Source organism: Pseudomonas hormoni (assembly GCF_018502625.1).
GTDB classification, from domain to species: Bacteria; Pseudomonadota; Gammaproteobacteria; order Pseudomonadales; family Pseudomonadaceae; genus Aquipseudomonas; species Aquipseudomonas hormoni.
The window spans coordinates 3,125,264-3,179,175 of the sequence record NZ_CP075566.1 but is presented as its reverse complement, the minus strand read 5'-3'; the positions used below and the strand labels follow the sequence as shown (position 1 = coordinate 3,179,175).

Here is a 53,912-nt window from a genome sequence, read left to right as displayed (position 1 = left end):
CTTCGGTAAGCGTGGTTATCAACCGACGTTCGATTCGTGCCAGTTCACGTTTCCCTAGAGGCATTGCGGGTTCCTTTGGAGACAATGGTGGGGAGGCGCTTAATCAGACAGGTCGAAACTCGACCGTCAGATGGCTGACTTCGTGAACCGGCTTTAGACGTTCACGAATGCTATCGGCGTTCGCAGTGGCCTCACCAAGGACGCTGACGATGGCCGCATGGGCTTGCGGTCCAACCCGCCAGACGTGCAAGTCCGTGATAGTGGCATCCCCTGGTTTCTCAACCAGTTCGCGGATTTCCTCGGCAACGTGTGCATCTGTCTGATCCAGCAGTACTCCTGCGGTGGCCCCCATCAAGGTCCATGCCCAGCGCGCAATAACAATGGCGCCGACAATGCCCATGACCGGGTCCAGCCACACCCAGCCGAGATACCGGCCGGCGAGCAATGCAGCAATGGCCAGAACGGAAGTCAGCGCGTCTGCAATGACGTGGACGTAGGCCGATTTCAGGTTGTTGTCGTTCCCGTGATGGGCATGGCCGTGATCGTGCTCGTGCCCATGACTGTGCCCGTGGCCCAGCAGCAGGGCACTGACAATGTTGACGATCAAACCGGCAATCGCGATGAGCGTAGCGGTGCCGAACTGAACTTCCGTTGGCTGCAAGAGGCGCATGACAGACTCAACGCCAATTCCCAGGGAGACCATACCGAGAATCAGCGCCGAGGCGAATCCGCCCAAGTCTCCAACCTTACCGGTACCGAAACTGTAGCGCTGGCTGGAAGCGTGGCGTTTTGCGTATCCATAAGCGGCCGCCGCGATGCCCAATGCGCCGGCATGAGTTGCCATGTGAAAGCCATCAGCCAGTAACGCCATCGAGCCCGTGATATAGCCAGCGGTGATCTCGCCAACCATCATCACAACGGTCAGCGCCACAACCCAACGCATACGCTTGGCATTTTCGTCGTGTGCTGAGCCAAGGAACACATGGTCGTGTGTGTAGTTGATGTTCGTGCTGTTCATGAGCGTGTTCCTGGATGCGTTCACTTGGAGTAACGGCGAATGGCTTCAAGAAGCTCCTCGACGCCTTTGTTACGCTCTTCTTCGCTGAGAGCAGGGTTCGCGACATGCTCCCGCGCGTGTTCCTCGATGATTTCCTCCATCAAGCCATTGATGGCTCCGCGAGTAGCGGCAACAAGGTGCAGTGTTTTGGCGCAATCGAGGTCCGACTCCAATGCCCGCTCAACGGCTTGGATTTGTCCGGCGATGCGTTTTACGCGTTTGAGAAGATCGTCTTTGTTTGCTGCAATGTGACCCATGGGATACCCCCCCTACCTATACATTGCGCATGATAGGCATACCCCCTATACCTATGCAAGGTTCGGCGGACGGAGGGATTATCTACGCGCCCTTGAGGGAAGGAGAGACTTCAATTTCGAGGGGAGAGCGAGGGGTTTGGAGGGTCCGCTTCTGGCCGATAGCTGCCAATCGCGAAATGGTGCAATCGACCGACGCCCTTAAGGTTGGTTAACTCAATCCAGCACCGGGCGCAGGAAAGAGCGTTCTAAATTCAGGCCGCGCGGTTGAGTTCACTGACAGCTAGCCACTTGGTAGCCGATCGACAAGGAAATCCACTAAAGTCTTCACCCTTCGGATCGGCGTGCCAATGGTAGTGACCTAAAGAAGCGACTAAATGTTGTGTTGGATCTCCAGCATCCTGAACGTCACTTTTCCGCCCTCGGTGGGATAGCCGGTGTTGTCCTGCACATACGCACCCGCTTTGAAATACAGTGGTTTGGTCTTCCAGCTCGGGTCGATGGTGGTTCTCCAGTTGTATCCTGCTGCGCTGATGCCCAGCGCGCCCTTCGGGCTGAGGTGGATCTGGTAGGAAAAGTTGCGGTCGAGCGGCACACCCGTCGCAATGGTAATGACTTGGCCCTCTTCATCGTCGGGGCGCATGCGCACCTTGGCGACAATGATCCCCGTCGAAGCCGACGTTTTGTATTGGTATTCCAGCTTCACCATGGGGCTGTTGCTGTCCTTGTTGTGAATCTGACCAATCACGATCTTGCCGGTGCTGGGCACCTGATTGACGGTCAGACTTGCCCGCAGAATGTTATCCGCCGCTGAATACTGCCAGTTGCGCAGCGTTCCATCGCTATAGGTTTCCCGCAACTCGCTGCGCGGGTAAATAGCGTTGGCCGTCCTGGAACCGGTCACAGGTGCCCAGAAGGAAAGGGTAGCGGCTTCAGAACTGAAATACTGGTCCTTGAAGCCTTGCGCCAATCGAGGCGTTTCTATGGTGGCCGGTGGGCTGCCTTCAGGGATGCTCAAATTCCAGGTGGCGAGGTCGATCATGTCAATAATCCTGTATGCGGGGAATGTTGCGGCCACAGTTGCGCTCGAACCGACGCTATTGAGCTGTGTCGATTTGGTCTGCTGATTAGGAAATCCGTATGTCGGTAGATTGACGTCAAATGTTCGTCGAGGTGGCTATTGCAGGCTTTGTGCCTGCGGGGGTCACCGTTAGTCGGCTATTTTGGGAGTTGATGGAACTAATCCGGTTGCTTGGCAGCCGCAGCGAAGGGACTAAGCCATCGGCGGTGGCGGGTCGGCTAGGACGAGTGCATGCTCTGGACGAAGAGCACGCGCAGAATCCGGTTCTGAATAACCGGTGCGCAGCGCCATAAAGACAGGAGACCGCTCATGAGCCACCGAAGCAGTTTTGCGCTATTGAGCTTTGATCCGGCGTTTGCGTCGTTGCGCGATGGCCTTTCGGTCGCTCAGCAGATTGACGACACACTCTGGGTGGCGAACGACGAAACCACGAGCCTGGAACGCCTGAAAATCCAGGATGCTGCGTCCGGCGGCGTCATAAGGTGCGACGAGCACCAATCGTTTTCGCTCCTGGAATATCTGGATCTGCCCCTACCGAAACAAGACGCCGAGATCGATATCGAGGGCTTGGCCTATGTCCATGACAGTGGTTATCTCTGGGTGGTGGGCTCCCATAGCCTGAAGCGCAAGAAGTCCGAGGCCGGCACTTCTGCACAGAAGAATATCAAACGCCTGTCGACGGTAGAGGCGGACGGCAATCGTTTTTTGCTGGCCCGCATCCCTGTGGTGCAGCAGAACGACAGCTATGTGCTCGCCAGGAAAGTGGATGCCGATGGACGTACAGCGGCGCAGCTGCAGGGCAACGAAGTCGGTAACGACCTGACCGCGGCCATTGCTGAAGATCCTCAGCTACGCGACTTCCTGCGTATCCCGGGTAAGGACAACGGCTTCGATATCGAAGGGTTGGTGATGATCGGATCGCGCCTTCTGCTGGGGCTGCGTGGACCGGTTCTACGCGGCTGGGCCGTGTTGTTGGAGATTGAGCCCGAGCTGAACGACGCCTCGTCTGACACGCTGGTGCTGAAAAAGATCAGTCCGGGTGGGCGCCGCTACCGCAAGCATTTCTTCGCGCTCAATGGCCTGGGCTTGCGTGACCTGTGCACCCGCGGTGACGATCTGCTGATCCTGGCGGGCCCCACCATGGAGCAGGACGGTCCGGTAACGGTCTTCCGCTGGCGCGGAGGTTTCGCGTCCGACGAGGAAAGCGTGGTCTTCACCGATCAATTGGAGAAGGTGCTGGAGGTGCCTTTCGGGCAAGGCAACGATCACGCTGAGGGCATGTGTCTGTTCCAATCCGGCGAGCAGCTTGGGGAGGTTTTGATGATCGTCTACGACGCTGCGGCGGAGAGTCGTAAACACGGCGATACGGATGTGGAAGGGGACCTGTTCATCCTGGATTAGCCACGCACATCGACGTCAACGCGGCCTGTAAATCAGTTTGCCTGGACTGTTGGTCGCCACCCTCGGACTTGAAACACTGGCGTCAGGCGAACCGCCGAAGCGATACGCGAATTCCTCTGCCAGCAGCACGGCGACGAAGAGCCCGCGTCGAAAATCGCCAACGGCATATTAAAGCCACGCCTGCTGCAATCCGAGCGGAATTGATCGCTGATCGTCTTTAACGCAGTATTGCCAACGCAGATACTTTTTTAACGGCTGTTAGCTTCACGTCCCCAACGTAAGGACACTCCCAAAGTGAAAAGGGGACACCCATTAGCCAGTCTCAAACGACTGCTTTTGGCCGAAAGCAGTCCATCCTTACGGGCAACTTTTGGCCGAAGGGTGGCGGCCATGCGCAGGTTGGTAGACCGGGGCACAAGGAGACCGGCGCGCTCGAAAGTGCCCTGTGCATGACCACCATAAAACCGAGACGAATGAACGCCGCAACGGTGCGCTGTCCCCCTTTTTGTCTATCACCGGGCCAAACAATCTCAGCCTCACCACAGCAACGTTTCAACCTCATCAAATTTGCCGGCGACCTTCAAATAGGTCTCAGCCCATCCACTGCTCATGCCGAGCTCCTGCAAAGGTCCGGTCGGCGCGAACAACACGGCGACGTTCAACCGCTCAGGCAAGGTGCCGGCCTTTAATGAGTGGATCAGGGCTTGTAGTTCAGCTTTCGCCTCGAACTCATCAGCCCAATACGACCAGCAGAAGTCATTCCCCGGAATCGACACCAGTTCGACGGCGGCCTCAAGTATGAGGATGAGTGACTCGACAGCGGAATCACACTCGGCTGCTCCCTGGAGCAAGCGATGCAGGTGGCGGGTTTCCATGGGGTACTCCAGATACGATTTCGACGATAAAAGGGGCAGGCACTCATTATGCGATTCACACAAGGTGGGGAGAAACCGGGCAATCAAATTCTCACTCTGACAATCCCGGGTTTCGAACCAGATAGATGACCCAGGACTCCTTCGATGGGTGAAACATTCTGTCTCCTGTCCTGCTTTTCGTAAGGCTGACGCTTGCAATCATTAGCTTTGAGCAGGACTGCGTCACATCAGCACGGCCAGAATGGCCGCAACGATGATGCCGGGCGCAAACAAAGCAATGTTGCCACCCAGCGGATGAATACCGAACATCATGAACGCGCCTGCAAGCATTCCGCACCGTGCCGACACGTCGCCCGAATCAAACCAGATTGGGCCGCAACTCGTGCACCAGATCAATCAGTGCGCGCAATCGCGCCGGCACGAAGCGATGACCCGAGTAATAAAGCCTCAACCCGCCAAACGACGGGCACCACGGCATCAGCACCGGCATCAGGGCGCCGCTTGCAAGTTCTTCCTGGATGAACCACTCGGAAATGAAACCGATGCCAAGGCCCAACAACACGGCCTGTTTGATGGCCAACAACTCATTGAACGCGAAGCGCACCGGCAGATCCATCTGCATCTTCTGGCCGTCGCGCTCCAGTTCCCAATGGTAGAGGCCACCGTGGGCCATGCGCATGCCGATGCTCTGGTGGGTGAGCAGATCTCGCGGGTGCTCGGGCACGCCATGGCGTTCGAGATACTCGGGCGTTGCCACCACGAGCATCCGGATGTCACCTGACAGCGCCACAGCAATCATGTCTTGTGGTACGGACTCTGCCAGGCGAATCCCGGCGTCGAAGCCCCCGGCGACGATGTCGACCATGCTTGATTCGCTGACGATGTCGATGCGCACCTCGGGATAGCGCTGAGCGTACCGCTTGAGCAGCGGCTCCAGCAGCAGATAGGCCGCGCCATGCGGTGCATTGATGCGCAGTGTGCCGCTGGGTTCGTCGGGGCCGACGCTGGCCTCTTCGTCGGCACTTTTGATCTGCGCCAATGCAGGAGCAATGCGCTCCACATAGCGTTGCCCGATGTCGGTGAGGGCAACGCTGCGCGTGGAGCGATTGAACAGGCGCACTTTCAGGCGCGCTTCCAGGCCGGCCACCGCGCTGCTCACGGCGGTGGTGGACATGCCCAACTCCTGTGCCGCGCCACGAAAACTGCGGCGGCGTGCAACGGCCAGAACCACTTCCAGCTCGGTCATTCCTGTTCTGTGCATGGATTGTCCTGAAAATACGGATGCTTCATAAGCCAAAGGATAGCTTATCGGAACAATGAGTCCTTCTTAGACTTCGCTCCACAGAGGCTCGATACAGGCGAGTCATTTTGAACGAGGAATCACCATGCAGCGCATTGAACACATCTACATCAACGGCGAGTTCGTCATTCCGCACGGTCAGGAATGGTTCGACCTCCATAACCCGAGCACCGAGGAAGTCATCGGTCAGGTTCGGCTGGGCGATGCACTGGACGCACAGCGTGCTATCGCAGCCGCCAAGGCTGCGTTCCCGGCCTGGTCTCGTACCAGTCGGGAAGAGCGCATTGCGGCACTGCAGCGCATGCACCGGGCCATGGCGGCAAGGGAGGAAGAGTTGCTGGAAGCTATCCTCGTGGAATACGGCGCGCCTGCGGTTCGCGGGCGCGGGATGGCGACTTATCCGGCCGATGTGATTGCGCAAGCAATCGATGCACTGGAGGCGTTCGATTTCGAGGAACAGGTCGGCATGGCCAGAGTCATTCTGACGCCCGTAGGCGTGACCGGTCTGATCACGCCCTGGAACAGCAATGCGGGCTTCATCTGCAACAAGCTGGCCACCGCGCTGGCGACAGGCTGCACCGCCGTCATCAAGCCCAGCGAGATGAGCGCGTTGCAGACGCAGGTCGTGGTCAGGGCGTTGCACGAAGCGGGGCTGCCACCGGGTGTTTTCAATATCGTCAACGGAAGGGGCGATGTGGTTGGCGAGGAAATCGCCCGTCATCCCGACGTTGCCAAGATCTCGTTCACGGGTTCGTCCGCTGTCGGTCAGCATCTGGTAAGAACCGGCGCCGACACCATGAAGCGCGTGACGCTCGAACTGGGCGGCAAGTCGCCCACCGTGGTGCTTGACGATGCGGATTTCCAGGCGGTCATGCCGTTGGTGCTGCAAGCCGGATTTCTCAACAGCGGCCAGGCTTGCATCGCGGGCACTCGCATCCTTGTCCCGCGCAGACGGTTGGCAGAGTTCGAGAGGGTTGCGAAGGAGTGCGTCTCACAAATCCAATCGGGCGATCCGCGCAACGCCGACACCGACATCGGCCCAATGGTGAGCCAGAAACAGTGGGAACGGGTGCAGCGCTACATCCGTATCGGTCAGGAAGAAGGCGCGAGGTTGTTGGCGGGCGGCGAAGGTCGCCCGGAAGGCTTGCACGCCGGATGGTTCGTGAAGCCCACGATCTTCACTGATGCCAACAACCGGATGCGTATCGCTCGTGAGGAAATCTTCGGCCCCGTGCTGACGATCATCCCCTACGAGGATGACGCTGATGCGATCAGTATTGCCAACGATACGGACTATGGGCTGAGCGCCCTGGTGCTGGGAAAGAGTCACGAACGCTGTGTGAATATCGCCCTTCAGATCGATTCGGGACGTGTGCTCATCAACACCCTGGCCCACGAACCGCGTGCCCCCTTCGGTGGTTTCAAGCATTCAGGCCTTGGGCGCGAAATGGGCAGGTGGGGGATGAGTGCGTATCTGGAGCCGAAGACATTGGTCACGTATGCCCCGTTGAAATGACCAGGTCGGGTTCTTGTCAGGGAGCGCTGTGTGGATAGCATTGGAAACAGGGCGGAAATCGTTCCTGGTTTCCAGGGGAGCTCCGAATGATTGCAGCCATTCTGTTGGCCGGAAAGGTTTTTGAGTGAACCGAGTGCTACCTTCGCGCCTGGCCGGTTGAATTCACAGCCGAAAGCAGCCTTTCGCCCACCCAAAACAGGAAGAACATCAGCCAGATCAGGCCCAGCGTGATGCGGTCGGCTTTGCGGTAGTGCTCAAGGAAGCGAGGGGGAAAGGGCATGCACGCTTACTCCATGTAATTGAGCCGGGGTGAAGAAATGCCGATCAAAAAACCTGTGTGGCGAGGGAGCTTGCTCCCGCTGGGGTGCGAAGCAGCCCCAAAATGGAGGGGATTGCTGCGCACTCCAACGGGAGCAAGCTCCCTCGCCACAGGTCATTTGTCGCTAGCGAATCTCCTGACCGACCTGCAGAGCCAGCGATTCCAATCGGTTCTTGAGAAACCGTGAAGAGACTAGCCGTTTGCCATCACTGCGGGTGTGTTCGAGGGTGCCTTTGCGGAACAATGTCAGAAATAGAGGCAAGTAATGCTGATGTGACGGGGGAGTGCGACAGACCCGACAGAGCCTGCCGCACACCTGAAGTCACTATGAGTTCTTCGGCGGATAGTTGCCGCGCAAGCCTCCGGACTTGTTGCCGGTTTTGCTGGGCAGGTTCGGCACAACCGGGCGGGATCTGGGTTGAGGATTGGAACGGCTGCGGGGTTGGGGTTGTTTGCTCATTGCTCGACTCCTGACTGTTTAGTCGCGAGAACTGCGTGTGGATGGCGCGGTGAAGGATGCGGAATGCTTGTGGCGCTGGCTTGGCACGAGTGCGTTTGCGGGGACCCGGAGTGCGGCGGTGACCCGGTAGGTTGGCGAAATACCCATCAGGCAGCAGAACAGCGCATCCCGGCGACACGCCACTCGACTCATAGCCAGTATTCCCAGAGTCGCGCCATCTGCTCTTTGGCTTTCACCGCGAGCGAGCGGCGCTGCCACTTTTCCAGCTTGATTTCGTTCGATTTGGCCAGATCAGCCATGAATGCCGCCTGCATCTTTTTTCCGAATTCGGTGCCCAGCACAACCACGTTGACTTCATCGTTATGCAGGAAGCTGCGCCAGTCGAGGTTGGTGGAACCGACACTCGACCACACGCCATCGATGACTGCAGTCTTGACGTGGAGTAGCGCGTCACGGCGTTCGTAAAGCTTGACGTTGGCCTTCAGCAGCTCGCTGTAGTAGGCGCGTCCGGCATGGAACACCAGCCACGAATCGGTGCTGCTGGGCAGCACCAGCTTGACGTCGACTCCACGTGCCGCCGCCTCCTTGAGTGCCGCCAGCAACTGCGGGTCGGGCACAAAGTAGGCGTTCGTCAGCCAAATCTCGGTCTGCGCACTATGCAGCGCCGAAATCAGCGTGGCGTAGATCAGGCTGAACGGCTCATCTGGCGAACTGCCGATGGCGCGCACCACCTCGGTGCCTTTGCGCTCCGGTGGCGGAAAGTACTGGCGAGCCGCGAGTGGTTCACCTTTCTGGGTAGTCCATGTTCCGATGAACAGCTTCTGCAGATCCGTAACCACGGGCCCCTCGATGCGCAAGTCGGTATCGCGCCAGGGCAAATCACCCGTTGGACGAGTCTTGGAGCGAGAGCTGAACGAGCCCCCCGAATAGACGCTGCTGATGTTGATCCCGCCGAGAAAGGCAATTCGGCCGTCCACTATCAGCAGCTTTCGGTGGTCGCGCTGGTTCACGTCCCAGCCCGCTTTGGCCGTCGCCGGATTGACCGGGTTGTACTCCAGCACCTTGACGCCCGCATCGGTCAATCGAGAGAAAAACGCTGAGGGTGTTCCAAGGGTTCCGACGCTGTCACGGATCAGATTGACCTGTACACCTTTGTGTTGCTGAGCGATCAGTGCGGCGGCGAAGCGCTGACCGACTTCATCATCGTCGAGGATGTAGGTCTCCATGTTGATGTGGTCGCGTGCGGCTTCCACGGCTTTGATCATCGACTGGTAGGTGCTGGGGCCGTCCTGCAGCAAGTCGACCTTGTTTCCTTCCGTTAGCGGGCTACCGGCAACGGATTCTTCGATAGCGAGGTGCACATCGAAGATGTTGGTTTCTGCGCCGGTGGACTTGAGTCGGTCGAGAATGGCTTTGCTGCGCTCGGCTGACAGAGGTCCGTGTATCCCGTCGAGTTGCACTGGCGCAGAGGGAGCATGAGCCATGTCTGGCACTATCCTCGGCAAAGCACTGGAGCCAATAACAAATGTCAGGAGCACAACCACGCATAGCATCAGAGCAATACATGCACCTTTGCATCGGGTTAGAAGATTCATTAGGCCTCCTCTTGGCGAGGACGGTGATACCGCTCTGTCCGGGCGTCTTGCGGACTACGCAAGGCGCCATGATGGACGGGTTTCAACGCTTGATAAGGGAGATCTTCGTGCCCTCGATGCTGACCCCAGCCATTAACCCTTGCTGGTCAAATATGAACGCGTAGGCATCGTCCTTCAGTGTCGAACTCGACAGATTCTTCGCGACTCCTTCGTCAACCACGACAACGGTTGGTCCCACGCCGAGTTCCCAGCCCTTGGACTCACGTACATAACTCACGGCTTTATCAGTCATCAGGAACACCGCATAACCGTACGATTGGGCGCCTGCCTGCAGCCCCCATGACCCCGTTACGGAGTTGTAATAACCCTCCACTTTCGAGCCCTTCATCAGCACGCCTTCGCCATAGCTGCCACCAAACACGAGGCCGGCCTTGATGATTTTCGGGAAGACAAGCACCGCTTTGGCATTGTGCGAAATGGTTTCGGCAAATGGAGTGGCCTTGTAAAGAGTTTGCAACGCTTGCCGGGAGTCGGCATTCAGATCCTCGGCGGTTGCCGCACCTGCATTGTTCAGCAGGCTCGCTGACGCCAATGATGCTGTCGCCAGGAAGATCGATAGGAAGAACCGCATTGACTGAGTCATTTTCGTACTCCGATAAGGGAGCATTGGATGAGAGCAGCAGTCAGCGCCTGCCCCGGGCAGAATCCGAGCCTACTGAAATTTATCCGGCGCACCCTAAAGTGTGTGAACTAATGGCTTCGCCCTTGAATGAAGCAGGCCACAGGCCTTGGATCATTCGCGATGCCGTCACCTGCTTTGACCTCTGTAGATGGGCCGGGTTCGTCGGTAACCACCACAACCCTGTTGTTCGAATGCAGGTCTATGTCACAGAACTTCATCACGGCCTTCTCACAGCAAAAGACCAGGTTCGCACCATGATTTTCGCGCCACCTCCGTGAGGTGGGGAGGCCGGCCAAATAATTCTCAGATCTATTTTGTGGGGATATCATTGGTCGTGCATGAGCTGCTCGGTAATCTCGCCTGAGCCCGAGTCGCGTTAACTGTTTGGAGTTAACCCGATGTTGAACGTACTTTTCATATGCAGCCAGAACCGCCTGCGAAGCCCAACGGCCGAACAACATTTTGCTGACTGGCCGGGCGTGGAAACTGCGTCGGCGGGAATCAGCAATGATGCGTATGTACCCGTCAGCCCGGAGCTGCTGCTGTGGGCTGATCTGGTATTTGTCATGGAGCCGATTCATCGCAACAAACTGGTGGCTCGATTTGGTTCGGAGCTGGCGGACAAGCGCGTTGTTTGTTTGGACATACCGGATGTTTATCAGTACATGGAGCCTGCGCTGATCAAGGTGTTGGAGGCGAGGGTTAGGCGGTATTTGCCTTCCTGAAGGAGAGGCAGAAGACTGACCAATCAGCCTTGCGCATGCTTTATTGCACGGGCAAGCGCTGCGGCCTCACTGCGTAATGCATTAAATTTCTCGTTCAACTCAATGTGCCCAGGCTTCCAGGAAAAAATGCCATCGATGCAACTTTGTCCAAGTACCAGGTCATTGAGCGAGCCCATTCCGCCATAGGCGGACAGCAAGTATTCGATCCCGTAATAATCAGAGTTCATCAAGTGTGCTCTGGCCTTGCGCATCCACTGACTCCAGTGAGTGGCACCATCGCTTTCAAGCACGGTGGCGAGTTGATCCAGAACGTCGATCAGTTGTTCGGTCATAGGTCCCATTTTCAAATCACCCAAACTGCGGAACGATGGATTTGCCCAAATAGTTGACGGCCGCCACATACTCTCGACCATTGGGGGTGACCAACCTCGCATGGCACTCACAACCAAAGTCATCGAGTCTATCTTGATCAAACTTGAAGAGCACCGTTGCCCCTTGAAGCGCTGAAAGCGTGAAGCCTTCCCGTTCAAGGATTTCCACGAATCGTGCCTGCACCGATTTGAGCCCGTTAGATAAATAGGGATGACTTTCCAGCGCCGGAGGGCAGACGTCTCGTTCCATCAGATCAAACGCCGCAAACGAAGTATTCAGCGTTCGTAACGCCTCGCTCAAATGAGGATGGACATAGGACAGCGAACTTGCCGCGTGATGCGCGAGGCTATGGCACACGCTACGAAGGCGTTTACAGGAAGGCATTTGCAGTCCTTGCGAGTCGGGTTGGTGGCCATTCTGCCTTAGGTAAGACAGAGCGCAGAGGCACCTGTAATGGCGGCTTCGTAGGATTGTTTTTCAAACGTAAACGGCCCGATGCCTTTGATAATGCGAGGCTCTTCATAGCCATTTTCATAAGCAAACAAATCCCGGATGAAATGCTCGTCAGACTCCTGAGTCTGGACGGAGTAAGCACCACACCCAATATCACCGCACTCCGGGCAGAGGTAGAGCAGCACCCGGTCCCCCGAAAGTTTTTCGGTTACTGTGCAATTGTTCACATTGCTTCCAGCGCGAAACAACGCTTGATGGGAGAGAGTTGTGGTAATCATGGGTCCAGAGGTTTTTAGCCGGTTTATGGCGAGCAACGGCCGGTCATCCGGGAGGAGATATCCTCGCCAGACGGAAAACAAATGTCACTGCTGAATGTTGCGCTGGGAGATTGAAGTGAACACGAAAAAGCCCGGCTGATCAGGCCGGGCTTTTTGGGTGTTGCGGTGACGCGATTTGTTTATGCAGCGTGGCTTTCGATCAGACGATCCGAACCACCTTCAGCCACGCGGTTTTCGATCAGACGATCCGAACCACCTTCAGCCACGCGGTTTTCGATCAGACGATCCGAACCACCTTCAGCCACGCGGTTTTCGATCAGACGATCCGAACCACCTTCAGCCACGCGGTTTTCGATCAGACGATCCGAACCACCTTCAGCCACGCGGTTTTCAATCAGACGATCCGAACCACCTTCAGCCACACGACTTTCAATCAGACGATCCGAGCCGCCTTCAGCGACAACCGGATGAGTCGAGGTAGCGGCGAAAGCGTTAACTGCAAAAACCGAGAAAGCGATGCTGAGAATGGTTTGGCGTTTCATGATCGTGTGCTCCGGGGTGTTGTTGGTTGGTATGGAGCTGATGTTACGCCGCGGATTTTTTAAGAGAACTTCATTGACGTGATGGTGACCATCGACGGCATTGATAGGGCGAGCGGCCTGCCTCTGGTGAGCGTGATGATGGGGTGCAACTGTGGCAACCGGAATGTGACAGCGCATTGATTACATTGCGTATCAACTGTAATGCGCGGCAACGCCATTCTCATTACCACCTGCGACAAATACAGTAAGCCGCACACGACTATCCTCGATTTGCCCACGTAATTAAGGTGCCTTTCATGATCAGGAACATTATGAAAACTGCTTGTCTGGCTGCACTGATTGTCACCAGCGCAACAATGCCATTCGTCCAGGCACAACCATTGCCACTGGATAAGGTCGGTGCTTTACATAATGAAGACGTTGAGTGGCGCAGCTTTCCAGCCTTCCCGAAGGAAGTGAAACTGGCCGTGTTGGCCGGCGACCCGAGTAAGCCAGCACCCTACGTTGTAAGAGTCAAAGTGCCGAATGGCACAAAATTAATGCCCCATACACATCCTGAGGATCGTATCTATACCGTCATGTCCGGTGTTTTCTATATTGGCTTCGGTAAGGTTTTTGATCCGGCCAAGCTGGTTGCTTATGGTCCAGGCAGCGTAGTGATACTTCCGGCCAATACGCCACACTTTCACTGGGCTAAATCCGGAGAGTACATTTCACAAGTTTACGGAACGGGTCCACTAGGCCTTGAGTATATTGATAGCCATGATGATCCTCGTAATGCGTCGAAGTAACTTCACTTGAACTGAGCAACCAGCCAGCCCCTGATCATCCAGCACTGTAGTCATCGCTGCTGAAGTGTCGGCACATACGAAAAGCCTGGACGCTTCGGGTGCATCCAGGCTTTGGCGTTACGCCCGAATCAATCACCGCGGCGGTTGCGGCGAACTGCATGCTGGCATCCGGCACGGGTTGGTTGGTAATTTCGGACTGATTGCTCGATCCAGTCTTTCCTATCGAGCGCTGACATTTTGTCGTTTGCGACCAGCTTCGGCTGGCCGTGACGCATCAGGATTATTTCCCTGCTCACAATATGTGTACGTCTTTGTTCTGGTGTGCGGTCAATGTGGAGAAGCGTGGTTCCGGGAACTTAAGGTTTGTCTCTCAAACCAAGCGTGATCGCAGTACCACGCCACAGTGGCGATGATTGTCAGCTCTAGCGCCCGCAAACTCAGGCCAAGCTCTTGTTCACTCTTACTGCGGTTGAAACAGGTACGGTCCTTCTCTCGTGCCAACAGGCCACAAAGTAGCGACCGTCAGGAGTCTTCGGATACATGTCTGAAATGCCTCCGAGTACCGCTGTTTGGCTCGTACTGAACCGCTACCGTCGCCCCGGACCGGGTTTGCGCTTGCTGGCTATACAAGGCCGACAAACGACAAGATAACCAGGACGATCACCACGGCCCCAACGATGTAAATGATATTGTTCATAAAAACTACCTCTTTATCTGAATGGGATTTCGACACAAAGGCGTCTAATACTAACGACACCTGCGCGGGCAATTCCGTTCCGCAAACCAGTGTATCGTCTGCCCAATCCCGGCAGAGCCCCGCTCGAAGTCATCGAGTTATGGCTGGTGCGCCCTGATCATTCATGGGCTGGGCTCAAGAGTCAGATCTGTCTGTACGGGATCAGATTCAGTCGGGCATGAATGACTGCTAAGCCGATTGCTGCCTGTGGCGGAAGGCAACAGTCGACCCAGAGCGGACCTTGAGCGTCGGTAGCGCGATCAGAGCAAATGCTGCTCGATCCACTCTGCGACGGTGGTCGTTTTGATTTGCCGTTCAGCGTTGTAACTCTGCGCCTTATCCCAGGCGACACCTTTGCCCTCGGCAAACACCGCCCGGTACTTGCGCGTCGGATCATCGGGTGCGGCGGCCAGATCGGCCATGAGCGCGGGCACTGTCCATTCGACACGCTCGACCGTGCGGTGCAGCAAGCGGTCAACGGTGTCGGCCAATTGCCCGTAAGTGAGGGTGTCACCGGTCACGTAGACAACCTGATTCACCAACGCGGGATCGAACAGGACAACGGCGGTCAACCGGCCGATGTCCTCCGGCGTGGTGACCGTCACGGCGGTGTTCCAACTGCCCAGGGCGCGTACGGTGTTCTGCGCCAGATCGACCACGCCGAACGCGGGCTCGAACAGGAAACTGGTGAACATGCCGGTCGAAATGATCAGCCATTGCAGTCGGGATTGCGCGCGCAGCAATTGGCGGACGTCCAGTTGCTCGTCAAACAGATCTTGCGGGCTGCCCCGACCGATCACGTCGTAGTCCACGCCGAACTGCCACGGCACATAACGTTTCACCTCCGACTGCAACGCGGCGCGGGCGAGTTTGACTTGCGTCCCGCTACCGGCGACGAAGCCGAGGCAACTGATCAGCGAATCGAAACCGCTAAACCGCGCGGCAAGCTGCTCTATGGACTCGTTCACCACATCGCCCGGCAGCACCTCGACACCCAGCGCATCCAGTTCTTCGAGCGTTTGGCGTTTGTGCGCGGACATGGTATCGATGGCCGACGGTCGCAGCATCACCGAGACACGAGCCTCCTGCCGAGCGGCCAGCTCGCGCAGTACGGCCATGCCAAGCTCGCCGGCACCTAATACCAGAATGTTTTCGGTTTTTGCAGGATTGAGCGGGTTCATCGACAACTCCCAATGAATGATCGGCAAAGATTGTTTTTCTATCCTGTCACCCTTGGCGAACGTTCAGAAGAAGGCACACGCGTGATACCGCATGACGAAATGAGTGAAGAAGAGGTGATCCGCCAGTCGCAAGCCGCGTGCGATGCGCTCAGCGCCGAGGACGACGGACTCAAGCGCGAAGTGCTGACCCATGCGGGCAATCGCTGGTCGCTGGGTATCGTCCATACCCTGGGGAGCGCGGGGAAATTGCGCCACGCCGAAATTGGGCGGCGCTTGGAGGGTGTTACGCAACGCATGCTGACTCGCAGTCTGAGGCAACTGGAGCGTGATGGATTAATTGTGCGTTTCGATCACGGCGAAGTGCCGCCAAGAGTCGATTATGAGCTGACGCCGCTGGGGCGCAGTTTTCTGGCGCGGATGGTGCCGCTTTGGACTTGGCTGTTGGAAAATGCGGATGGTTTTCGGGCTGCGCGGGTGCGGTTTGATGGTGAGAACCGATCTGGCGAAGCGTAAAAAAGGAACTACCAAAAAAGCGGGCGCGCATTGGTAGTCACGTCAGTCAGGTGAACAAACTGTAGGCGAGCAAGCTAGCTAGCTCACGATGGACTAAAGAACGCCGCGTTCCTTCAAGAGCCCCGCGTTTTCGTTAACGACCATCGTCGGAGCGCCGCCCGGCGCCTTCATGGCGCCCGTTTTCATTCAGTCCAGTTACTGAAACCGTCGATGCAAGTCCGGGAAAATATCTTGGGCAAACCAGGCGGGCAGGCCGGGTGTGACGATCCGGGATTTAGGTGTTCGGCTTTCCACCAAGCCGACTTTGACAAGTCGCGAAAGCTCATCAATTGCTGGGCGTGGGGTAAGGCCAGTGAAGGTCTTTATTTCGTTGCGCGGCAGGCTTCCTTGAGTGATGAGCGTAATGATTGCTGGCGCACTCTCCGGGCGAATGCCTTGTTGTATAAGTTTTTCGTTGTAGTGAAACGCGCGTATCACGCGCTCGCGAAGCTGAGACGGATCCACCGCCGCGGTCATGTAATCGACCTGATCGTGACAAACCTGCAGCATGAACTCGATGAATTCGAAATAGCGTCGCTGAGACAGCTGGCCTCGTCCGTCCAGATCACCTTCTCTTGGGCGGTCGGCCATGGTCAGGGCGGCGTAGTAATTCTGGTGTTGCCTTGCAAGGCCGCGAGACAGTGACCAAAGCGTTGGCTTCAGCCCCAAACTCACCAGCTGAAGATGAGTGACCAACCGCGCAACCCGACCATTGCCGTCTGCAAAGGGGTGAACCCAAGCGAGGCGATGATGGTAGGCAAGCGCAGAAATAAGCTGACGGCGGGAGTCTGTCTGTCGGCCGAAGCCTGCCTGAAGGTGTCGCAGCATCCCATCCACAGCGGACGCGTCCGGCGCATCATGATTACCAACGACAACGTTCTGACCTGTTACCGACCGCAGGATACCGGGCTGCATGATCGCGCCATCTGAAAGCGTTCGTTCCGCGTCACTGGCGCCGCGAAAAAGCCGTTTATGTGCTGTGCTCACAAGCTCAGGCGCGAACATTTCACCCCAGGCAAACGGCGCACGCTGGCGCAACGCCCGTTCGAGCAACGCTTGCACCGCCATCTGTTCAACCGCCAGGTTTTTAAGCTGTTTGCGATCTTTGACCGGCGCCGCTTGCGCTTTTTGCATTTCGGCAGGCTCGGTGTATTGCCCTTCGATCAGGTTGGAATAGTACGTATTGGTAATTTGCAGGAGACGGCCAAGGCGTGCAGCGGTTTCAGGCGGCAGGCGTCCGGCTAGAAATTGTGTCTTTCTGGGCAGCGCGTCAGCGAGAGCGATGATTGACGGAGGCAATGCGTCAGGGAGAATCGGGTCGAGCCAGGATTTTGATGTGATCAGGGACATAGCGGTTTGTACCGTATGAAAGACTTCACATTTTATTTCACATACTGACTTGATGAACAAGCGCTAATTTATTGGGCTCTAGAGCTTATTGACGCTTTCTCGCGAAAATTATCTTCACATTTTATTTCACTAATTTTTTGTGAAATGTCTTCGACCAATTGAGGTCGCGAATGGTTTTGTCAGCCGCGTTTACGCGCAGAGATAACTTCAGAAAATCGGGGCCGTATTGGTGGTGATGTCAGGCGGGTGAACAAACTGTAGGAGCGAGCTTGCTCGCGATGGACTAAAGAACGCCGCGTTTCTCCAGAAACCCCGCGTTTGCGTTCACGACCATCGCGAGCAAGCTCGCTCCTACTCCTCTGCTGCCCCCGTGCAAGCGTCTTCCGCGGCACGGGATACCCCAGTGATCGATTCACTCCCCCACGCTGGCATCGGCAAAATTCGTGCGTCTTCTTCCAAAGACAACTCTGATAAAGTCCTCCATCGTTTAATCGCTGACAGGGAGTCATGCATGGCTAAGCCGGCCGCACGTGTACCGATCCAACTTCTTGCCCAATGCCTGGACATGGCGCCCAATCCATCGCTGTTGGTTCCGCCGATGTGTTTTTTGATGGCCTCGCAGCCGCCCGTAAAGGTGACACCTGCACATGCGGGAGGGCGTTGGTTTCAAGCGTTTCGACGACAGTGTTCATCACTGGCAGAAATGCCGCGCTCGTCGATACTACGGGGAGCCACGGAGACATCGTGATCGGCGGCTCCAGTACCGTCATTGGCGATTCGCACAGCCCCGTGCCTTTCATTCCTCCCGTGCCTCTCGCCATTCAGAAAACCTACGGACAATCCTTCAGTGTCACCGACAGTGTGACGGGAAATCCTTTGCCCTTCCGTGACTATGTCGCGACAGTCAATGGTATGGAGACCACCGGCGTAACCGACGCTGATGGCGTCGCCCACATCAAGACGCCGACCCCGGATGCCAAAATTTCGCTACACGTCAAATTCAACGCCCCTGCGCGAACGCTTCACGAGTTATCGGAGAAACAATAATGGCTGCCAACTTCGCAACGCAGGCGACCGCGCAAGAAATGAAACCTGGCGAGTTTATGTGCCCGATCCCTATTTCCGTGAATGACCGAGCTGCCACACGTGAGGCAATTATCAAAAAGGTTCAGTCATTGAGTGCGACGTTTGTCGAGCGCTCGTCTTGGGGGGCAATGAAAGGCAAACCGGAGATGGTCATGGATTGGGACTACTCCATGATTGCGCTGCACCACGCCGGCCGCAGTCATAGCTGCACACCAGGCGCGGAGCAGATGCAGGAGATTCAAAAAGGCCATCTGAGCCAGAAGTATGACGATATCGGCTATCACTACGGGATCGATTGCACCGGGCAGATACTGGAAGGACGTGACATCAGACTTCAGGGCTCAAGTGTTCTGAAGTACAACACTGGCCTTATCGGCATTGTCCTGCTGGAAAACCTGACGACACCGGAAGAGAGGGGCGACTGGGTCGCGAAGGGGCGTGTAGCTCTCGACAGCATCGGCTACAGCACAACCAACGTGATACCAACTGCGCAAATTGACGCGTTGATGCACTTGATTGACGCATTGAAAAGTGTGTTCGTCATCAAACACTTTGGTGGTCACAGGGAGTACCCAGGACAGTCTTCCGAAGGAAAAATCTGTCCCGGTAACATCGGAATGGAATTGGTCAAAAATATCAGGGCGAAAACCCAGCTGTTACCTCCACCGGCGCCACAGCCATGAAAAAGCTGTTAATCGCAGCGATGCTTTTGGTGCTGGCCGTGCTCTACGTCGGGTACTACGAAGCGCTTGAAGAGGGTGACATCGAGACCATTCTGTTTATCAAAAAACACCCGACTGTTCAGATGAAGTTCTACAACATCCACGCCAATGATGGAGAGATCCGGAGAGTAGAGCGCCTTACGGAGGAGGAGCGGAAGTGGATTATCGATTACTGCAGATACAGATTAGGAATCGACACGGCGTTAGAGACTCAAGACGATGTTGAAATTTGTAGAAAAAAATAATCAGCGGTTGGGAACCGCTGGTGGTCAGATCCAGCGACAAAAACGGGCGCTTGTAGCGCCCGTTTTCATTCACTCCTTAACCTGCGCCCGCAATCGCCGACCGATCACATCCATCAAGTCACAACCATCCCGCAACGGAATAGCCAGCAGCTGAGAAAAGTCCTTCAGCACAACCGTGTCGCAACCAAGCTCGGCGCGGTAGGCGATGTTTTCCAATACCTGCGTAACCGTGCGGATGCGGTGATCAGCCGCGGCTTGCAGAACGTCGAGTGGAGCCTGGGTATCGATGAGCAGGGAGGCCGGGATCAGGTCGATTCCGGTGAGGGGCATGTATCTTTCCATAGATGAAACTCCGATCAAGGCAAGGTTGACTGTCCCTCAATCGTCGCCAAACGAATGGGTGACAGCTGTACGCAGGTTGGCGAACCGGGATCGGGATACCGGCAGACCCGGAGGTCTCCCGCGCACAGCTGCCATAAAGACAACTTTGCGGGCATGCAAAAGCGACTGCATTAAAGCACAGCGCTTTTGCATCCGATCCGATCAGGTCGCCAAACCCGAATCGCCATATTGGGCGACGGGACCGACTTTAGACTTCATCGGAACGGTAGGGAAGGTGACGGATTCCGAGGTTTTTGTAGGAATTTTTCATGCCGTCCTAGGACCTCTATCCATACGGCCGAAACCGTTGACCCAGCGCCAAAACATTCATTTCACCTTGTTCATCATCGCTAACGCTATCCTCTAGAATCCCAACTCCGCAGTCGAGACGGACCTCCACCCCAATGCAAACCCCCACCACCCAACACCCCCTCTGGAAAACCTACCTCCTTTTCCTGGCCCCCATGGTCCTCTCCAATTTCCTCCAATCCATGTCGGGCACCGTCAACAGCATCTACATCGGCCAAATGCTCGGCACCCAAGCCCTGGCCGCCGTCTCTGGCATGTTCCCCGTCGTCTTCTTCTTCATCGCCCTGGTCATCGGCCTCGGCGCGGGGGCGGGCGTGCTCATCGGCCAAGCCTGGGGTGCTAAAGAAGTCCATCTGGTGAAAACCATCGCCGCAACCACCTTGCTGTTGGGCGCAATGATCGGTCTAGCGGCCGCCATCCTCGGAAGCGTGTTCGCCCGCCCAGCCCTGCAAGGTCTGGGAACCCCGGCCGACGTACTCGACGACGCCGTGTCCTACGCCCACGTAATGATGTGGATCATGCCGTCCCTGCTGGTCTACGTCCTCTTCACCCAACTACTACGCGGAGTGAGCGATACGGTGTCGCCACTGATCGCGTTGGTGGTGTCGACCTGCATCGGCTTGGCGCTGACGCCAGCCTTGATTCGCGGTTGGTTCGGGTTGCCGATGTTGGGGATTCAGAGTGCGGCGTATGCGGGGTTGGTGGGTAACCTGTCGGCGATGGGGTGGCTGGCGTGGCGGTTGATCAGTAAGGGGCATCCGTTGGCGCCGGATCGGGAGATGTTTGCGGCGATGCGGCTGGATCGGGTGATTCTTGGCAAGGTGTTGCGCATCGGCTTGCCGACCGGGTTGCAGATGGTGGTGTTGTCGGTGTCGGAGCTGGTGATTCTGGCGTTGGTGAATAAGCACGGTTCGCAGGCGACGGCGGCGTATGGGGCGGTGACGCAGATCGTCAATTACGTGCAGTTTCCGGCGTTGTCGATTGCGATCACGGCGTCGATTCTTGGGGCGCAGGCGATTGGGGCGGCGCGGGTTGAGCGGATCGGGCCGATTCTGCGTACGGGGCTTTTGATTAACGTGTGCCTGACCGGTGGCTTGGTGGTGTTGGGTTATGTGTTGTCGCACTGGTTGCTGGGGTTGTTTCTGACGGATGATTTGACTCGGGCGAAGGCTGAGCATCTGTTGCACATCATGCTGTGGAGCCTTTTGGTGTTTGGCTTTCAGGCGATCATCGGCGGGATCATGCGCGCCAGCGGCACGGTGTTGGTGCCGATGGCGATTTCGATTGTGTGCGTGGTGGGTGTGCAGTTGCCGGTGGCGTATGTATTGGACGGGCAGTTCGGGTTGCAGGGTGTGTGGATGGCGTTTCCGGTGGCGTATCTGGGGATGCTGGTGTTGCAGACGGCGTATTACAAGATGGTGTGGAAGCATCAGAAGATTGAGCGGTTGGTGTAGGTGGTTGGGGTAGGTGCGGGGAATGCTTTATTTAAGGGAGTCTGTGGCGAGGGAGCTTGCTCCCGCTTGAGTGCGTAGCGCTCACAGGGATATTGCGTTTGTTGATGTATTTTTGGGGCTGCTGCGCAGCCCAGCGCGAGCAAGCTCGCTCGCCACAATGGGATGTAGGTGTTGCAGGTGCTGTATTACAAACTTTATGGCATAGATTGGATCCCGGTGTTTCAATCATGAAACATAATAAGTATGACTTTATTAGTTCTGGATACGAGCGGATCTCTATTGCGCTTTTCGTTAGTGACATAACAACTAATGGATCCAATAGAAGAACCTCGGGCCTCATCTAATTTACCAGGCCAGTTAGTGCGTGGCTTTCGGGGAAGTTGGAGATTTTAGATCGAGGCGAGTTGCATTATCTGAACTAACCGTTTGTCGGTGGTCTGCTCAAAAAATGAACATTTGAGCTTCGATGCCCTCAGATACTCCAGCACGTCACCATGACCTGCTCCTGCAAGCGCAGAAAAGAAGTGGAAACCGAACCTCATATGCAGTGATTGCAAATGAGGATTTTTTTACCCGAAATTCAGGAGCCAACACCTGACCGGTTGCTTGTTTGCCAGGCAAATCAATCGGTTCAGCCGTGCCAGGTCTATGATTTGGCTTGTCTTGTATCAGTCGGACCGCACTGGGTTTTTAACTTGATTAATACCCCGTCAAACTAATGGTCTGAACTGTAGAAACAGTTGGAGATACTACCGTGACAATAAATACAATCATGAGTGTGATCGAAAATAAAGAATGCATGGAGTTTGTGCGGTTGGGTGTTGTTTATGCGCACTTGGTTGCTTGTTGTGTTGCCATTGGTCTGGTGTTGACCAGTGATATTGCCATGGTCAAGAATTTGTTGAAGGGTAAAGTATTGTCGGAGCACGATAATGCTCATCTGGAAAGTCTTCAAACGTCTGTCGTCGTTGCATTGATTGCTTTGTGGTTCACCGGCATTGCAATTGTGGGTATCGATTACCTGGAAAAAGGAATCGAATACTTCAAGAATCCAAAGCTTCAGGCCAAAGTGATCATTGTCATGTTGCTGACTTACAACGGAATTTTGTTGCATCGCCTGGTATTGCCGGCCATGCAAAAGGCGGGTTCGCTGCTCAAGCTCGGGTTTAGCGCACGGATGCTGGCGCTGTTTTGCGGTTCGTTGTCGGCAGTGTCCTGGATGTATGCCGCCTTGCTGGGCGTCGGACGCCCGTTGGCCTGGAAGTATTCACTCTCTGAACTGTTGATGGCGTATCCGCTGTTGATTGCACTGGGTTTCCTGACGATGCTGGCATTGACTCAGCGAGTGAGACAACAGCACAACGTTGTGGTGCCTCAGCGGACCGTTGCGAGTGCTTGTTAGGCTTTAGCCTTGGCTGAACTTCCCGGAAGTCGCTGGTTTTAAAGAGGGCCGCCTGTAACAGGGTGGCTCTTTTTTTTTGCGTGAAAAGTTGCGGCAGTCTTCAGGTTGCTTTCGCCAGCAAGCCGGTTCCACGGGATCGTAATGCTGTTTAATTAAGCGCGGGCACGCAAATTTGTGGCGAGGGGATTTAGCGGACCGCCGCACCGCCCCGTTCGGCTGCGAAGCAGTCGCTAATCCGGACAATTCAGCCTGTCTGGCCGGACAATGGGGCCGCTTCGCGACCCAACGGGGCGGTGCGACGTTTCGCTAAATCCCCTCGCCACAGATTTGCGTGTCTGAAGATTTTTTTAAGTGAACAGCATTGGCTCCAAGGATCGGGGCTGTCCGAGGACGGCGTGGACATGGGCGTTACTGGCCCAAACCTTGGGTTCTAGCTGATGTGCTGCAGGAGTGGAAATCGTTTGGCAGCACCAGAAAGTCGAGTGGTTGGTGTGTAAGCACTCCATAAACCCCACCTGCACATGAAACGCCGATTCAAGGATGCTGAGCGCCCATTTCTCGCTCGGATCGACCGATCCGCCGGACGGTCTGTTAGTCGTTACGTGTCTGTTCAAGCCGCTTATCAAGCTCGCTTGGGGGCAAGTTCGGCGTCGAGTGAAGCGTCAGCCAGACGGCCCGCAGAATGTTGATCGCGGCCATGTTCAGGTGTTGTTCGGCGGCGTGCAGGGCCAGTTCGGCTGCCAGGCGCTTGTCGGCAGCACTGAGGTGCGCCGTTTTGTGGGTCATGTCCGCATCGACGTTGGCCAACAGCCCCTGGAGTTCCTGCACCGCCTGATCCGATGCCTGACGCATGTCCGCCAGCAGGCGGCTGGCTTCGGCAGGCGTCATGGCCAAGGCGCGGACGCTGCGAAAAGTCAGGCGGGCGGGCAAGGTGGCCAAACTGAAACCCGTCGAAATTAACTTGCCAATCATGCGAACAACTCCTGTAAACGAGTGTTTGAGCAGCGTATCAGAGTAAATCGCAAAAAAATGTCTGCTCATCGCTTGCCAGAATCAACTCTCCGCCTCTTTTTGGCATCAAGCGTCTGATCGTCGTCAGAACCCTCGAACGATGCGCCCATAGACGCTCGATCTGCTCATCCTTGGCAGACATTTCCTTGTCCTTCGAAAACATCTGCTCATGCAGCGACAGCAAAAGCTGTTTCAGCAAAATAGGGTCGTCAGGAAGGGTTTCGGGCACGGAAATCATGCCGTGGATTATACCGGCTCAGGTGACGAAGCGTGGCGTCAGCACCTTGTGAGGTTGATTGCCCCAGAGGTTGATTTCCTCCAGTAGCATCGACGGGCTATCGGTTCATTTGAAGGTGCATTTTGTGGAGCGGTTACGTTGGTGTAGGCCGGCGGACTTGCTGTCGGCCACCTTCGGACTGACAATCTTGGGTGGCTGTGATGCAAACCGACAGGCGTGATCGCCTGGGGAGGTTTTCAACATGAATCCTTCATCGCCCACCATTCTGCAAGACCGCGCCGCGGCCGGTCGGCGGCTGGTGGCGCCGTTGCTCAAGTACGCGCATCGCCCGGATGTCATTGTTCTCGCCTTGCCCCGTGGCGGTGTGCCGGTGGCTTATGAAGTGGCGTCGGCGTTGGATGTTCGTCTCGACCTGATGCTGGTGCGCAAACTGGGTGTTCCGACTCATCAAGAGTTGGCGATGGGCGCGATTGCCAGCGGCGACATTCAGATTCTCAATGAACACGCGCTGCGGGCGCACCCGATTGATAAGGCAGCGTTCGATGCGGTGGTCGCTCGGGAAACCAAGGAGTTGTCGCGTCGAGAGCAGGCTTACCGGGGAACGCGCGCCCCGGTAGCGCTCAAGGATCAGGTGGTGATCCTGATCGACGATGGGCTGGCGACAGGCGCGTCGATGATGGCGGCGATTCACGCGGTGCGGGTGCATACCCCGGCGCGGATTGTCGTTGCGGTGCCGGTGGCGCCGGTCGAGACGGCGGAGGCGTTGCGCAGTGAGGTGGACGAGTTGGTGTGCCCGATCACCGCCGAGTGGTTCATGTCGATCGGGCATTGGTACATGGATTTTTTCCAGACGTCGGATGCCGAGGTCATCAAGTTGTTGCAGCGGGCCTGGCAGAAAGAGGCGAGCGACGCCGGGCAGCGCTCCGGTCAGGAGTGACAACGTTCAATACGCATCACTGCAAAGTCACGGAATGAACCCGTACCGAAGGGGTCAACCAGTAAGCCCACCCTCGGACAATTGCCATGCCTAGCAACTGCCGCACTCCCATCAAGGCTCACGAAAATCAGGACCCACATGGACGCGGCTGAGTCAGCGCTGATGGCCGCACGCGCGCAGTTTGCGATCACCATCAGTTTTCATATTGTGCTGGCCGCGCTCACGATCGGTCTGGCCAATTTTCTGATGGTGCTTGAAGCGCTTTGGCTGTGGCGTGGCCGACAAATCTATCTGGATGTTTACCTTTACTGGTTGAAGATATTCGCCCTCAACGTGGCGGTGGGCACGGCGTCGGGTCTGATTCTGGAGTACCAGTTCGGGCTCAATTGGTCGCGGCTCTCGGTTCAGGCAGGCGATATCCTCGGCCCGTTGATGTTCTACGAGGTGCTCGCGGCGTTTTTTCTGGAGGCGGGCTTCCTCGGCATCATGCTGTTCGGCCTGAAAAAGGTCGGCCCTCGTCTGCATTTCTTCGCCACCTGCGCGGTCGCCGTTGGCTCGTTGATCAGCGCGTTCTGGATCCTGTCGGCCAATTCCTGGATGCAGACACCCGCCGGTTACGTCATTGGCGCTGATGGCCGTTTCATGGCCGAGAACTGGTGGGCGATCATTTTCAATCCGTCGTTTCCTTATCGGCTGGCGCACATGACCTTGGCTGCGTTGCTTGGCACGGCGACGCTGGTGGCTGGTGCCAGTGCCTGGCAACTGTTGAAGGCGCCGCACAACCCGCGAGCGCGTCTGCAATTGTCCATGGCGCTGTGGACGATTGTCGTGCTGTCACCCCTGCAAATCGTGGTGGGTGACCTGCATGGTCAGCACAGCCTCAAGGTGCAGCCACAGAAGGTCGCGGCCATCGAAGGTTCGTGGACGCGACCGCCGGAGGGCGCGGGCGAACCGCTGCGTTTGTTTGCCATCCCGGACATGGCAGAGCGGCGCAATCATTGGGAAGTGGCGATTCCGCGCATCGGTTCGCTGTACCTGACCCATGACCTGAGTGGCACCATCGCCGCGCTGGATGAGTTTCCGCCTCAAGACATTCCGCCAGTGCCGGCGGTGTTTTTCGCGTTTCGCTTGATGGTCGGCCTGGGTCTGTTGATGGTGGGGCAGGGGCTGGTCAGTCTGGTGTTGCGCTGGCGAGGGCGGTTGTACGCCGCGCGCTGGATGCTGCGGGTGTGTGTGCTGATGGCCCCGGCGGGTTTTCTCGCGATGCTCAGTGGCTGGGTCGTGACCGAGGTGGGCCGGCAACCTTTTACCGTCTATGGATTGCTGCGCACGGCGGACAGTGTGTCGTCGGTGTCTCGCCAGCAGGTGGTCGGCTCGACGTGGTTAATTCTGATGTTTTACCTGCTGATATTCGGCATCGGGCTGTGGGTGCTGCTTCGCATACTGCGAGAGCCACCGCACCTGGACGAGCCGGGACCGCAGCCGACGTTGGCGGACGAGACAGGTGAACCCTGATGGACAATGACTGGATAACACTGCTGTCGGCGGCGGCCCTGGCGTTCTCGGTCATGAACTATGTGCTGCTCGATGGCACGGACCTCGGCGTCGGCGTGCTGATGGGCGTTACGCGAGGTAGCCGGCATCGACGCACGATGGCGGTGACGATCCTGCCGATCTGGGACGCCAACGAAACGTGGCTCGTGCTCGGCGGCGGCGGCCTGCTGGCGCTGTTTCCGCTGGCTTACGCCATCCTGCTGCCAGCGCTTTACCTGCCTTTTATCCTGATGTTTTTGGCGTTGATTCTGCGCGTGGTGGCGTTGGAGTTTCGGGATTACTCGCCCAATGCCGCGATCAAACGCGCGGTCGATGGCTTGCTGATGTGCGGTTCGGTGCTGGCCGGTGCAACTCAGGGGGTGGTGCTGGGCACGCTGGTTCAAGGCATACCGGAACAGGGCGGGCAGTACAGCGGTGACGGCTCGGAGTGGCGGGGTGTGTTTCCACTGTTCTGTGGCGCCGTGCTTGTGGTGGGCTACACGTGGCTAGGCGCCTGTTGGCTTTATTGGCGCACTGAAGACGAACTCCAGCGGCGCTCGGCTTTGCAGGCGAAGGTGTTGGCCGTGGTCACCGTGCTGTTGTTGATCGTGTTGGTGGCCTGGACCGCGACTCTGGACACTCGCTATATGCAGCGGCTTGCCTATTGGCGGGTGTGGATGCCGTCCGCCACGTTGCTCGTCGCGCTGCTGATCTGCTTTGTGCTGGGGTTTCGAAGTCGCCTTCATGCGCTACCACTGTTCGCGGCATTGGGCGTTTTCGTGCTGGCGTTTGCCTTGATGATTGTGGCGCTCTTTCCGCTGATCGTTCCGCCGCACCTGACCTTGCAAGCGGCTGCGTCCAGTCCGACCAGTCAGAAGTTCATGCTGATCGGTTTCGCCGTGCTGATACCGGTGACGCTGATTTACAACACCTACGGCTTCAGCGTCTTCAGCGGCAAGGTGCGTGCGGTGCGGGATTGACCTCATGCCTTGACCCAGCGCTGCCGACTCCAGCTACTCAAGGTATCGACGGCGAAGACCAGTATCAGCATCGCCAGAATCACCGTGCTGGCTTGCGCTTCCTGAAACAGGCTGAGGCTGACATAGAGCATTTGCCCCAAGCCACCGGCGCCGACGAAGCCGAGCACACTGGCCATGCGGATGTTGTTTTCCCAGCGGTACAGGATGTAGGCCAGCAGCTGCGGCAAGAGGTTGGGCAGGGTGCCGTAACAGAAGGCCCACACGGCGTTGCCGCCGTGCAAACGGATGGCGTCGGCCGGTTCGGGCGGGGTGTTTTCCAGCGCTTCGGCGAACAGCCGGCCGAGCACGCCGGTGGTGTGCAGCGCCAACGCCAGTGTGCCGGCGTTGGGGCCGAGACCGGCGGCGAGCACCATCAATGCGGCCCACACCAGTTCCGGCACCGCGCGCAACGCGTTGAGCACCAGCCGCGATGCGCTCTGCAACGGCCAGCCGAAACGCCCGGCCGCGGGCAATGCCAAGAGCAAACCAAACACCGCCGCGAGCAGCGTGCCGAGGGCGGACATGGCGATGGTTTCGAGGGCACCATGGGCGATGGCTTGCAGATGATTCGGGCTCAGGTCCGGGCTGAGAAAGCGCTGCGCATAAGCGCCCATCTGGTTCAGGTTGCCGGTGCTGCCGAGTTCGCCGAGGTCGATGCCGAGGTAGATGAACGAGGCGATGACGGCGGCGCCGATGCCAAACAGCAGCGCGAGGTTGAACAGGCGATTCATGCCAGCCTCCAGCGCAGCAGGCGGCTGAGTTGATCGGCGAGCAGCACCAGAACCAGGAACGTCAGCAGCAGACTGGCCACTTCGCCGCCGGCGAACATGCGTAACGACAGGTCCATCTGCTGACCCAGCCCGCCGGCACCGACGAAGCCCATCACCACCGAGGCGCGGATCGCGCATTCCCAGCGATACACCGTGTACGACAGCAGCTCCGCCGCGACATTGGGCAGGATCCCGTAGCAAAAGGCCGCGAGCCGACCACTGCCGGATTGCAGCAGCGCATGGACGGGGCGCTGATCCACCGATTCGAAAATCTCCGCGTAGACCTTGCCCAGCATGCCGCTGTAGGTAATGGCGATGGCCAGCACCCCGGCGGTCGGACCAAGGCCGACGGCACGCACGAACAGCAGGGCCCAGACGATTTCCGGCACGCTGCGCAGGAAAATCAGCAGCCCGCGCACCGGCCAGCGTAGCAGTTGGCCCCCATAGCTCGGGCGACCCGCACGAGACGCCGCAGACAACGACAGTGCGCGACTGGCCAACAGACTGGCGGGAATCGCCAACAGCAACGCCAGGGCCATGCCCGCCGTGGCGATGGCCAGGGTTTGCAGGGTGGCTTGCAGCAACAGCTCGATGAAGGCTTCGTCATGGGCCGGGGGCCAGAAGGCGGACACGAACCGGCCCATTTCACTCCGGCTGTCATTCGCGATTAGCACACTGAGGTCCAGTTCGCTGTAGTGGATGCCCGGCCACAGCAGGGCGATGGCCAGCAGGCTGAGCAGCAGGCGCGGCAGGGCGGCGGGATCGCGGGTGCCAGACGTCAGCATCGAGGAATCTGCACACTCAAGTGGGCGGGGGGCAGCGGTGAACGTTCCAACTGTTCATTGGCGTAGAGCGTGTCGAGCCGCTCGCGGTCGACAGCGCTGGCCGGCAGGTCGAACAGAATCTGCCCGTCACGCAGGCCGATGATCCGCGAAAAATGCGCCAGGGCCAGCTCCACCGCGTGCAGGCTGGCGACCAGCGTGACGTTGTGCTCCCGGGCATGGCGGCAGAGCACCGACAGCGTGTGCTCGGCCAGCATCGGGTCCATGGCCGAGACCGGCTCATCCGCCAGCAACACCTCGGGCGCTTGATACAACACCCGGGCAATGCCCACGCGCTGCAACTGTCCCCCGGACAATTGCTGGCATTGCGTAAACAGTTTGTCGCTCAGGTCCAGCCTGGCCAAGGCGGCGCGCGCCCCCGGAATATCCAGCGGATAGAGCAAATTCAGCAGGCTCTTGCCCAAACCCCATTGACCCAGCTTGCCGGCCAGAACGGCCGTGACCACACGCTGGCGCGGTGGCAACGGCGGCGCTTGATGGATCAAACCGATGCGTGCGCGCAGGCGCTGACGCTGACCGGCCGACAGTTGCCAGGCGTGCTCGCCGAGCACTTGCAGCTCACCGTCGTCCGGTCGCAGGGCGGTGGCGAGCAGGTTGAGGAGGCTCGACTTGCCCGCGCCGGACGGTCCGATAATGGCGACCTGTTCGCGGGCCTCGATGTGCAAATCCACGCCACGCAGCGCCTGAACGCCGTTGGCATGGGTAAGGCTGACCTGGGTCAGATGCAACGTCATTTGAGCAGTTCGGCGGCGCGTGCGGCTTCCTCGATTCCCTTGTAGTTTTCAGGGCTGGTTTCGATGAATCGGCTGGCGGCCTGCAAATCCAGAATCTCCTTGTCCTTCGGTTTCGCCGGGTCGAGCGCGAGGAACGCGGCTTTTATCTTGGCCGCCAGCGCCGGGTCGAGGGTCCCGCGCACCGTCCAGTTGTAGTCGAAGTAGGCGGGGGTGGTCGCAAACACTTTGACCTTGTTGGTGTCGACCTTGCCGGCCGCGACCAGTTTTTCCCACACGCTGGCGTTCAGCACCCCGGCGTCCACCTTGCCGGCCTGGACCCACGCGACCGTGGCGTCATGGGCGCCGGAGTAGCCGACGCGGCTGAAGTAGGTTTCCGGCTTGATGCCGTCCTTCAGCATGAAGTAACGCGGCATGAGGCTGCCCGACGTGGAAGACACCGAACCGAAGGCAAAGGTCTTGCCCTTGAGGTCGGCGAGGGATTTGACGGCCGGGTCGGCGGTGATGAATTTGCTGGTGAACTGGGCATCCTGTTCGCGTTGAACCAACGGAATCGCGTTGCCGGTTTTCAGGCGTGCCTGCACGAACGTGAAGCCGCCCAGCCACGCCAGGTCGATCCGGTCGGTGGCCAGCGCCTCGACCACGGCCGGGTAATCGCTGACGGGCACGAACTCGACCTTCATGCCCAATTGCTGTTCCAGATAGGCGCCCAGCGGCTTGAATTTACGCAGCAGTTCGGTGGGCGCTTCATCGGGAATCGCGCTGACTTTCAGGGTGTCGGCGGCCTGCGACAGCAGGGTGCAAAAAGACAGGGCCAGGCCGGCAGTCAATGCCAGGGTACGTTTGAGCATGGAAATTCTCCGGTGCATTAACGGAACACGATCGAGGCGCCGCCCACGGCAAGGCGCTTTGTGAGGTTAGACGAAACGCGACGAAGCTGACTGCTTTTGGCCCCGGTACACGCGTGCCGCGGAATCGAAGGTGGCAGATGAGGTGATTACCACTCGTCGGCGAGGTGCACGATGACCTATTGACACCGATGCGTCCCTGAGTGAATATTAATCCATCGCACACGACACAATCGAACGCGACAAGAAATCAAACACCCATTGCACCGTAGAGGATTCACCCCATGAGCAAGATCGAAAAAGTCCTGGCCACCGGCAAAACCCACACCACCGCCAGCGCTGCCGGCAACACGTCCCGCGGCCACAACGGCACCCTCGACATCACTCTGTCGACGCCGGGCACTGCCAAGCCAGCTCACGTGTTTGCAGCGACCCAGCCTCACCCGACTGCCGAGCAACTGTTCGCCGGTGCATGGTCGGCTTGCTACACCGCAGCGGTCGGTCTGGTGGCCAATGACTTGAACGTGGTGCTGCCGGCGGATCTGTCGGTCGACATCGAAGTCGACCTGGGGCAGGGCGGTGCGGAGTACTTTCTTCAAGCTCGACTGACGCTGCGTGTACCGGGCCTGTCGCATGAAATCGCAACGACGCTGGCGCACACCGCCGACCAGATCTGCCCGTACTCGAAAGCGACTCGCGGCAACATCGACGTGGCGCTGAACGTCATCACTGTTTAAGTGTTTTTTTAATCTCATAAACATCGCGTGCGATAAAAGCGCATACGCAAACAAACCTTAAGGTAATCATCATGAGCAAGATCGAAAAAGTACTGGCCACCGGCAAAACCCACACCACCGTCAGCGCCGCCGGCAAGACCTCGCGCGGTCATAGCGGCAGCCTCGACATCGTGCTGTCTTCGCCCGGCAGCGCCACACCGGCGCACGTGTTCTCGAACACTCAGCCGCACCCGACTGCCGAGCAATTGTTCGCCGGCGCCTGGTCTGCCTGCTACACCGCCGCCGTCGGACTGGTGGCCAACGACCTGAACGTGACACTGCCAGCAGATACGGCCGTGGAGATCGAAGTCGATCTGGGCCAGACCGGCCAGGCGTACTTCCTGCAGGCTCGACTGACCCTGCGTGTGCCGGGCCTGTCGAACGAGATTGCAACGAAGCTGGCGCACACGGCCGACCAGATCTGCCCGTACTCGAAAGCCACCCGCGGCAACATCGACGTGGCATTGAACGTCATCACCGAGTGATGCGACAGGACTCACCGGCGCCACGGGCTGGCGCCGGATGGGTTCACGCTATTGCAGAAAACGGTGGCGAAACAGTGCAGCAACCTGATCAAATCGGTGGAATCAGACGAGCATTGCGGCCAGTGGCATAAACGGTGGATCTTTGCTTTAGTCCACCTGTGGCGCGCTTGCGCGTGCAGCCGTCAATGCAAACGGGAGCCCCGCCCGGAGAGTCCCATGAATCCTCGATTTCCGCATTTCACTGCATGGGTTGTCGCGCTCACCTTCGGCGTTTTGTCATGCGCCGATGCCGTCGAGTACACAAACGTCAATGCGACCGCCAGCACCCTTTCGTTCACTTACAACCAGTTCAGTTCGCGGGTCTACGGCACGTTCAGCAAATTCGAAGGCACGCTGGAATTCGACACTGCAAACCCTTCGGCGGCCCACGCCGCGCTCACGATCCAGCTCGACAGCATCGATGCCGGCAGCAGTGACGCCAATGACGAACTGAAAAAGCCAGCCTGGTTCGACACCGCGAACTCGCCGGTGGCGACGTTTGAGTCGACCGCTGTGAAATCATTGGGTAACAACCGCTACTCGATCACCGGCAAACTCATGCTCAGGGGCATTACCCGCGTGGTGGAAGTGCCTGTGCAACTGAAGGCCGAGAACGCCATCGGCATCTTCGATGGCCAGCTGACGCTCAAGCGCAGCGATTTCAAAATAGGCGAGGGCGAGTGGGCGGACACGGTGGTTTCCGACGATATCAACATCCGCTTCCGCATGGTTGCGCCGCAGCAATAGGGTGCACGTCGCGGCTTTATGTAGCTCGCCCTGTCATGGTTTCAAGGTCACGGTTTAGTGTTGTTGCGTCTGGCCTCATCGCGAGCAGGCTCGCTCCCACATTGGCTCTTCAATGAGCACAAAATCTGTGTACGCCGAAGATCCACTGTGGGAGCGAGCCTGCTCGCGATGAGGCCCGAACAACCGCCATAGCTGCCAACTGACACACCCCCGCAGTCCCGCCGGCACGTTATGATACGCACGCCCGTCCGCCCCCAGAGTCCAGAGCCTCAATGCCCCAGATCACCCATTTCAAAACCCCGTGCCCCGAGCACCTCTCCAGCCAGATCCTGCAGATGGTCGTCGACAACCTGACCGACATCAGCATGGTTGCCATCCCGCCGAGCAACCTGTTGTACAACGTGTACCAGTATGCGATCGGCTATGAGGTTCACCTCTATCTGGAGGCGCTGAGCGGGGCGAAAGGGATTGCGGTGGAGTTGATCGTCGCGACGGACGTGGATGATCCGGAAACGGTCATCGGTTTCTTGCTGTACTTGCCGATCCAGGACGATCCCGAGGCGTGCGGCTTGGCGTACATGGCGGTGCAGGCCGGTCATCGGCGTCAGGGTGTGGCGCGCAAGATGCTGCGGGAAATGGTCGGTCGCTACCCGCATGCCGAACTGACCTGCGCGGTAGCCAAGGTGCCGTGGTTTGAGTCGATGGGCTTTGAGGTGGTGGGTGTTCGCGGTACTCAGGTGCTGATGAACACCCGCGATCATCGCTCCGGCGGTTTGATGGGGCTGCTGGATGTGGCGTCGATCTACAGCTCGCTGGAGGTGCGGCAGATTCATACCTATCTGCTGCAAAAGCACGGCAAGCGCGCGATGCTCGATGCCGAGAAACAGCGTGACCGGCATCTGGATCAGCTGACGTACAAGGCCAATGAGTTTGTCCGCGAACGGTTGGGCGAGTCGCCACGCTAACCACGCCCTTCCAGACAACTCGATCAACTGTGGGAGCGGGCTTGCTCGAGATGGCGGTGATTCAGTCAACATAAATGCTGAATGTAATGCCGCCATCGCGAGCAAGCCCGCTCTCACAGTTGTTCTGCATTCACTCAGCCAGTTCGGCCGGCGTTTAAGAAAACTTCACGTTCATGGTGATCCGCGCCGCGAACACCTTCCTGCCTTCGACGTCGAGAATGTCCACCGGCACGATCTTGTCGCCTTCCGTGGTCCAGTCGACGCCGCCCCCATCGGCCACTGCCGTGACGTCGGTTTTTGCCTTCGCCAGGTACTCGACCGTCATGCCTTTTGGAATCCAGCGTGCCCCTTCGGGAATCGACACGTCGGTCATCATCCCCGCTGCCAGTTCAGCCGCATTGCACATCGCGATGGCGTGGACGGTGCCCAGGTGGTTGGTGATTTCCTTGGCGAATGGCACCTGCACTGTCGCAGAGCCTTTTCGCAACTCCGTGACCAGCGGGTTGATGGTGCTGAAGTAGGGCGCCACCTGGCAGGCCATTTTGCTGAAGGCTTGCGGGCCCGCGCTGTTAAACATGCTTAGAAACTGACTCATTTGAAAACCTCACTGATGAGTGGATAATCAGAATATTGTTCCGTTACAGAATAATGTTCTGTTGCGGAACAGTATTCTGTCGACGGGAAATCTGTCAACCTAGTCCCACTTGTCCGATGGCAGTCACCTGCCTTCACCATTGGTTTTTTTGGGTCTGTGTTGAGCATGGAAACGTCAGATTTACTCGAGCGCTGCTACCCCGGAAGACGCGCTGAACTCAAGCGCGATATTTTTCGAAAGGCCCTCACGCTGTTCAACGAGCAGGGGATCGAGGCCACGACCATCGAAATGATCCGCGCCGAATGCGACACCAGCGTGGGCGCGATTTATCACCACTTCGGGAACAAGGAAGGTTTGGTGGCCGCGCTGTTTTTCACCGCCCTGGACGATCAGGCCAGGCTGCGCGACAGCTATTTGAGCGACGCGAAAACGACGCAAGAAGGCGTGTATGCGCTGGTGCACAGTTATGTGGATTGGGTCGACAGCCAACCCGAATGGGCGCGCTTCCAGTACCACGCGCGATTTTCCGTCACCAAAGGGCCTTTCAAGGACGAACTGGCGACCCGCAACAAGGCGCGCAACAAGCAACTGCTGGAATGGCTGTCGGCTTCGGCCAGAGGCGATGAGTTGAAAGGTTCTCCGGCCGAATTGCTGCTGTCGCTGATCATTGGCCAGGCAGACAACTATTGCAGGACATGGTTATCGGGGCGGGTAAAGGGCAGTCCGAAGGTGTACAGGGACAAGCTCGCACACGCGGCGTGGCGATCGATTTCCGGCGAATGACTAATGCTGTTCACTTAAGCGCGGGTGCCCACATTTGTGGCGAGCGAGCTTGCTCGCGCTGGGCTGCGTAGCGGCCCCCGATTTTTGTGAGTGCTCCGCACTCAAGCGGGAGCAAGCTCCCTCGCCACAGGGTTCTCTGATTCAAAACTCTCAGCATTACCGTCAAATGCCGGGCTTTTTCTTGTCTGTCATTCGTGCACTTAAAAAAGAGCCTCAAGGCTCTTTGATGGGGAGGTAGCGGAGCCCTTGAGGCTCAAGATGCACGTGAAACAAGCGGTGAGCTTGGTAGGGGTTCAGATCACTCACCACTACGCAACCGCTTGAGTTGAGCAAACAAACAGCTGCGTATATTCATCGTAGGAAGATGGGGTTTGGCACTCAAGTACCGCTAGTCGCATCCGTGCCAGCCCTGCCACGCGCGCTTCTTTCAACCATTGCGACGATGGTTTCAAACAGCTCGTCCTGCGCCTGTCCGGCGCAGATTTCGCCCGTCGCGGCAGCGTGGGACAAGGCTTCCGCCGCACCGAGCATGGCCCGCAAACCCGCTGCCGTGATCTCACCCGCGCCAGCGAAGGGGGCGAGGACGAATCGGCATTTGTTCAGGAAGATCGCTTCATACTCGCGCTTGATCTTCTCCAATTCCGGCGAGCTGGCCAACGCAGCGATCACGCCGGGAATTTCGTTGCCCTGCAGCAGCACACAGTCCACGTACGACGAGGCGATCACCCTGGCGGTGCCGGCCAGCGTCGGTTCGCTGTTCTGCAAAGCCGCATCCATGATTGCCGTTTGACGCGCATCGAAGTCTTGATAAAGCGCCGCCAACAATCCGGGGCGTGTCGTGAAGTGGTTGTACACCACCGGTTTGGTGACCCCGGCCTGTTCGGCGAGCCGCCCTAGCGTCAGCGCGTCGGTGCCTTCTTCCCGAACGAGCTGCCAGGCGACGTCCAGCAACTGGCGCTGGCGATCCTCCCGGGACAGGCGTCGTCGTGGTTGCGGGGTGGAATCCTGGGCGGTTTTTTTGGTGGTTGACATGGCTATGTACCAAAAGTAACTTACTGATCGTAACTTACCAAGAGTATATAAGGTCCGCCTTGTGCTCTCAATCAGGAGTTTGCGCCATGCATTCGCTCATTGTTGTCGCTCATCACAATCCCCGTTCGCTCACCCACAGCCTGGCGGCGCGGATCGCTGAAGGTGTGATTGCAAGCGATCCCGATAACACCGTGGAGTTGGTCGATCTTTCGGCCGAAGGATTCGATCCGAGGTTCAGCGCCGCAGACCTGGCGGTGCATCACCGCGAAGCATCGCCGCCTGTCGATGTGGTCGCCGAGCAGGCGCGCATCGACCGCGCCGATCATCTGGTGTTGGTCTATCCGGTCTACTGGTGGTCGATGCCGGCGCTGCTCAAAGGCTGGATTGATCGAGTGTTCTCCAACGGCTGGGCCTTCGATTTCACGGCGGATGCGAAGCTGGAGAAGAAGCTGGGCCATCTGCGGGTTCACCTGATCGGGGTCGGCGGTGCCGACGCAGGCACCTATGCCCGGCACGGTTATGCCGAGGCGATGAGAACGCAGATCGACCACGGCATTTTCGATTACTGCGGCGCTCAGGTGCTGACGTCCGAGCTGTTCCTCGAGTCGGAAATCCAGGATCCGGCGGTGCATCTGGACGCCGCACGAATCTTGGGTCTCAAGCTCCTGACGGCGTCCGGACAGCGCGATTCCGTTAGGCCTGTTCGCCCGGCCAGCCAGCCCGACGCAAGGCTTTAAGCAGCGTTTCGGCGTCCAGTCCCGGCACCGCATGGCCATTGCCCTCGGCGGTGTCGCAGGCCAGCAGGGCGTTGATGATCGCTTCTTCCACGGCTTCGGTGGCGGCCAGGAACAACTCGCTGATGTGGTCGTTGTTGACCATGCTCAGGTTGTCTGTTGTCGGCGCTTTCTTGCTTTCATAAGCAGCGGGTGGGACATCGTTGCCGGTGGCGAACGCGATGAAGATGTCGCCGCTATGGTCTTCGTTACCGCCGCCGGTGCGCGCGAGGCCGAGGCTGGCTCGCTGGGCGAGGCGGGTGCATTGATGCGGCAACAGCGGCGCATCGGTGGCCAGGCAAACGACGATCGACCCCATGCCCGGATGGGGCAACGAGGCCTTGAGAAACGGCGAGTCGGCCTTTTCCATGTAGCGCCCGACCGGGTAACCGTCGACGCGCAATTCGTTGCGGATGCCGTGGTTGGCCTGGACGATGGCGCCGACGGTCCAACCGCCCTGGGCGCTGCTCAGTCGTCGCGAAGCGGTACCGATGCCGCCCTTGAATTCGTGACAGATCATGCCGCTGCCGCCACCGACCGCGCCTTCGGTCACTGGCCCGCCTGCTGCCGTGCGCAGGGCTTCGGCCACATGCTCGACGTTGACATGGAAACCATTGATGTCGTTGAGCAAGCCGTCGAAGGTTTCCAGCACTACCGGCATGTTCCAGTAAAGGCGTCCGTCGTCGGGTTGCTGTTCACGGTCCAGGACGATCAGCGCATCGCGCACCACGCCCAGACTGTGGGTGTTGGTGAAGGCGACCGGGCTGGTCAACAGACCCGCTTCGCGAATCCACTCAAGACCGGTCGCATCGCCGTTGCCGTTGAGCACATGGACACCGGCGAAGCACGGCTGCTGGCTGGTGGAACCGGCGCGCGGCTCGATCACGGTGACGCCGGTGAGGATGTCGCGGCCATTTGCGCTGCGGCCCCGCACATTGCTGTGTCCGACCCGGACGCCGGGTACATCGGTGATGGCATTGAGCGGGCCGGGTTGCAGTTGGCCGAACTGGAGGTTCAGGTCGCGGGCACGTGGTTTCATGGATTCTCTCATCTTCAATTCGTGGCAGAAAAAGTAGGTAAGGTTGGACGCGGACCCTGTGGGAGCGGGCTTGCCCGCGATGGCGGTGTGTCAGATGACATCAATGTTGGATGTGACGACCTCATCGCGGGCAAGCCCGCTCCCACAGGGGTCGCGGTGGTATTACTGACCGTTTTTGACCTTGCTCCAGATCCGCGTCCGCACCCGCTCGGTGGCCGGCGGCAGGGGCTGTAGGGTGAACAACGTGGCCAAGGCTTCGGCGGACGGGTACACCGCCGGATTGTTGCGGGTCGCTTCGGCCACCAGCGGCGTGGCGCTGCGGTTGCCGTTGGGGTAGTTGAGGTGATCACTGACCGGGGCAATCACATCAGGGCGCATCAAGTAATCGATGAACGCCAGCCCTTGCTCCGGGTGCGGCGCATCTTTGAGCAACACGAGGGTGTCGAACCACACCGGTGCGCCTTCCTTCGGCAGGCTGTAGGCGATCTTCACGCCGTTGTTGGCTTGCTCGGCGTTGGTCTTGGCTTCGAGCATCGCGCCCGACCAACCCACCGCGACGCAAATGTTGCCGTTGGCCAGGTCGCTGATGAACTTGGACGAGTTGAAGTAGGCGATGTGCGGACGCAGTTTCAGCAGCAACGCTTCAGCCTTCTTGTAGTCCTCGGGATTGGTGCTGTTGGGCGGCAGACCGAGGTAGTGCAGGGCGACCGGCAGCATCTCGGACGGCGAGTCGAGCATGGCCACACCACACTGGCCGAGCTTGGCCAGGTTGGCTTCGTTGAACACCAGGTCCCAGGAGTCCACCGGCGCCTTGTCGCCCAGCGCGGCGCGAACCTTGTCGATGTTGTAGCCGATGCCAATGGTGCCCCACAGGTACGGCACGGCGTACTGATTGCCCGGATCGTTGTGGGCCAGTTTCGCCAACAGATCAGCGTCTATGTTTTTGAAGTCAGGCATCTGCGCATGGGGCAGGGGCGCGAGGGCGCCCGCCTTGATCAGGGTCGGCAGACTGAAGTTACTGGCCACCACCACGTCATAGCCGCTGCGGCTGGTGAGCAGTTTTCCTTCCAGCACTTCGGCGCTGTCGAAGGTGTCGTAAACCGGCGAGATTCCGGTGTCGCGCTTGAAGTCGTGCAGGGTGTTGGGGCCAATGTAGTCATACCAGTTGTAGACGTGAACCGTCGGGCCCTCGGCAGCCACCGCCGACAGCGAAACACACAAACAGGCGCTCAGCCCAAGATTGATCTGTTGACGGGGACGACTCATGATGCGGCACTCCTGGCCTGCTGCAGGCCGGTGATGAACAGGTGCTTGCAGCGTATCGGCGGGCCGGGGACTCACCCATTCCCATCATGGGTTACTCGAAAGGGGTAGAGCGTGGATGCGTTGCTGAAAGAGTTGCCGGTGCACCAAGGCCTGGCGCGGGTGTTTGGCGCGTTGGGGCAGGACGGTTTCTGGCGCGCGCTGGTCGACACGCTGCGGCTGCTGGTGCCGCTGGACAACGCCTTGGTCGCGGTGATGACGCCTGGACTAGTGCCGCGCCTGCTGATTGATTTCGACACCAGGGGCAGCGGCGACGAACCTGAAGAACTGGCCGACTACCGCGCCGGCATGTACCTGCTCGATCCGTTTTATCAGGCGGCCTGCGCCGGCATCGCCGACGGTTTGCACAGCCTCGATTCGGTGGCCCCCGACCAGTTTCAGCAGAGCGAGTATTACCTGAGCTACTTCCGCTCGGTGGTGGGCGGTGATGAGTTGCAGTTCATGATCAACATCGATGGCGCCGTGCTCGGGTTGTCCCTGGGCCGCTCGTCGCGCTTCACCCTGGAAGAGCAGGGCCGTCTGCTCTGTGTGCGTGACTGGGTGTTGGCCGCGATGCGCCGTCACCTGCAATTGATGCCGCCGGAAGGCCCGGCCACCGAGGCCGTGGCCGGGGATCTGGCGACCCTGCTGGATCGCTTTGATGCGCGATTGACGGTGAGGGAAATCGAAACGGCGCGGCTGATTCTTCAGGGCTTCTCCAGCAAGGCGATTGCCCAGCAACTGGGGATCTCGCCGGAAACGGTGAAGGTGCATCGGCGCAACGTCTATCACAAGCTCAATGTGAACGGGCATGGGGAGTTGTTTGCGTTGGTGTTGCGGCCACGTTGAACCGAGGCGGCCACAGTTCGTGAGTGCGCTGTAGATCCCTGTGGGAGCGAGCTTGCTCGCGATGGCGGTGTGTCAGCCGACATTGATGTTGAATGATAAACCGTCATCGCGAGCAAGCTCGCTCCCACAGAAAGCGGGGCTCAATCCCCGAGTTGAAACACCAACGCCTTCAACCCGCATTCAACATCCGCATCCGGAAACTCTGGCGGATTCTCCAGCCGTTGCTCAAACCGCAGGCTCGGCGCTTCACGCATCACGCCCTCGATGAGGAAGTCCGCACCGAACGCCGGGTCGTTCATGCAGGCCAGAACCGTGCCCTGCGGGCTGAGCAATTCCGGTAACCGACGCAGCACGCGCTGGTAATCCTTGGTCAGCAAAAAGCTGCCTTTCTGAAACGACGGCGGGTCGATGATCACCAGGTCGTACGGGCCTTTGCCGATCACCTTGCCCCAGGACTTGAACAGGTCATGGCCGAGGAAACTCACCTTGCTCAAGTCGTGTCCGTTCAAACGGTGATTGTCGCGGCCACGGCTCAGGGCCGGGCTGGACATGTCCAGGTTGACCACGTGTTCGGCGCCACCCTCGATGGCCGCCACCGAAAAACCGCAGGTGTAGGCGAACAGGTTCAACACGCGCTTGCCCTGGGCATTGGCGCGCACCCAATCGCGACCGTAGCGCATGTCGAGGAACAGCCCGGTGTTCTGCTTGCGGCCCAGGTCCACGCGATAGCACAGGCCGCCCTCGGTGATGGTCATGTCCTCGATCACTTCCCCGACCAGCCATTCAGTGGTGCTTTGCAGCAGATAACGATGCTGCAGCGCCAGGGTATGCGCACCGGATTGCGCCCACTCGGGTGACCGGGTGATTTCCATCAGCCGCTGTTTCAACGCATCCAGCTGCGCCGCTTCAGGCTCCTTGAATAGCGACACCAACACCACGCCCTGCAGCCAGTCGACAGTCAGTTGCTCCAGACCCGGCCAGCAGCGACCGCGACCATGGAACAGTCGGCGGGTTTCTGCGGGGGCCGTTGCCAGGGCGGTCAGCAGATGGTCGTGGAGGGTGGTCAGCGCTTCTGAATTCATCGGGTCGGGTCGGCGATTTGAGGGGGCGGCATTTTAACCACAATTGCGGCGAGTGGGCGGGTGACTCGATCAATGTGGGAGCGAGCCTGCTCGCGATAGCGGAGTGTCAGTCAACATCATCATTGCCTGATACACCGCTATCGCCGGCAAGCCGGTCTCGCTCCCACAGGTTTCCGGGGGTAGTTATCACAGTTAATTTAACTTTACGTGAGGATTTGGCGATCTGTCGGCTTCCATACTCGGCTCCAACAAATAACAACAACCGCCGGGAGCCCATCATGTCGCCGATACCTGCTTCATCCCATCCGCGCTGGCTCCGGCTCACCCATTGGCTGAACGCACTTGCGGTGCTGGTCATGGTCACCAGCGGTTGGCGCATCTACAACGCGTCTCCGCTTTACGACTTCAGTTTTGCCAAAGGCATCACGTTGGGCGGCTGGCTCGGCGGTGCGCTGCAATGGCATTTCGCGGCGATGTGGTTCCTCGCCTTCAACGGCCTCGTCTACCTGATTATCAACCTCGCCAGCGGCCGACTGTCACGACGCTTTTTCCCAGTGTCGCCGAAAGGTGTTTTGCATGACCTGTTGGCCGCATTGCGCGGGCGTCTGGGGCATGCCGACTTGAGTCACTACAACCAGGTGCAACGGGTGGCGTACCTGTTCGTGATGGTCGACATCGCGCTGCTGGTGATCTCCGGGCTGGTGTTGTGGAAGTCCGTCCAGTTTCCGCTGTTGCGTGAATTGCTCGGCGGCTACGAAGCAGCGCGGCATGTGCATTTCATCGCGATGGCGCTGCTGATGGCCTTTGTGGCGGTGCATCTGGTGATGGTCGCGCTCGTTCCCAAAACGCTGTTGGCCATGATTGTCGGTCGCAAGGAGTCCGTATGAAAAAGCGCATCGAGGGTCTGGACGAGTCGTCCATCCTGAAAGACGCCCGGAAAATCATTGCGCCGCAGATCGAGGACCGTTCACGCCGCTCGTTCCTGATGCGCAGCCTGACCCTCGGCAGCGTGGCCATGTTGTCCGGCTGCAACATCACCGACAACGAAAGCGTCGAAACCGCGTTGTCGTCCATGTCGCGGTTCAACGATCGGGTGCAGGGCTGGCTGTTCAATCCCAATGCACTGGCGCCGACCTATCCGGCGTCGATGATCACCCGGCCGTTTCCGTTCAATGCCTTTTACGGCATCGACGAGGCACCGACCGTCGAGGAAGAAAGCTATCGACTGGAGGTGACCGGCCTGGTCGCCGACAAACGCAGCTGGCGCCTCGAAGAGCTGCGCGCGATGGCACAGAACGAGCAGATCACCCGGCATATCTGCGTCGAAGGCTGGAGCGCGATCGGGCGTTGGGGCGGCGTACGGTTCAGCGATTTCCTGAAGCGGGTCGGTGCCGACACGGATGCCAAATATGTCGGCTTCAAATGCGCCGACGACTACTACACCAGCATCGACATGGCCACCGCGCTGCACGCGCAAACCCTGCTGGCGCTGACCTATGACGGCGCGGTGCTGCCGCGCGAATACGGCTTCCCGATGAAGCTGCGCATGCCCACCAAGCTCGGCTACAAAAACCCCAAACACATCCAGGCGATTTTCGTCAGCAACACCTACAGCGGCGGCTACTGGGAAGACCAGGGCTACAACTGGTTCGGTGGCAGCTGACGGCGCCCGACAACTTCACTCACCCGCAACCTGTGCTTCAAGGAGTTCATCATGAAAAAGTTGACCACCGTCGTTCTGTCCATGTGCCTCGCCATGGGCGCTGCCAGTGTGTTTGCCGCCGAAGCAACCAACGGCATGAGCAATGACAGCATGAGCAAGGATTCGATGTCCAAGGACGCCATGAAAAAAGACACGATGAAAAAGGATGCCATGAGCAAGGACACGATGAAGAAAGATGCCATGTCCAAGGATTCGATGAAGAAGGACGAGATGAAGAAGGACGCCATGTCCAAAGACGCCATGAAGAAGGACAACATGTCGCAGTAATCCAATACAACGCGATCCCCTGTAGGAGCAGAGCTTGCTCGCGAAAACGGTGTGTCAGGCAACAAACATGTCGGCTGACACACCGCTTTCGCGAGCAAGCTCTGCTCCTACAGGTTACGCATTCCAGGGTATGACTTTAAGTCATGCCCCCATGACTTTTAATGGTTACAGCCCCGCCAACCCCCAGTGTTAAAAAATCGCAAACACAGCTCATCAACAACAAAAAAGAGCGTTTGCACCCATGACTGATCCTCTCCGCCACATCCAGCGCTCTTCAATCCCCGCCCACGCGACCGCCACCGTCCGCGTGCATTTCTGATCACCCAAAATCCCTGAAGAGTAACCACTCATGAAAGAACTCGACCTGTACATCGGTGAAGGCTTCGAAGGCCCAGGCGTGAACGCCGCGCACATCAACATCCTGATCGGCCCGCGCAATGGCCCGGCGGGGCAGGCGTTTGCGAACAGTCTGGCATCGCCAAGTCAGGGCCATTGCCCGTTCATGGTGATCGCCCAGCCGAACATTCCGGTCAAGCCGATGACCCTTTACGTGAACAAAGCCGCCATCAGCAGCGACCTGCACGGCAATGCGACCTGGGGCGCGTCCCAGGCCGGGATCGCCAAGGCGGTGCTCGAAGCCTTGCTCGACGGCACCTTGCCGCCGGAAGCCGAAGACGAGTGGGCCATCGTCACCGCGAACTGGGTCAACCCGGCGTGCGATGACCTCGATGCGGTCTACCTGAACAACTACAACGCCTGCCGCACGGCGATCCGTGCCGCGCTGACCGGCAAACCGGAAACTGCGCAACTGGCGGATGTGGTCAATCACATCAGCAACCCTTTCTACACGCCAAAGGCCTGAGGTCCGCACCATGCAATACATTCGTTTGGGCAACTCCGGCCTTGAAGTCTCCCGCCTGTGCCTGGGCACCATGAACATGGGTACCCCGGACTGGAAGCCGTGGATTTTCGATGAGAAGAAAAGCGAGCCGATCGTCGCGCACGCGCTGGACAATGGCGTGAATTTCATCGACCTCGCAGACTTCTATTCCGCCGGTGTCGGCGAGGAAGTGGTGGGCCGCATCGTCAAGCGCCTGGCCCGCCGCGAAGACCTGGTGATTACCACCAAAGTCGGTTACGGCACCCGCGCCGGCATCAACGCCAGCGGTCACTCGCGCAAGCACATCATGGACAGCATCGACGCGTCGCTGAAGCGCCTGAACATGGATTACGTCGATGTGTTCATGCTGCATTACTTCGACGTAAACACCCCGGTCGAAGAAACCATGAGCGCAATGAACGACATCGTGCGCTCCGGCAAGGCGCGCTACATCGGCGTGTCGACCATGCTCACCGGGCAACTGGCGAAGATCCTCATGGCCTGCGAGCGTAATGGCTGGGTCAAACCGATCAACATGCAGCTGCAACTGAACTGCGCCTACCGCGAAGAAGAACGCGAGATGATTCCGTTCTGCCGCGACCAGGGTTTGGGCGTCTCGGTATTCAGCCCGCTGGCCCGTGGTTTGTTGACCGGTGATGTGCAGTCCACTCGCAACCAGACCGACTTCTTCACCCAACAGATGTACTGCGACGAAGCCTCGTTCGAGATCGCGCATTCGGTACAACGTGTGGCCCGCGCTCGTGGCGTGTCCAACGCGCAGATCGCCCAGGCCTGGGTCGTCAACCATCCGGGCGTGGATTGCATGCTGGTCGGCGCCGACACCACCGAGCAGTTCGACAGCGCCCTGGCCGCGCTGGAAACCAGACTCGATGCCGAAGAGTTGCATGAGCTGGAACGCAATTACACCCCGTGCGACGTGATCAACGATTACACCGCTGGCAAACGTATCTTGCGTTCGGCCCGTCCGGGTCTGGAACGTTTCAACCTGACCGAGGCTGTGGCATGAGCGTGTTGATCCGTCACGGCAATTTCATCGATGGCCAATGGTCCAGCGGTGGTGCCACTTACCCGGTGCTGAACCCGGCCAATGGCGAACTGATCGCCGACGTGCAAAAGGCCGGCGCCGAACAAACCAACCTCGCCATCGACGCCGCCAACCGTGCGTTGCCGGCCTGGCGCAAGTTGACCGCCAAGGAACGCAGCCAGAAGCTCAAGCGCTGGAGCGAGCTGATGCTGAGCAACCAGAAGGATCTGGCAACCTTGCTCAGTCGCGAGCAGGGCAAGCCGCTGGCCGAAGCCATGGGCGAAGTGGTCTACGCCGCGAGTTTTCTCGAATGGTTTGCCGAAGAGGCCAAGCGCGCTTACGGCGACGTGATTCCGAGCCACAAGGCGGATGCGCGGATCATCGTGGTCAAGGAAGCCATCGGCGTGGTCGCTGCGATCACACCGTGGAATTTCCCGCTGGCGATGGTCACTCGCAAGGTCGGCCCGGCGCTGGCGGCCGGTTGCACGATGATTCTCAAGCCCTCGGAAGAGACGCCGTTGTCGGCCTTTGCTCTGGCGGTGCTGGCGGAGCAGGCGGGCATTCCTGCGGGTGTGTTCAACGTTGTTTCCGGTGACGCGGTGGCGATTGGCGGGGCGCTGCAAGCTTCCGGCATCGTGCGCAAGCTGTCGTTCACCGGTTCCACGCGCACCGGCAAATTGCTGATGCGTCAGGCTGCCGACACCCTGAAAAAGGTCTCGCTGGAACTGGGCGGCAACGCCCCGTTCATTGTCTTCGACGACGCCGATCTGGACGCTGCCGTCAAAGGCGCAATGGCTTCGAAATTCCGTAACACCGGGCAAACCTGTGTTTGTGTGAATCGCTTCTTCATTCAGGACGGCGTCTACGAAGCCTTCACCGGCAAGCTCGCTGAAGCGGTTGCGGCGATGCGGGTCGGCAGTGCGCTGGACGGTGAAACCGAGCAAGGTCCGCTGATCAACGCAGCGGCACTGGCCAAGGTTGAACTGCACGTCGGCGATGCGCTGGAGAAGGGCGCCAAGCTGTTGTGCGGCGGCCGTCGACACGTACTCGGCGGTACGTTTTATGAGCCGACCATCCTCGCCGAAGCCAACAGCGACATGCTGATCGCTCAGGACGAAACCTTCGGCCCGGTGGCCGCTTGCTTCCGCTTCAAGGACGAAGCCGAAGTGCTGCAAAAGGCCAACGACACGCCTTACGGCTTGTCCGCCTACTTCTACAGCCGCGACATCGGCCGCGTGTGGCGCATGGCCGAAGGCCTGGAAGCCGGCATGGTCGGGATCAACGAAGGGATCATTTCCACGGAAGTGGCGCCGTTTGGCGGCATCAAGGAATCGGGTCTCGGTCGCGAGGGTTCGAAGTACGGCCTGGATGACTACCTGGAAATCAAATACCTGCTGATGGGCGGTCTCTAGAGCACTGCCATAACCCCTGTGGGAGCGAGCCTGCTCGCGAAGAGGCCAGCACATCCAGCATGGATGGTGTCTGACACTCCGCTTTCGCCGGCAAGCCGGTCTCGCTCCCACAGAGGGGATATCGGTGTTTCAGGGATTGCTGACCAACCCCAACCAATCCGTAAACAACCGCACCTTCGACAACCCTTGCTTGTCATTCGCCACATCCAGCCAATAGCCATATGGCCCGATCACTTCCACCGGGGTGATCGGCAACAAACTGCCATTTGCCAATTCCTTCTCGATCATCTGTCGGTCAATCACCGCCAACCCGCCACCCGCCAGCGCGGTGTGGATCACCTGATCCAGCGTGCTGAATTCCAGCCCTTGCCCCGCATCGACATCGTCGCGGCCCATCGCCGCCAGCCAGTTCTCCCAGACCTTCAAGCGTTTGCCGTCGTGCAGGATGTGCAGCAACGGAAATTGCCGCAAGTCCGGCGGTTGGCCGTTGACGAACAACTCCGGACTGGCCACCGCCATGTGCCGCTCCATCACCAGTAACTGGCTGCTGCAATGGCTTGCCGCTTCGAGGCCGAAGCGGATGTGGCAATCGATTTCGGCAAGGCTGTCGTGGCCGCTTTGGTTCGTCACGCTAAGGCTGATGTCCGGGTAGCGTTGGCAAAAGGCGCGCAGGTGCGCCGACAACCAGCGCGTGGCCCATGTCGGCGGTGCAACGATGCGCAGGCGTTGGCGCAGGTTTGGCACGCGCACGGCTTGCAGGGCGCGTTCGACGTGGTCGAAGGCGTCGCTCAGTTGCGGGGAGAGGGCGAGACCGGTTTCGGTCAGGGACAGGCCTTGTGGGGTGCGGATGAACAGTGCGACGCCGAGGTAGTCTTCGAGCTGTTTGATCTGTCGACTCACCGCGCCTTGGGTGACGTTCAACCCCAAGGCTGCCTGGCTGAAACTGCGATGCCGCGCGACCTCTTCGAAGACACGCAGCATGTTGAGCGAGGGCAGTTGACGCATGGCAGGACGGCTCCGCACCGGCCTTGGTTGTTGCGTCGGGCCGGTCTGTTGTTTCTGGATGGTTGTGTGGTGCCTATCTGACTATTGGCAAGGGGTTGATGCAAGTGTTGTTTCGGCTGGCGCTTTCGCGGGCAAGCCTCGCTCCTACAGTGGAGTGCGATTAACTGTAGGAGCGATGCTTGCCCGCGAAGGCGTCCTCACGGACACCAAACATCCCGGATCAGAAGTAATACCCGATGTTCATGTACAACTGATTCTCCCAGTGATCCGTCCCACCAGCACCGAGGCTCTGGGTGTAGCTGCTGCCACCGATGTACGGATCATTCTTGCCATACAGCCACTCCGTCGCGATCCACAGTTTGCTGAAGGAAAACGACGTGCCGAGAATCAGCCGCTCCGAGGTCTTGAACTCGCTGGCGGATTTGTCGAAGGCGCTGTAGTTGGCGTACAGCTTCACGCCGCTGATCTGGTCGAACAGGTACTTGCCGCCGACGTCGTAGCTCAGGTCCGCCACGTACAGATTGCCGCGACTGGCGACGTTGTAGGTGCCGTCGTAACCGCCCAGCGTCACCAGCTCATCGGTGCCGGCGTTGCGCGGCGACATCTGTTGCCGCGCCGCTTGCAGTTGCACGCCCCACGGACCGTTCTTGCCCAGGTAGTGCACGGCCACGGCGTTGCGGCGGCCGTCGTTGTCGGTGTCCTTGTTCTCCAGGGTCGAGGTCAGGCCGGAGATCCCGACTTCGGATTTCCACGGCCCCAGGTCCAGAGCCTTGGCCACCCGTAGCACCACGGTGTTGCGTTCCTGGTTGTCGCTACCGTCGCCCACGTAGCTGTCGGCCCCGGACACCACGCTGGAGTAGGTCACGCCTTTGCTGGTGCCTTTGCCTTGCCACGCCGGGCGCAGGTAATAGCCGGCCTGGACGTTCCAGTCGCCGCTTTGCTGGATGTACTTGGCGCCGATTTGTTGCACATCTTCCAGGCCGATGACGTTGCCCAGTGTTTCGTAGAAGGTGCTGCCGAAGTACGGCTGCAAACCGAACGGTACGGTGTTCAAACCCACTTGCACCTGCTGGTCGGGGTTGAACTTGTAGCCGGCCCACGCGTACTTGGCGAACTGGATATCGCCGTAGTTCTTGGTGTACTGGTAAGGGTAGGAGCGTCCGTAGAAACGGTACTGAGCTTCACCGATCCAGGTGTCGGAGTTGTACTTGGCGCTGAGGAACACGGTGTCCAGGCCGAATTTCTGGATGTCGCGGTCCGGGTCATAGTCCCAACGGGCGCGTACGGCGCCTCCGAGGTCGAGGTTGTCGGTCACTTGAACCGCCATGGCCGGGGCCGCGAAGGCGCCGAGCACTGGAATCAACGCAATGGAACGGATAGCACGAGGGGGGATTGCGCGCACTGTGATACTCCCGATTTTCTGATTATTGTTGGCAACAGCAACCCATACCGCAGCGAACGCTGCGGCCTGGGGAAAGGGTTATTGGCTTAGTTGGCTTGGGGGCGGATCAGCCTCAGCGGTGGCTCCGCGACAGGCACCACCGGTATCGCCGAAGCGCCGGGGGCCGCCGCCAGCAAGGTCTGGGTGTAGGCGTTTTGCGGGCGCAGCAACACCTGTTCCGCCGTGCCGTATTCCACCACTTCGCCCTGGCGCATCACCGCGATGTAGTCGCTGATCTGCGCCGCCACGCGCAGGTCATGGGTGATGAACAAAATGCTCAGGTTCAGTCGCTGTTGCAGCTCGGCGAGCAACTCCAGCACCTGTTTCTGCACGGAGACATCGAGCGCGGAGACGCTTTCGTCGGCGATCAGCACTTCAGGGCGCATCGCCAGTGCCCTGGCAATGCCGATGCGTTGGCGTTGGCCTCCGGAAAACTGCCGGGGCTTGCGCTTGAGCGCGTCACGTTTGAGCCCGACCTGCTCCAGCAAGTCGCCAGCCTCTGTCCATGCATCCTTGGCGGACAGCCCGCGCAGTTGCGCGGCGCGAGCGATGATGTCGCCGACCCGGTGGCGCGGATTGAGTGAGCCGTACGGGTCCTGGAAAATCATCTGGATGCGCCGCCGATTGGCCGCCAGTGCCGCGCCGCGCAAGGCGAGGAAATCCGTATCACCGACCCACACGTGGCCGCTGTCGCTGTCCACCAGACGAATCGCCGCTTTGACCAGGGTGCTCTTGCCCGAGCCGGACTCGCCGACGATGGCCAGGGTCTTGCCCCGTGGCAGTTGCAGGGAGACATCCCTGAGCGCCGCCACCGATCGGCCGCCGACGTTGTAGGTTTTGTTCAGGCGCTCGATACGCAACGCCAGTTCACCGTCGGCGCTGGGCACGTGCAGTTCCGGATGAAGGGCCGGCACGGCGGCGATCAGTTTGCGGGTGTAAGGATGCGCCGGGGCGTTGAGCACCTGATCGCGCTCGCCGATTTCCACCAGGCGTCCACCTTCCATCACCGCGATGCGGTCCGCGATTTCCGCGACCACGCCGAAGTCGTGGGTGATGAACAGGATCCCGTGCTGGCCACGCCCGCGCAGTTCGCGCACCAGTTTCAGGACTTGCGCCTGGGTGGTGACGTCGAGGGCCGTGGTCGGTTCGTCGGCGATCAACAGGTCGGGGTTCATGGCCAGGGCCATGGCAATCACCACGCGCTGGCACTGGCCGCCGGAGAGTTGATGGGGAAAGCTGTTGGCGATCCGTGGCGGGTCCGGCAAGTGGGTTGAGTCGAGTAGCGCGAGCATGCGTTCGCGGCGCTCGGCGGCGGGCATTTGCGGGGCGTGAATGTCGAAGATCTCTTCGACCTGCTGGCCGATGCGGATCGCCGGATTCAACGCGGCCATGGGCTCCTGGAAGATCATCGCGATGCGGTTGCCGCGCAACTGGCGCAGGACGTTTTCGTCCATGCGGCATATGTCATCACCGAGAAAATCGATCACGCCTTCGCTGTGGCGCAGGCCTTTGGCGTAGTCGCCCATGATCGCTGCCGAGAGCACCGATTTGCCGGAGCCGGACTCGCCGATCACACAGAGGATTTCGCCCTTGCGTACGTCGAGGCTGATGCCTTGCACGGCGTGGCTGCGGTCGGCGCCGGCAGGCAGTTCGATGGAGAGGTTCTCCACACGCAGTACTTGTTGTTGACTCATGCTCAGCTCCTTGCGCCTTTCTGGGCGTGTTCGTCCAGACCGTCCGCCAACAGGCTCAGGCCCAGCATCAGGGTGGAGATGGCAATGCACGGGAAGATCACCAGGTGCGGGAAGGCGATGGCCATGCTGCGGCCCTCGTTGATCATGCCGCCCCAGTCCGGGGTGGGCGGTGGCAGGCCGAGACCGAGGAAGCCGAGGGCGCCGATCATGATTGCGGTGTAGCCGATACGCAGGCAGAAATCGACGATCAGCGGGCCGCCGCAGTTGGGCAGGATTTCTACCAGCATGATGCGCAACGAACCTTCACCCTGGGTGATCGCGCTGAGCACGTAGTCCCGGGAGCGGATGTCGATGGTCAGCGCGCGCATGATGCGGAAGATCGCCGGGGCGCTGGTGAAGGTCACCGCAATCAGGATGTTCAGCGCCGAAGCACCGAGGGCGATGATGATCACGATGTACAGCACCAGCACCGGGAACGACAGCACGGTGTCGGCGACGTACGACAGGAAGGCATCGACCTTGCCGTTGAAGTAACCGGCGCACAGGCCCATGGCAATGCCCACGGCAAACGCGGTCAACGTCGCCAGGATCGACCAGAACAACACGGTGCGCGTGCCCCAGATCAGCCGCGAAAGAATGTCCCGGCCAATCATGTCGGTGCCCAGCAGAAAGCTTTGGCCGTTGCCGTCAGCGCTCATCGGCGTCAACAACGGGCTGAAACTTTCCAGCGGATCATGGGGGGCCAGCCATGGCGCAAAAGTGGCGATCAGCACCCAGCCGCCCACCAGCAGCAAGCCGAGCAAGGCCAAGGGATGTTTGAACGATTGCAGGAAGCTCATTGGCCACCTCCGCCAAGACTGCGCAGGGTGATGCGCGGGTTGAGCCAGGTGTAGGCCAGGTCGGAAAAGATTTTCGTCGCGCCGACCACCGCGCCGCTGATCATCGCGCAGGCTTCGATCAGGTAAACATCGTGGTTCAGCGAAGCGGTGTACAGCAACGAACCAAAGCCTTTGTAGGCGAAGAACACCTCGACCACGATCACGTTCGACAGCAGCCACGGGATGTACAGCATGATCACCGTGATCGGGGCGATGAGTACGTTGCGCAAGGCATGGCGCAGCACAATGCGCGAGGTCGACGCGCCTTTGAGGCGAGCGGTGCGGATGTATGGCGCCTGCATGACTTCAACCATCGACGCGCGGGTGATGCGGGCCAGGTAACCGATGCCGAACAGGCACAACACCATCAGCGGCAGGGCCAACTCGGCGGCGTTGAAGCCTTCGCTCATGTTGCTCACGCCCGGCAGCCAGTTGAGCCAGAACACGAAGATCGCCGAGACGAACACGGCGCTGGCAAAGTCCGGAATCGAGGTGGTGACGATCGACAGAAACGACACCAGCCGGTCCACCACCGAACCCTGGCGAATGCCCGCCAGTACGCCGAGGGTCAACGCCACCGGCACCATCACCAGCAGGGCCAACCCGGCGAGCATCAACGTTTGCCCAAGGTTGGGCAGCAGCAGGTTGATCACAGGCTCGCGAAAGTGCACCGAGGTGCCCCAGTCGCCGCTGACGAAATCCCTCAGCCACACCAGGTAACGCCACAGGAACGGCTGGTTGTAGCCATGTTCCACCAGCCACGCGGCCCGCTGGTCGGCGGCGGAATAGGGGCCGAGGACGTTGATTGCGACGTCTTCGATGTTCAGTTCAAGGGCAACAAACACAATCAGCGATACCGACAACAGGGTCGCGATCAGCGCCAGTAATTTGCGTAACAGAAACTCAGCCATGCTTGCAGGCTCCGGCTAATCAAAGGATGCCGGCCCGCCGCACCGGTCGGTGGGCGGGCGCGTGTGGGGCTGCGCGTCAGGCGCTCAACCAGACTTCATCCATTGGGTAGAAGTCCGAAGGGTGAACCTTGAATCCCTGGACCTTCTTGCTGGTGGCGGTGAACTTGTCACCCCAGAACGGCTGCACCATCACCGCGGCGTCCTGCAGAATCCGCTCGACATCCTGCATCGCCAGGGCCCGTTGCTTCGGATCGATGATGCCCATGGCCTTGTCCAGCGCGGCGTCGAAGGCCGGGTCGCTGTAGTGGCTTTCGTTCCAGGCCGCGCCGCTGCGGTAGGCCAGTTCCAGGGACATCACGCCCAGCGGACGGTGCGCCCAATAGGTCAGGCTGAACGCCGCTTTGTCCCAGATCGGCCAGTATTGGGTGGCCGGAATGACTTTCAGGTTGATGCGGATGCCGGCCTCCAGGCAGTTCTGTTGCAGGATCTGCGCGCAGTCCTGTTCGTAGCGGCCCTGGGTGTTGCCGACAATCAGGTCGATGTCGATGCCATTCGGGAAGCCGGCTTCGGCCAGCAGTTTTTTCGCCCCGGCGACATCCCGCTCGCGCTTGGGCAGTGGCGAATATTCCGGGTGGGAGGGCGCAACGTGGTGGTCCTCGCCCAGGGTGCCCATGCCGCGATAGGCGATTTTCAGCATCTGTGCATTGTCGGCGCAGAGCACTACGGCTTTGCGGATACGCACATCGGTGAACGGCTTTTGGTCGCAGGCCATGCGCATGACCACGGTTTGCGCCGACTTGCAACTGAGCAACTGCGCGCCCGGCAAACGCTTGGCCAGGTCCAGTTCGGCCACGGTCACGCGGTACAGCACGTCCACTTGCCCGGCCTGCAACGCCGCGAGATGGGTGGAAATGTCGGTGCCCATGTCGACGTAGCGCAGTTCGTCGAGGTTGGCCGGTTTGCGCCAGTAATCCGCACGTTTGGCGAAGGTGGCTTGCTTGTTCACGGCAAACGAGACGAGCTTGAACGGGCCAGTGCCAATCGGGTTTTTCGCCCAGTCGTCACCGTTTTTGAAACTGCGGTGAACCAGGGTGCAGGTGAATGCACTGAGCATTTCCGGGATGGCCAGAATCGGACGCTT

The 53,912-nt window shown here is 59.0% G+C and carries 59 protein-coding genes and 4 pseudogenes (2 of these 63 running past the window's edge); 27 read left to right on the top strand and 36 right to left on the bottom strand.

The window, feature by feature from the left end; all coding sequences use genetic code 11:
* From KJF94_RS14785 to KJF94_RS14770, 4 genes are all read right to left on the bottom strand, one after another.
* Positions 1-64, bottom strand: the beginning of a protein-coding gene (locus tag KJF94_RS14785; protein WP_214384584.1) for a hypothetical protein. It extends 308 nt beyond the left edge of the window; the window shows 64 of its 372 coding nt (coding positions 1-64); it begins with the start codon at positions 62-64; the stop codon falls past the left edge of the window.
* 39 nt (positions 65-103) lie between these two features.
* Complete coding sequence (dmeF, locus tag KJF94_RS14780) at positions 104-1,018, bottom strand: CDF family Co(II)/Ni(II) efflux transporter DmeF (RefSeq protein ID WP_214384582.1); 915 nt, start codon at positions 1,016-1,018, stop codon at positions 104-106.
* Positions 1,019-1,038: 20 nt separating this feature from the next.
* Entirely contained in the window at positions 1,039-1,314 is a 276-nt protein-coding gene (locus KJF94_RS14775; RefSeq protein WP_069900955.1) for a metal/formaldehyde-sensitive transcriptional repressor, read from the bottom strand.
* A 370-nt stretch (positions 1,315-1,684) separates the two neighbouring features.
* Positions 1,685-2,353, bottom strand: a complete 669-nt coding sequence (locus KJF94_RS14770; protein ID WP_214384580.1) for a polysaccharide lyase family 7 protein — start codon at positions 2,351-2,353, stop codon at positions 1,685-1,687.
* Positions 2,354-2,701: 348 nt separating this feature from the next.
* On the opposite strand from KJF94_RS14770, the gene KJF94_RS14765 reads away from it, so the two are divergent.
* A complete protein-coding gene (locus tag KJF94_RS14765; protein WP_214384578.1) occupies positions 2,702-3,793 on the top strand; it encodes a DUF3616 domain-containing protein in 1,092 nt (363 codons plus the stop codon).
* A 536-nt stretch (positions 3,794-4,329) separates the two neighbouring features.
* On the opposite strand, the gene KJF94_RS14760 is transcribed toward KJF94_RS14765, so the two are convergent.
* Together KJF94_RS14760 and KJF94_RS14755 are read right to left on the bottom strand one after the other, a co-directional pair.
* The gene (locus tag KJF94_RS14760) at positions 4,330-4,668 is read right to left on the bottom strand and encodes a hypothetical protein (RefSeq protein ID WP_214384576.1); all 339 of its coding nucleotides are present in this window, start codon (positions 4,666-4,668) and stop codon (positions 4,330-4,332) included.
* Positions 4,669-5,026: 358 nt separating this feature from the next.
* Positions 5,027-5,929 carry a LysR family transcriptional regulator gene (locus KJF94_RS14755; RefSeq protein ID WP_250548284.1) on the bottom strand — a complete coding sequence of 301 codons (903 nt, stop codon included), beginning with the start codon at positions 5,927-5,929 and terminating at the stop codon, positions 5,027-5,029.
* Positions 5,930-6,053: 124 nt separating this feature from the next.
* Between KJF94_RS14755 and KJF94_RS14750 the strand changes: the two genes are divergently transcribed.
* Positions 6,054-7,484, top strand: coding sequence for an aldehyde dehydrogenase family protein (locus KJF94_RS14750; RefSeq protein WP_214384574.1), 1,431 nt, complete (start codon positions 6,054-6,056; stop codon positions 7,482-7,484).
* Between the two features lie 136 nt (positions 7,485-7,620).
* Here the strand turns inward: KJF94_RS14750 and KJF94_RS14745 are convergent, their stop codons facing one another.
* Complete coding sequence (locus tag KJF94_RS14745) at positions 7,621-7,764, bottom strand: hypothetical protein (protein WP_214384988.1); 144 nt, start codon at positions 7,762-7,764, stop codon at positions 7,621-7,623.
* A 364-nt stretch (positions 7,765-8,128) separates the two neighbouring features.
* On the bottom strand, positions 8,129-8,263 hold the full coding sequence (locus KJF94_RS30390; RefSeq protein ID WP_284681148.1) for a hypothetical protein: 135 nt from the start codon (positions 8,261-8,263) through the stop codon (positions 8,129-8,131).
* A 22-nt stretch (positions 8,264-8,285) separates the two neighbouring features.
* Between KJF94_RS30390 and KJF94_RS30235 the strand changes: the two are divergent.
* A pseudogene (locus KJF94_RS30235) lies at positions 8,286-8,393 on the top strand (winged helix-turn-helix transcriptional regulator); the annotation flags it as partial.
* Between the two features lie 58 nt (positions 8,394-8,451).
* On the opposite strand, the gene cls reads toward KJF94_RS30235, so the two are convergent.
* Together cls and KJF94_RS14735 are read right to left on the bottom strand one after the other, a co-directional pair.
* A complete protein-coding gene (gene cls, locus KJF94_RS14740) occupies positions 8,452-9,858 on the bottom strand; it encodes a cardiolipin synthase (protein WP_214384572.1) in 1,407 nt (468 codons plus the stop codon).
* A gap of 82 nt (positions 9,859-9,940) precedes the next feature.
* The gene (locus KJF94_RS14735; RefSeq protein ID WP_214384570.1) at positions 9,941-10,501 is read right to left on the bottom strand and encodes a lipid-binding SYLF domain-containing protein; all 561 of its coding nucleotides are present in this window, start codon (positions 10,499-10,501) and stop codon (positions 9,941-9,943) included.
* Between the two features lie 437 nt (positions 10,502-10,938).
* Between KJF94_RS14735 and KJF94_RS14730 the strand changes: the two genes are divergently transcribed.
* On the top strand, positions 10,939-11,265 hold the full coding sequence (locus KJF94_RS14730) for a low molecular weight protein tyrosine phosphatase family protein (RefSeq protein WP_214384568.1): 327 nt from the start codon (positions 10,939-10,941) through the stop codon (positions 11,263-11,265).
* A 23-nt stretch (positions 11,266-11,288) separates the two neighbouring features.
* Here KJF94_RS14730 and KJF94_RS14725 read toward each other — a convergent pair whose 3' ends face one another.
* The 4 genes from KJF94_RS14725 to KJF94_RS14710 all read right to left on the bottom strand — a co-directional run bounded on the left by KJF94_RS14725 (position 11,289) and on the right by KJF94_RS14710 (position 12,910).
* Positions 11,289-11,597 carry a DUF6966 domain-containing protein gene (locus KJF94_RS14725; RefSeq protein ID WP_348772795.1) on the bottom strand — a complete coding sequence of 103 codons (309 nt, stop codon included), beginning with the start codon at positions 11,595-11,597 and terminating at the stop codon, positions 11,289-11,291.
* A 16-nt stretch (positions 11,598-11,613) separates the two neighbouring features.
* Positions 11,614-12,021: a hypothetical protein gene (locus KJF94_RS14720; protein ID WP_214384564.1), complete on the bottom strand. Its 408-nt coding sequence runs from the start codon at positions 12,019-12,021 to the stop codon at positions 11,614-11,616.
* 38 nt (positions 12,022-12,059) lie between these two features.
* On the bottom strand, positions 12,060-12,368 hold the full coding sequence (locus KJF94_RS14715; RefSeq protein ID WP_214384562.1) for a hypothetical protein: 309 nt from the start codon (positions 12,366-12,368) through the stop codon (positions 12,060-12,062).
* 179 nt (positions 12,369-12,547) lie between these two features.
* The gene (locus KJF94_RS14710; RefSeq protein WP_214384560.1) at positions 12,548-12,910 is read right to left on the bottom strand and encodes a hypothetical protein; all 363 of its coding nucleotides are present in this window, start codon (positions 12,908-12,910) and stop codon (positions 12,548-12,550) included.
* 296 nt (positions 12,911-13,206) lie between these two features.
* Between KJF94_RS14710 and KJF94_RS14705 the strand changes: the two genes are divergently transcribed.
* Positions 13,207-13,701: a cupin domain-containing protein gene (locus KJF94_RS14705; protein WP_214384558.1), complete on the top strand. Its 495-nt coding sequence runs from the start codon at positions 13,207-13,209 to the stop codon at positions 13,699-13,701.
* A gap of 82 nt (positions 13,702-13,783) precedes the next feature.
* Here KJF94_RS14705 and KJF94_RS30230 read toward each other — a convergent pair.
* The 3 genes and pseudogenes from KJF94_RS30230 to KJF94_RS14700 all read right to left on the bottom strand — a co-directional run.
* Positions 13,784-13,976: pseudogene (locus tag KJF94_RS30230) on the bottom strand (histidine phosphatase family protein); the annotation flags it as partial.
* Positions 13,977-14,028: 52 nt separating this feature from the next.
* Positions 14,029-14,205, bottom strand: a pseudogene (locus KJF94_RS30225) (oxidoreductase); the annotation flags it as partial.
* 492 nt (positions 14,206-14,697) lie between these two features.
* Positions 14,698-15,618 carry an aromatic alcohol reductase gene (locus KJF94_RS14700; protein WP_214384556.1) on the bottom strand — a complete coding sequence of 307 codons (921 nt, stop codon included), beginning with the start codon at positions 15,616-15,618 and terminating at the stop codon, positions 14,698-14,700.
* A gap of 99 nt (positions 15,619-15,717) precedes the next feature.
* Here KJF94_RS14700 and KJF94_RS14695 point away from each other — a divergent pair, with 99 nt between their 5' ends.
* Complete coding sequence (locus KJF94_RS14695) at positions 15,718-16,131, top strand: winged helix-turn-helix transcriptional regulator (RefSeq protein WP_214384870.1); 414 nt, start codon at positions 15,718-15,720, stop codon at positions 16,129-16,131.
* A gap of 195 nt (positions 16,132-16,326) precedes the next feature.
* Here the strand turns inward: KJF94_RS14695 and KJF94_RS14690 are convergent, their stop codons facing one another.
* Entirely contained in the window at positions 16,327-17,520 is a 1,194-nt protein-coding gene (locus tag KJF94_RS14690; RefSeq protein WP_214384554.1) for a Fic family protein, read from the bottom strand.
* Between the two features lie 511 nt (positions 17,521-18,031).
* Between KJF94_RS14690 and KJF94_RS14685 the strand changes: the two are divergent.
* From KJF94_RS14685 to KJF94_RS14675, 3 genes and pseudogenes are all read left to right on the top strand, one after another.
* Positions 18,032-18,567, top strand: a pseudogene (locus KJF94_RS14685) (PAAR domain-containing protein).
* Positions 18,567-19,289, top strand: coding sequence for a peptidoglycan recognition protein family protein (locus tag KJF94_RS14680; protein ID WP_214384552.1), 723 nt, complete (start codon positions 18,567-18,569; stop codon positions 19,287-19,289). Before KJF94_RS14685 ends, KJF94_RS14680 begins: the two are co-directional and overlap by 1 nt.
* Positions 19,286-19,573 carry a hypothetical protein gene (locus tag KJF94_RS14675; RefSeq protein WP_214384550.1) on the top strand — a complete coding sequence of 96 codons (288 nt, stop codon included), beginning with the start codon at positions 19,286-19,288 and terminating at the stop codon, positions 19,571-19,573. Before KJF94_RS14680 ends, KJF94_RS14675 begins: the two co-directional genes overlap by 4 nt.
* Positions 19,574-19,642: 69 nt before the next feature.
* Here KJF94_RS14675 and KJF94_RS14670 read toward each other — a convergent pair whose 3' ends face one another.
* Positions 19,643-19,915 (bottom strand): hypothetical protein, encoded by a 273-nt coding sequence (locus tag KJF94_RS14670; RefSeq protein WP_214384548.1) that lies wholly within the window; start codon positions 19,913-19,915, stop codon positions 19,643-19,645.
* Positions 19,916-20,358: 443 nt separating this feature from the next.
* Here KJF94_RS14670 and KJF94_RS14665 point away from each other — a divergent pair, with 443 nt between their 5' ends.
* Both KJF94_RS14665 and KJF94_RS14660 read left to right on the top strand, forming a co-directional pair.
* Positions 20,359-21,717 (top strand): MATE family efflux transporter, encoded by a 1,359-nt coding sequence (locus KJF94_RS14665; RefSeq protein ID WP_214384546.1) that lies wholly within the window; start codon positions 20,359-20,361, stop codon positions 21,715-21,717.
* 754 nt (positions 21,718-22,471) lie between these two features.
* Positions 22,472-23,119 carry a hypothetical protein gene (locus KJF94_RS14660; RefSeq protein WP_214384544.1) on the top strand — a complete coding sequence of 216 codons (648 nt, stop codon included), beginning with the start codon at positions 22,472-22,474 and terminating at the stop codon, positions 23,117-23,119.
* Between the two features lie 591 nt (positions 23,120-23,710).
* Here KJF94_RS14660 and KJF94_RS14655 read toward each other — a convergent pair.
* Together KJF94_RS14655 and KJF94_RS14650 are read right to left on the bottom strand one after the other, a co-directional pair.
* Positions 23,711-24,091: a hypothetical protein gene (locus KJF94_RS14655; protein WP_009043509.1), complete on the bottom strand. Its 381-nt coding sequence runs from the start codon at positions 24,089-24,091 to the stop codon at positions 23,711-23,713.
* 37 nt (positions 24,092-24,128) lie between these two features.
* On the bottom strand, positions 24,129-24,368 hold the full coding sequence (locus tag KJF94_RS14650) for a hypothetical protein (protein ID WP_214384542.1): 240 nt from the start codon (positions 24,366-24,368) through the stop codon (positions 24,129-24,131).
* 241 nt (positions 24,369-24,609) lie between these two features.
* Between KJF94_RS14650 and KJF94_RS14645 the strand changes: the two genes are divergently transcribed.
* From KJF94_RS14645 to KJF94_RS14635, 3 genes are all read left to right on the top strand, one after another.
* Positions 24,610-25,305, top strand: coding sequence for a phosphoribosyltransferase (locus tag KJF94_RS14645; protein ID WP_214384540.1), 696 nt, complete (start codon positions 24,610-24,612; stop codon positions 25,303-25,305).
* 138 nt (positions 25,306-25,443) lie between these two features.
* Positions 25,444-26,820 carry a cytochrome ubiquinol oxidase subunit I gene (locus KJF94_RS14640; RefSeq protein ID WP_214384538.1) on the top strand — a complete coding sequence of 459 codons (1,377 nt, stop codon included), beginning with the start codon at positions 25,444-25,446 and terminating at the stop codon, positions 26,818-26,820.
* The gene (locus KJF94_RS14635) at positions 26,820-27,818 is read left to right on the top strand and encodes a cytochrome d ubiquinol oxidase subunit II (RefSeq protein WP_214384536.1); all 999 of its coding nucleotides are present in this window, start codon (positions 26,820-26,822) and stop codon (positions 27,816-27,818) included. The genes KJF94_RS14640 and KJF94_RS14635 overlap by 1 nt, the downstream gene beginning before the upstream one ends.
* 2 nt (positions 27,819-27,820) lie before the next feature.
* On the opposite strand, the gene phnE is transcribed toward KJF94_RS14635, so the two are convergent.
* The 4 genes from phnE to KJF94_RS14615 are packed head-to-tail and all read right to left on the bottom strand — an operon-like array spanning position 27,821 to position 31,051.
* The gene (gene phnE / locus KJF94_RS14630) at positions 27,821-28,588 is read right to left on the bottom strand and encodes a phosphonate ABC transporter, permease protein PhnE (protein ID WP_214384534.1); all 768 of its coding nucleotides are present in this window, start codon (positions 28,586-28,588) and stop codon (positions 27,821-27,823) included.
* Positions 28,585-29,412 (bottom strand): PhnE/PtxC family ABC transporter permease, encoded by an 828-nt coding sequence (locus tag KJF94_RS14625; RefSeq protein WP_214384532.1) that lies wholly within the window; start codon positions 29,410-29,412, stop codon positions 28,585-28,587. Before KJF94_RS14625 ends, phnE begins: the two co-directional genes overlap by 4 nt.
* On the bottom strand, positions 29,406-30,203 hold the full coding sequence (locus KJF94_RS14620; protein WP_214384530.1) for a phosphonate ABC transporter ATP-binding protein: 798 nt from the start codon (positions 30,201-30,203) through the stop codon (positions 29,406-29,408). Before KJF94_RS14620 ends, KJF94_RS14625 begins: the two co-directional genes overlap by 7 nt.
* Positions 30,200-31,051 carry a putative selenate ABC transporter substrate-binding protein gene (locus tag KJF94_RS14615; RefSeq protein WP_214384528.1) on the bottom strand — a complete coding sequence of 284 codons (852 nt, stop codon included), beginning with the start codon at positions 31,049-31,051 and terminating at the stop codon, positions 30,200-30,202. Before KJF94_RS14615 ends, KJF94_RS14620 begins: the two co-directional genes overlap by 4 nt.
* A 281-nt stretch (positions 31,052-31,332) precedes the next feature.
* Between KJF94_RS14615 and KJF94_RS14610 the strand changes: the two genes are divergently transcribed.
* From KJF94_RS14610 to KJF94_RS14595, 4 genes are all read left to right on the top strand, one after another.
* The gene (locus tag KJF94_RS14610; protein ID WP_214384526.1) at positions 31,333-31,785 is read left to right on the top strand and encodes an Ohr family peroxiredoxin; all 453 of its coding nucleotides are present in this window, start codon (positions 31,333-31,335) and stop codon (positions 31,783-31,785) included.
* A 71-nt stretch (positions 31,786-31,856) separates the two neighbouring features.
* Entirely contained in the window at positions 31,857-32,309 is a 453-nt protein-coding gene (locus KJF94_RS14605) for an Ohr family peroxiredoxin (protein ID WP_214384524.1), read from the top strand.
* Between the two features lie 216 nt (positions 32,310-32,525).
* A complete protein-coding gene (locus KJF94_RS14600; protein WP_214384522.1) occupies positions 32,526-33,095 on the top strand; it encodes a YceI family protein in 570 nt (189 codons plus the stop codon).
* Between the two features lie 272 nt (positions 33,096-33,367).
* Positions 33,368-34,060 (top strand): GNAT family N-acetyltransferase, encoded by a 693-nt coding sequence (locus KJF94_RS14595; RefSeq protein WP_214384520.1) that lies wholly within the window; start codon positions 33,368-33,370, stop codon positions 34,058-34,060.
* A 154-nt stretch (positions 34,061-34,214) separates the two neighbouring features.
* Here the strand turns inward: KJF94_RS14595 and KJF94_RS14590 are convergent, their stop codons facing one another.
* Positions 34,215-34,655 carry a hotdog fold domain-containing protein gene (locus KJF94_RS14590; protein ID WP_214384518.1) on the bottom strand — a complete coding sequence of 147 codons (441 nt, stop codon included), beginning with the start codon at positions 34,653-34,655 and terminating at the stop codon, positions 34,215-34,217.
* A 165-nt stretch (positions 34,656-34,820) separates the two neighbouring features.
* Between KJF94_RS14590 and KJF94_RS14585 the strand changes: the two genes are divergently transcribed.
* Positions 34,821-35,438, top strand: coding sequence for a TetR/AcrR family transcriptional regulator (locus KJF94_RS14585; RefSeq protein WP_214384516.1), 618 nt, complete (start codon positions 34,821-34,823; stop codon positions 35,436-35,438).
* A gap of 378 nt (positions 35,439-35,816) precedes the next feature.
* Here KJF94_RS14585 and KJF94_RS14580 read toward each other — a convergent pair whose 3' ends face one another.
* Positions 35,817-36,470 (bottom strand): TetR/AcrR family transcriptional regulator, encoded by a 654-nt coding sequence (locus KJF94_RS14580; RefSeq protein WP_214384514.1) that lies wholly within the window; start codon positions 36,468-36,470, stop codon positions 35,817-35,819.
* Between the two features lie 86 nt (positions 36,471-36,556).
* Here KJF94_RS14580 and KJF94_RS14575 point away from each other — a divergent pair, with 86 nt between their 5' ends.
* A complete protein-coding gene (locus KJF94_RS14575; protein WP_214384512.1) occupies positions 36,557-37,207 on the top strand; it encodes an NAD(P)H-dependent oxidoreductase in 651 nt (216 codons plus the stop codon).
* Here KJF94_RS14575 and KJF94_RS14570 read toward each other — a convergent pair.
* Together KJF94_RS14570 and KJF94_RS14565 are read right to left on the bottom strand one after the other, a co-directional pair.
* Positions 37,164-38,282, bottom strand: a complete 1,119-nt coding sequence (locus KJF94_RS14570) for a DmpA family aminopeptidase (protein WP_214384510.1) — start codon at positions 38,280-38,282, stop codon at positions 37,164-37,166. The two genes, KJF94_RS14575 and KJF94_RS14570, sit on opposite strands and share 44 nt — an antisense overlap.
* A gap of 162 nt (positions 38,283-38,444) precedes the next feature.
* Positions 38,445-39,548, bottom strand: a complete 1,104-nt coding sequence (locus tag KJF94_RS14565; protein ID WP_214384508.1) for a polyamine ABC transporter substrate-binding protein — start codon at positions 39,546-39,548, stop codon at positions 38,445-38,447.
* A gap of 111 nt (positions 39,549-39,659) precedes the next feature.
* Between KJF94_RS14565 and KJF94_RS14560 the strand changes: the two genes are divergently transcribed.
* Positions 39,660-40,433 (top strand): helix-turn-helix transcriptional regulator, encoded by a 774-nt coding sequence (locus tag KJF94_RS14560; RefSeq protein ID WP_214384506.1) that lies wholly within the window; start codon positions 39,660-39,662, stop codon positions 40,431-40,433.
* Between the two features lie 140 nt (positions 40,434-40,573).
* Here the strand turns inward: KJF94_RS14560 and KJF94_RS14555 are convergent, their stop codons facing one another.
* Positions 40,574-41,515, bottom strand: a complete 942-nt coding sequence (locus KJF94_RS14555) for a class I SAM-dependent methyltransferase (protein ID WP_214384504.1) — start codon at positions 41,513-41,515, stop codon at positions 40,574-40,576.
* Between the two features lie 278 nt (positions 41,516-41,793).
* Between KJF94_RS14555 and KJF94_RS14550 the strand changes: the two genes are divergently transcribed.
* The 6 genes from KJF94_RS14550 to KJF94_RS14525 all read left to right on the top strand — a co-directional run bounded on the left by KJF94_RS14550 (position 41,794) and on the right by KJF94_RS14525 (position 46,842).
* Complete coding sequence (locus KJF94_RS14550; RefSeq protein WP_214384502.1) at positions 41,794-42,402, top strand: cytochrome b/b6 domain-containing protein; 609 nt, start codon at positions 41,794-41,796, stop codon at positions 42,400-42,402.
* Entirely contained in the window at positions 42,399-43,178 is a 780-nt protein-coding gene (locus KJF94_RS14545; protein WP_214384500.1) for a molybdopterin-dependent oxidoreductase, read from the top strand. Before KJF94_RS14550 ends, KJF94_RS14545 begins: the two co-directional genes overlap by 4 nt.
* Positions 43,179-43,229: 51 nt before the next feature.
* Positions 43,230-43,505 (top strand): pentapeptide MXKDX repeat protein, encoded by a 276-nt coding sequence (locus KJF94_RS14540; RefSeq protein ID WP_214384498.1) that lies wholly within the window; start codon positions 43,230-43,232, stop codon positions 43,503-43,505.
* 349 nt (positions 43,506-43,854) lie between these two features.
* Complete coding sequence (gene fae, locus KJF94_RS14535) at positions 43,855-44,367, top strand: formaldehyde-activating enzyme (RefSeq protein ID WP_008043405.1); 513 nt, start codon at positions 43,855-43,857, stop codon at positions 44,365-44,367.
* Between the two features lie 10 nt (positions 44,368-44,377).
* Complete coding sequence (locus KJF94_RS14530) at positions 44,378-45,412, top strand: aldo/keto reductase (RefSeq protein WP_214384496.1); 1,035 nt, start codon at positions 44,378-44,380, stop codon at positions 45,410-45,412.
* Positions 45,409-46,842 carry an NAD-dependent succinate-semialdehyde dehydrogenase gene (locus tag KJF94_RS14525; RefSeq protein WP_214384494.1) on the top strand — a complete coding sequence of 478 codons (1,434 nt, stop codon included), beginning with the start codon at positions 45,409-45,411 and terminating at the stop codon, positions 46,840-46,842. Before KJF94_RS14530 ends, KJF94_RS14525 begins: the two co-directional genes overlap by 4 nt.
* Positions 46,843-46,971: 129 nt before the next feature.
* Here KJF94_RS14525 and KJF94_RS14520 read toward each other — a convergent pair whose 3' ends face one another.
* The 6 genes from KJF94_RS14520 to KJF94_RS14495 form a co-directional block, all read right to left on the bottom strand.
* Positions 46,972-47,847 (bottom strand): LysR substrate-binding domain-containing protein, encoded by an 876-nt coding sequence (locus KJF94_RS14520; RefSeq protein WP_214384492.1) that lies wholly within the window; start codon positions 47,845-47,847, stop codon positions 46,972-46,974.
* A 220-nt stretch (positions 47,848-48,067) separates the two neighbouring features.
* Positions 48,068-49,174 (bottom strand): hypothetical protein, encoded by a 1,107-nt coding sequence (locus KJF94_RS14515; protein WP_250548315.1) that lies wholly within the window; start codon positions 49,172-49,174, stop codon positions 48,068-48,070.
* 161 nt (positions 49,175-49,335) lie between these two features.
* Positions 49,336-50,982: a dipeptide ABC transporter ATP-binding protein gene (locus KJF94_RS14510; RefSeq protein WP_214384490.1), complete on the bottom strand. Its 1,647-nt coding sequence runs from the start codon at positions 50,980-50,982 to the stop codon at positions 49,336-49,338.
* A 2-nt stretch (positions 50,983-50,984) separates the two neighbouring features.
* The gene (locus tag KJF94_RS14505) at positions 50,985-51,821 is read right to left on the bottom strand and encodes an ABC transporter permease (protein ID WP_214384488.1); all 837 of its coding nucleotides are present in this window, start codon (positions 51,819-51,821) and stop codon (positions 50,985-50,987) included.
* A complete protein-coding gene (locus KJF94_RS14500; protein WP_214384486.1) occupies positions 51,818-52,771 on the bottom strand; it encodes an ABC transporter permease in 954 nt (317 codons plus the stop codon). The genes KJF94_RS14505 and KJF94_RS14500 overlap by 4 nt, the downstream gene beginning before the upstream one ends.
* A 76-nt stretch (positions 52,772-52,847) precedes the next feature.
* Positions 52,848-53,912: the 3' portion of an ABC transporter substrate-binding protein gene (locus tag KJF94_RS14495; protein ID WP_214384484.1), read on the bottom strand. The gene runs 570 nt beyond the window's last position; only the last 1,065 of its 1,635 coding nucleotides appear in the window; the start codon falls outside the window, past its right edge — the gene reads right to left on this strand; its stop codon occupies positions 52,848-52,850.

Bases quoted from the DNA above. Each gene is read 5' to 3' on its own strand.
- dmeF (WP_214384582.1), bottom strand. From the start codon at position 1,018: ATGAACAGCACGAACATCAACTACACACACGACCATGTGTTCCTTGGC.
- KJF94_RS14775 (WP_069900955.1), bottom strand. From the start codon at position 1,314: ATGGGTCACATTGCAGCAAACAAAGACGATCTTCTCAAACGCGTAAAA.
- KJF94_RS14770 (WP_214384580.1), bottom strand. From the start codon at position 2,353: ATGATCGACCTCGCCACCTGGAATTTGAGCATCCCTGAAGGCAGCCCA.
- KJF94_RS14765 (WP_214384578.1), top strand. From the start codon at position 2,702: ATGAGCCACCGAAGCAGTTTTGCGCTATTGAGCTTTGATCCGGCGTTT.
- KJF94_RS14760 (WP_214384576.1), bottom strand. From the start codon at position 4,668: ATGGAAACCCGCCACCTGCATCGCTTGCTCCAGGGAGCAGCCGAGTGT.
- KJF94_RS14755 (WP_250548284.1), bottom strand. From the start codon at position 5,929: ATGCACAGAACAGGAATGACCGAGCTGGAAGTGGTTCTGGCCGTTGCA.
- KJF94_RS14750 (WP_214384574.1), top strand. From the start codon at position 6,054: ATGCAGCGCATTGAACACATCTACATCAACGGCGAGTTCGTCATTCCG.
- KJF94_RS14745 (WP_214384988.1), bottom strand. From the start codon at position 7,764: ATGCCCTTTCCCCCTCGCTTCCTTGAGCACTACCGCAAAGCCGACCGC.
- KJF94_RS30390 (WP_284681148.1), bottom strand. From the start codon at position 8,263: ATGAGCAAACAACCCCAACCCCGCAGCCGTTCCAATCCTCAACCCAGA.
- cls (WP_214384572.1), bottom strand. From the start codon at position 9,858: ATGAATCTTCTAACCCGATGCAAAGGTGCATGTATTGCTCTGATGCTA.
- KJF94_RS14735 (WP_214384570.1), bottom strand. From the start codon at position 10,501: ATGACTCAGTCAATGCGGTTCTTCCTATCGATCTTCCTGGCGACAGCA.
- KJF94_RS14730 (WP_214384568.1), top strand. From the start codon at position 10,939: ATGTTGAACGTACTTTTCATATGCAGCCAGAACCGCCTGCGAAGCCCA.
- KJF94_RS14725 (WP_348772795.1), bottom strand. From the start codon at position 11,597: ATGACCGAACAACTGATCGACGTTCTGGATCAACTCGCCACCGTGCTT.
- KJF94_RS14720 (WP_214384564.1), bottom strand. From the start codon at position 12,021: ATGCCTTCCTGTAAACGCCTTCGTAGCGTGTGCCATAGCCTCGCGCAT.
- KJF94_RS14715 (WP_214384562.1), bottom strand. From the start codon at position 12,368: ATGATTACCACAACTCTCTCCCATCAAGCGTTGTTTCGCGCTGGAAGC.
- KJF94_RS14710 (WP_214384560.1), bottom strand. From the start codon at position 12,910: ATGAAACGCCAAACCATTCTCAGCATCGCTTTCTCGGTTTTTGCAGTT.
- KJF94_RS14705 (WP_214384558.1), top strand. From the start codon at position 13,207: ATGATCAGGAACATTATGAAAACTGCTTGTCTGGCTGCACTGATTGTC.
- KJF94_RS14700 (WP_214384556.1), bottom strand. From the start codon at position 15,618: ATGAACCCGCTCAATCCTGCAAAAACCGAAAACATTCTGGTATTAGGT.
- KJF94_RS14695 (WP_214384870.1), top strand. From the start codon at position 15,718: ATGAGTGAAGAAGAGGTGATCCGCCAGTCGCAAGCCGCGTGCGATGCG.
- KJF94_RS14690 (WP_214384554.1), bottom strand. From the start codon at position 17,520: ATGTCCCTGATCACATCAAAATCCTGGCTCGACCCGATTCTCCCTGAC.
- KJF94_RS14680 (WP_214384552.1), top strand. From the start codon at position 18,567: ATGGCTGCCAACTTCGCAACGCAGGCGACCGCGCAAGAAATGAAACCT.
- KJF94_RS14675 (WP_214384550.1), top strand. From the start codon at position 19,286: ATGAAAAAGCTGTTAATCGCAGCGATGCTTTTGGTGCTGGCCGTGCTC.
- KJF94_RS14670 (WP_214384548.1), bottom strand. From the start codon at position 19,915: ATGGAAAGATACATGCCCCTCACCGGAATCGACCTGATCCCGGCCTCC.
- KJF94_RS14665 (WP_214384546.1), top strand. From the start codon at position 20,359: ATGCAAACCCCCACCACCCAACACCCCCTCTGGAAAACCTACCTCCTT.
- KJF94_RS14655 (WP_009043509.1), bottom strand. From the start codon at position 24,091: ATGATTGGCAAGTTAATTTCGACGGGTTTCAGTTTGGCCACCTTGCCC.
- KJF94_RS14650 (WP_214384542.1), bottom strand. From the start codon at position 24,368: ATGATTTCCGTGCCCGAAACCCTTCCTGACGACCCTATTTTGCTGAAA.
- KJF94_RS14645 (WP_214384540.1), top strand. From the start codon at position 24,610: ATGAATCCTTCATCGCCCACCATTCTGCAAGACCGCGCCGCGGCCGGT.
- KJF94_RS14640 (WP_214384538.1), top strand. From the start codon at position 25,444: ATGGACGCGGCTGAGTCAGCGCTGATGGCCGCACGCGCGCAGTTTGCG.
- KJF94_RS14635 (WP_214384536.1), top strand. From the start codon at position 26,820: ATGGACAATGACTGGATAACACTGCTGTCGGCGGCGGCCCTGGCGTTC.
- phnE (WP_214384534.1), bottom strand. From the start codon at position 28,588: ATGAATCGCCTGTTCAACCTCGCGCTGCTGTTTGGCATCGGCGCCGCC.
- KJF94_RS14625 (WP_214384532.1), bottom strand. From the start codon at position 29,412: ATGCTGACGTCTGGCACCCGCGATCCCGCCGCCCTGCCGCGCCTGCTG.
- KJF94_RS14620 (WP_214384530.1), bottom strand. From the start codon at position 30,203: ATGACGTTGCATCTGACCCAGGTCAGCCTTACCCATGCCAACGGCGTT.
- KJF94_RS14615 (WP_214384528.1), bottom strand. From the start codon at position 31,051: ATGCTCAAACGTACCCTGGCATTGACTGCCGGCCTGGCCCTGTCTTTT.
- KJF94_RS14610 (WP_214384526.1), top strand. From the start codon at position 31,333: ATGAGCAAGATCGAAAAAGTCCTGGCCACCGGCAAAACCCACACCACC.
- KJF94_RS14605 (WP_214384524.1), top strand. From the start codon at position 31,857: ATGAGCAAGATCGAAAAAGTACTGGCCACCGGCAAAACCCACACCACC.
- KJF94_RS14600 (WP_214384522.1), top strand. From the start codon at position 32,526: ATGAATCCTCGATTTCCGCATTTCACTGCATGGGTTGTCGCGCTCACC.
- KJF94_RS14595 (WP_214384520.1), top strand. From the start codon at position 33,368: ATGCCCCAGATCACCCATTTCAAAACCCCGTGCCCCGAGCACCTCTCC.
- KJF94_RS14590 (WP_214384518.1), bottom strand. From the start codon at position 34,655: ATGAGTCAGTTTCTAAGCATGTTTAACAGCGCGGGCCCGCAAGCCTTC.
- KJF94_RS14585 (WP_214384516.1), top strand. From the start codon at position 34,821: ATGGAAACGTCAGATTTACTCGAGCGCTGCTACCCCGGAAGACGCGCT.
- KJF94_RS14580 (WP_214384514.1), bottom strand. From the start codon at position 36,470: ATGTCAACCACCAAAAAAACCGCCCAGGATTCCACCCCGCAACCACGA.
- KJF94_RS14575 (WP_214384512.1), top strand. From the start codon at position 36,557: ATGCATTCGCTCATTGTTGTCGCTCATCACAATCCCCGTTCGCTCACC.
- KJF94_RS14570 (WP_214384510.1), bottom strand. From the start codon at position 38,282: ATGAAACCACGTGCCCGCGACCTGAACCTCCAGTTCGGCCAACTGCAA.
- KJF94_RS14565 (WP_214384508.1), bottom strand. From the start codon at position 39,548: ATGAGTCGTCCCCGTCAACAGATCAATCTTGGGCTGAGCGCCTGTTTG.
- KJF94_RS14555 (WP_214384504.1), bottom strand. From the start codon at position 41,515: ATGAATTCAGAAGCGCTGACCACCCTCCACGACCATCTGCTGACCGCC.
- KJF94_RS14550 (WP_214384502.1), top strand. From the start codon at position 41,794: ATGTCGCCGATACCTGCTTCATCCCATCCGCGCTGGCTCCGGCTCACC.
- KJF94_RS14545 (WP_214384500.1), top strand. From the start codon at position 42,399: ATGAAAAAGCGCATCGAGGGTCTGGACGAGTCGTCCATCCTGAAAGAC.
- KJF94_RS14540 (WP_214384498.1), top strand. From the start codon at position 43,230: ATGAAAAAGTTGACCACCGTCGTTCTGTCCATGTGCCTCGCCATGGGC.
- fae (WP_008043405.1), top strand. From the start codon at position 43,855: ATGAAAGAACTCGACCTGTACATCGGTGAAGGCTTCGAAGGCCCAGGC.
- KJF94_RS14530 (WP_214384496.1), top strand. From the start codon at position 44,378: ATGCAATACATTCGTTTGGGCAACTCCGGCCTTGAAGTCTCCCGCCTG.
- KJF94_RS14525 (WP_214384494.1), top strand. From the start codon at position 45,409: ATGAGCGTGTTGATCCGTCACGGCAATTTCATCGATGGCCAATGGTCC.
- KJF94_RS14520 (WP_214384492.1), bottom strand. From the start codon at position 47,847: ATGCGTCAACTGCCCTCGCTCAACATGCTGCGTGTCTTCGAAGAGGTC.
- KJF94_RS14515 (WP_250548315.1), bottom strand. From the start codon at position 49,174: ATGGCGGTTCAAGTGACCGACAACCTCGACCTCGGAGGCGCCGTACGC.
- KJF94_RS14510 (WP_214384490.1), bottom strand. From the start codon at position 50,982: ATGAGTCAACAACAAGTACTGCGTGTGGAGAACCTCTCCATCGAACTG.
- KJF94_RS14505 (WP_214384488.1), bottom strand. From the start codon at position 51,821: ATGAGCTTCCTGCAATCGTTCAAACATCCCTTGGCCTTGCTCGGCTTG.
- KJF94_RS14500 (WP_214384486.1), bottom strand. From the start codon at position 52,771: ATGGCTGAGTTTCTGTTACGCAAATTACTGGCGCTGATCGCGACCCTG.